Annotated in this window: 47 protein-coding genes (2 of these 47 cut by a window edge); 20 read left to right on the top strand and 27 right to left on the bottom strand. The window is 50.6% G+C overall.

The window, feature by feature from the left end; all coding sequences use genetic code 11:
* Positions 1–530: the 5' portion of a site-specific integrase gene (locus tag EKM70_RS00490; RefSeq protein WP_125544242.1), read on the bottom strand. It extends 295 nt beyond the left edge of the window; 530 of the gene's 825 nt are visible here — the first part of the coding sequence; the start codon lies at positions 528–530; the stop codon falls past the left edge of the window.
* 116 nt (positions 531–646) lie between these two features.
* On the bottom strand, positions 647–1,669 hold the full coding sequence (add, locus tag EKM70_RS00485) for an adenosine deaminase (RefSeq protein WP_125544240.1): 1,023 nt from the start codon (positions 1,667–1,669) through the stop codon (positions 647–649).
* Positions 1,670–2,216: 547 nt separating this feature from the next.
* Between add and EKM70_RS00480 the strand changes: the two genes are divergently transcribed.
* From EKM70_RS00480 to EKM70_RS00470, 3 genes are all read left to right on the top strand, one after another.
* A complete protein-coding gene (locus tag EKM70_RS00480) occupies positions 2,217–4,160 on the top strand; it encodes an acyltransferase family protein (protein ID WP_125544238.1) in 1,944 nt (647 codons plus the stop codon).
* Between the two features lie 683 nt (positions 4,161–4,843).
* Complete coding sequence (locus EKM70_RS00475; protein ID WP_125544236.1) at positions 4,844–5,560, top strand: hypothetical protein; 717 nt, start codon at positions 4,844–4,846, stop codon at positions 5,558–5,560.
* Positions 5,561–5,930: 370 nt separating this feature from the next.
* On the top strand, positions 5,931–7,625 hold the full coding sequence (locus tag EKM70_RS00470; protein WP_125544234.1) for an oleate hydratase: 1,695 nt from the start codon (positions 5,931–5,933) through the stop codon (positions 7,623–7,625).
* 914 nt (positions 7,626–8,539) lie between these two features.
* Here EKM70_RS00470 and lepB read toward each other — a convergent pair.
* Positions 8,540–9,124 carry a signal peptidase I gene (gene lepB / locus EKM70_RS00465; protein ID WP_125544232.1) on the bottom strand — a complete coding sequence of 195 codons (585 nt, stop codon included), beginning with the start codon at positions 9,122–9,124 and terminating at the stop codon, positions 8,540–8,542.
* A 186-nt stretch (positions 9,125–9,310) separates the two neighbouring features.
* Between lepB and EKM70_RS00460 the strand changes: the two genes are divergently transcribed.
* Together EKM70_RS00460 and EKM70_RS00455 are read left to right on the top strand one after the other, a co-directional pair.
* Positions 9,311–9,661: a PadR family transcriptional regulator gene (locus EKM70_RS00460; protein WP_125544230.1), complete on the top strand. Its 351-nt coding sequence runs from the start codon at positions 9,311–9,313 to the stop codon at positions 9,659–9,661.
* A 2-nt stretch (positions 9,662–9,663) separates the two neighbouring features.
* Positions 9,664–11,079, top strand: coding sequence for a DUF4097 family beta strand repeat-containing protein (locus tag EKM70_RS00455; RefSeq protein ID WP_125544228.1), 1,416 nt, complete (start codon positions 9,664–9,666; stop codon positions 11,077–11,079).
* 57 nt (positions 11,080–11,136) lie between these two features.
* Here EKM70_RS00455 and EKM70_RS00450 read toward each other — a convergent pair whose 3' ends face one another.
* On the bottom strand, positions 11,137–12,627 hold the full coding sequence (locus tag EKM70_RS00450) for an RNA-binding domain-containing protein (RefSeq protein ID WP_125544226.1): 1,491 nt from the start codon (positions 12,625–12,627) through the stop codon (positions 11,137–11,139).
* Between the two features lie 486 nt (positions 12,628–13,113).
* Positions 13,114–13,359, bottom strand: coding sequence for a hypothetical protein (locus tag EKM70_RS00445; protein ID WP_125544224.1), 246 nt, complete (start codon positions 13,357–13,359; stop codon positions 13,114–13,116).
* 250 nt (positions 13,360–13,609) lie between these two features.
* Between EKM70_RS00445 and EKM70_RS00440 the strand changes: the two genes are divergently transcribed.
* Complete coding sequence (locus EKM70_RS00440; RefSeq protein WP_125544222.1) at positions 13,610–14,155, top strand: MarR family winged helix-turn-helix transcriptional regulator; 546 nt, start codon at positions 13,610–13,612, stop codon at positions 14,153–14,155.
* Positions 14,156–14,557: 402 nt separating this feature from the next.
* Here EKM70_RS00440 and EKM70_RS00435 read toward each other — a convergent pair whose 3' ends face one another.
* Together EKM70_RS00435 and EKM70_RS00430 are read right to left on the bottom strand one after the other, a co-directional pair.
* Complete coding sequence (locus tag EKM70_RS00435; RefSeq protein WP_125544220.1) at positions 14,558–15,886, bottom strand: MFS transporter; 1,329 nt, start codon at positions 15,884–15,886, stop codon at positions 14,558–14,560.
* 207 nt (positions 15,887–16,093) lie between these two features.
* Positions 16,094–16,618, bottom strand: coding sequence for a DUF1440 domain-containing protein (locus tag EKM70_RS00430; RefSeq protein WP_125544218.1), 525 nt, complete (start codon positions 16,616–16,618; stop codon positions 16,094–16,096).
* 204 nt (positions 16,619–16,822) lie between these two features.
* Here EKM70_RS00430 and EKM70_RS00425 point away from each other — a divergent pair, with 204 nt between their 5' ends.
* The 6 genes from EKM70_RS00425 to EKM70_RS00400 all read left to right on the top strand — a co-directional run bounded on the left by EKM70_RS00425 (position 16,823) and on the right by EKM70_RS00400 (position 25,454).
* Entirely contained in the window at positions 16,823–19,093 is a 2,271-nt protein-coding gene (locus EKM70_RS00425; protein WP_125544216.1) for an ATP-binding cassette domain-containing protein, read from the top strand.
* Between the two features lie 75 nt (positions 19,094–19,168).
* On the top strand, positions 19,169–20,695 hold the full coding sequence (locus EKM70_RS00420; RefSeq protein WP_125544214.1) for a hypothetical protein: 1,527 nt from the start codon (positions 19,169–19,171) through the stop codon (positions 20,693–20,695).
* Positions 20,696–21,355: 660 nt separating this feature from the next.
* Positions 21,356–22,114, top strand: a complete 759-nt coding sequence (locus tag EKM70_RS00415; RefSeq protein WP_125544212.1) for a WxL domain-containing protein — start codon at positions 21,356–21,358, stop codon at positions 22,112–22,114.
* Between the two features lie 123 nt (positions 22,115–22,237).
* Positions 22,238–23,305: a DUF916 and DUF3324 domain-containing protein gene (locus EKM70_RS00410; RefSeq protein ID WP_125544211.1), complete on the top strand. Its 1,068-nt coding sequence runs from the start codon at positions 22,238–22,240 to the stop codon at positions 23,303–23,305.
* Positions 23,306–23,336: 31 nt separating this feature from the next.
* Positions 23,337–23,831 (top strand): LPXTG cell wall anchor domain-containing protein, encoded by a 495-nt coding sequence (locus tag EKM70_RS00405; protein ID WP_125544209.1) that lies wholly within the window; start codon positions 23,337–23,339, stop codon positions 23,829–23,831.
* A gap of 6 nt (positions 23,832–23,837) precedes the next feature.
* Positions 23,838–25,454 (top strand): hypothetical protein, encoded by a 1,617-nt coding sequence (locus EKM70_RS00400; protein ID WP_125544207.1) that lies wholly within the window; start codon positions 23,838–23,840, stop codon positions 25,452–25,454.
* Positions 25,455–25,654: 200 nt separating this feature from the next.
* On the opposite strand, the gene EKM70_RS00395 is transcribed toward EKM70_RS00400, so the two are convergent.
* Positions 25,655–26,212 (bottom strand): hypothetical protein, encoded by a 558-nt coding sequence (locus EKM70_RS00395; RefSeq protein WP_125544205.1) that lies wholly within the window; start codon positions 26,210–26,212, stop codon positions 25,655–25,657.
* A 111-nt stretch (positions 26,213–26,323) separates the two neighbouring features.
* Here EKM70_RS00395 and EKM70_RS00390 point away from each other — a divergent pair, with 111 nt between their 5' ends.
* Positions 26,324–26,944: a Crp/Fnr family transcriptional regulator gene (locus EKM70_RS00390; RefSeq protein WP_225416342.1), complete on the top strand. Its 621-nt coding sequence runs from the start codon at positions 26,324–26,326 to the stop codon at positions 26,942–26,944.
* Positions 26,945–26,975: 31 nt separating this feature from the next.
* Here the strand turns inward: EKM70_RS00390 and EKM70_RS00385 are convergent, their stop codons facing one another.
* The 6 genes from EKM70_RS00385 to EKM70_RS00360 form a co-directional block, all read right to left on the bottom strand.
* Positions 26,976–28,997, bottom strand: a complete 2,022-nt coding sequence (locus EKM70_RS00385; protein WP_125544201.1) for a DUF5776 domain-containing protein — start codon at positions 28,995–28,997, stop codon at positions 26,976–26,978.
* 246 nt (positions 28,998–29,243) lie between these two features.
* A complete protein-coding gene (locus EKM70_RS00380; protein WP_125544199.1) occupies positions 29,244–30,572 on the bottom strand; it encodes a hypothetical protein in 1,329 nt (442 codons plus the stop codon).
* 918 nt (positions 30,573–31,490) lie between these two features.
* On the bottom strand, positions 31,491–32,153 hold the full coding sequence (locus tag EKM70_RS00375) for an ABC transporter permease (RefSeq protein WP_125544197.1): 663 nt from the start codon (positions 32,151–32,153) through the stop codon (positions 31,491–31,493).
* A gap of 2 nt (positions 32,154–32,155) precedes the next feature.
* On the bottom strand, positions 32,156–33,085 hold the full coding sequence (locus EKM70_RS00370) for an osmoprotectant ABC transporter substrate-binding protein (protein ID WP_125544196.1): 930 nt from the start codon (positions 33,083–33,085) through the stop codon (positions 32,156–32,158).
* A gap of 10 nt (positions 33,086–33,095) precedes the next feature.
* The gene (locus EKM70_RS00365) at positions 33,096–33,722 is read right to left on the bottom strand and encodes an ABC transporter permease (RefSeq protein ID WP_125544194.1); all 627 of its coding nucleotides are present in this window, start codon (positions 33,720–33,722) and stop codon (positions 33,096–33,098) included.
* Positions 33,719–34,924: a betaine/proline/choline family ABC transporter ATP-binding protein gene (locus EKM70_RS00360; RefSeq protein ID WP_125544192.1), complete on the bottom strand. Its 1,206-nt coding sequence runs from the start codon at positions 34,922–34,924 to the stop codon at positions 33,719–33,721. The genes EKM70_RS00365 and EKM70_RS00360 overlap by 4 nt, the downstream gene beginning before the upstream one ends.
* A 447-nt stretch (positions 34,925–35,371) precedes the next feature.
* Between EKM70_RS00360 and EKM70_RS00355 the strand changes: the two genes are divergently transcribed.
* Positions 35,372–35,833 (top strand): Rossmann-fold NAD(P)-binding domain-containing protein, encoded by a 462-nt coding sequence (locus EKM70_RS00355; protein ID WP_125544190.1) that lies wholly within the window; start codon positions 35,372–35,374, stop codon positions 35,831–35,833.
* A gap of 129 nt (positions 35,834–35,962) precedes the next feature.
* Here EKM70_RS00355 and EKM70_RS00350 read toward each other — a convergent pair whose 3' ends face one another.
* The 9 genes from EKM70_RS00350 to purH all read right to left on the bottom strand — a co-directional run bounded on the left by EKM70_RS00350 (position 35,963) and on the right by purH (position 47,015).
* Positions 35,963–36,451, bottom strand: coding sequence for a hypothetical protein (locus tag EKM70_RS00350; protein ID WP_125544188.1), 489 nt, complete (start codon positions 36,449–36,451; stop codon positions 35,963–35,965).
* A gap of 106 nt (positions 36,452–36,557) precedes the next feature.
* Complete coding sequence (locus EKM70_RS00345) at positions 36,558–37,073, bottom strand: hypothetical protein (protein ID WP_125544186.1); 516 nt, start codon at positions 37,071–37,073, stop codon at positions 36,558–36,560.
* Positions 37,074–37,349: 276 nt separating this feature from the next.
* Positions 37,350–38,588 (bottom strand): MFS transporter, encoded by a 1,239-nt coding sequence (locus EKM70_RS00340; RefSeq protein ID WP_125544184.1) that lies wholly within the window; start codon positions 38,586–38,588, stop codon positions 37,350–37,352.
* A 333-nt stretch (positions 38,589–38,921) separates the two neighbouring features.
* The gene (locus EKM70_RS00335) at positions 38,922–39,890 is read right to left on the bottom strand and encodes a Dyp-type peroxidase (RefSeq protein ID WP_125544182.1); all 969 of its coding nucleotides are present in this window, start codon (positions 39,888–39,890) and stop codon (positions 38,922–38,924) included.
* 142 nt (positions 39,891–40,032) lie between these two features.
* Complete coding sequence (locus EKM70_RS00330; protein ID WP_125544180.1) at positions 40,033–41,205, bottom strand: MalY/PatB family protein; 1,173 nt, start codon at positions 41,203–41,205, stop codon at positions 40,033–40,035.
* On the bottom strand, positions 41,195–42,052 hold the full coding sequence (locus EKM70_RS00325; protein ID WP_191985869.1) for a DUF3737 family protein: 858 nt from the start codon (positions 42,050–42,052) through the stop codon (positions 41,195–41,197). The genes EKM70_RS00330 and EKM70_RS00325 overlap by 11 nt, the downstream gene beginning before the upstream one ends.
* Before the next feature lie 84 nt (positions 42,053–42,136).
* Positions 42,137–44,212, bottom strand: coding sequence for a glycosyltransferase family protein (locus EKM70_RS00320; protein ID WP_125544176.1), 2,076 nt, complete (start codon positions 44,210–44,212; stop codon positions 42,137–42,139).
* Between the two features lie 12 nt (positions 44,213–44,224).
* A complete protein-coding gene (locus tag EKM70_RS00315) occupies positions 44,225–45,238 on the bottom strand; it encodes a glycosyltransferase family 2 protein (protein WP_125544174.1) in 1,014 nt (337 codons plus the stop codon).
* Between the two features lie 247 nt (positions 45,239–45,485).
* Entirely contained in the window at positions 45,486–47,015 is a 1,530-nt protein-coding gene (gene purH / locus EKM70_RS00310) for a bifunctional phosphoribosylaminoimidazolecarboxamide formyltransferase/IMP cyclohydrolase (protein ID WP_057877799.1), read from the bottom strand.
* 594 nt (positions 47,016–47,609) lie between these two features.
* On the opposite strand from purH, the gene EKM70_RS00305 reads away from it, so the two are divergent.
* The 5 genes from EKM70_RS00305 (at position 47,610) to EKM70_RS00285 (ending at position 53,826) form a co-directional block, all read left to right on the top strand.
* Positions 47,610–48,956, top strand: coding sequence for a GH25 family lysozyme (locus EKM70_RS00305; protein ID WP_057877798.1), 1,347 nt, complete (start codon positions 47,610–47,612; stop codon positions 48,954–48,956).
* Between the two features lie 21 nt (positions 48,957–48,977).
* Entirely contained in the window at positions 48,978–49,625 is a 648-nt protein-coding gene (locus EKM70_RS00300; RefSeq protein WP_057877797.1) for a hypothetical protein, read from the top strand.
* 737 nt (positions 49,626–50,362) lie between these two features.
* A complete protein-coding gene (locus EKM70_RS00295; protein ID WP_125544173.1) occupies positions 50,363–51,538 on the top strand; it encodes an AI-2E family transporter in 1,176 nt (391 codons plus the stop codon).
* A gap of 170 nt (positions 51,539–51,708) precedes the next feature.
* A complete protein-coding gene (locus EKM70_RS00290; RefSeq protein ID WP_057877795.1) occupies positions 51,709–53,154 on the top strand; it encodes an ABC transporter permease in 1,446 nt (481 codons plus the stop codon).
* Positions 53,155–53,166: 12 nt separating this feature from the next.
* On the top strand, positions 53,167–53,826 hold the full coding sequence (locus EKM70_RS00285; RefSeq protein WP_057877794.1) for an ABC transporter ATP-binding protein: 660 nt from the start codon (positions 53,167–53,169) through the stop codon (positions 53,824–53,826).
* Positions 53,827–54,576: 750 nt separating this feature from the next.
* Here the strand turns inward: EKM70_RS00285 and EKM70_RS00280 are convergent.
* The 4 genes from EKM70_RS00280 to EKM70_RS00265 form a co-directional block, all read right to left on the bottom strand.
* Entirely contained in the window at positions 54,577–55,293 is a 717-nt protein-coding gene (locus tag EKM70_RS00280; RefSeq protein ID WP_057877792.1) for a B3/B4 domain-containing protein, read from the bottom strand.
* 19 nt (positions 55,294–55,312) lie between these two features.
* Positions 55,313–55,807, bottom strand: coding sequence for a GNAT family N-acetyltransferase (locus EKM70_RS00275; protein ID WP_057877791.1), 495 nt, complete (start codon positions 55,805–55,807; stop codon positions 55,313–55,315).
* Between the two features lie 11 nt (positions 55,808–55,818).
* A complete protein-coding gene (locus EKM70_RS00270; protein ID WP_057877790.1) occupies positions 55,819–56,271 on the bottom strand; it encodes a MarR family winged helix-turn-helix transcriptional regulator in 453 nt (150 codons plus the stop codon).
* 120 nt (positions 56,272–56,391) lie between these two features.
* Complete coding sequence (locus EKM70_RS00265) at positions 56,392–56,883, bottom strand: pyridoxamine 5'-phosphate oxidase family protein (protein WP_057877789.1); 492 nt, start codon at positions 56,881–56,883, stop codon at positions 56,392–56,394.
* A 162-nt stretch (positions 56,884–57,045) separates the two neighbouring features.
* Between EKM70_RS00265 and EKM70_RS00260 the strand changes: the two genes are divergently transcribed.
* Positions 57,046–57,671, top strand: the 5' portion of a protein-coding gene (locus tag EKM70_RS00260; protein WP_057877788.1) for an FAD-binding oxidoreductase. It continues 769 nt past the right edge of the window; only the first 626 of its 1,395 coding nucleotides appear in the window; it begins with the start codon at positions 57,046–57,048; its stop codon lies beyond the right edge, outside the window.

Below are 57,671 nucleotides of genomic sequence, written 5' to 3'. Positions count from 1 at the left end.
GTCAAGAAGGTCTGCGCCGCCGGGGACCAAGACCGCGTATCGAGATCGGCGGTAAAGCCGGGACGTAGGAAGGCCTGAACCGGATAACCGTGGGCGATTAGCAGAAGCGTCAGGCGGGTATAGACGTGGAGGCGTTGGTCTGCCAGTAAGTCATCGAGGTGATCGACCCATCGGAAATTTAGGGGGCGAGCAGCTTGTTTGGGCTTACTTTTGAGATCCAGAGTTGGTAGATAAGGTGTCCACCGGTGGGAGAAGAGAAATTTGAAGTAGACGTTGAGGTGGGATAGCACCTTGTTATAGGTCTGATTTTGAATCTCGCGTTGATCGACCAGCATGGCGAGGTATTGTTGGACATCGGCGGTTTGGAGTTGATTGACACGATGTTCACGTTGATAAGTCGGATTGAAGTTTTCGAGGTACTTGAAGAAGTCTGCCAACGTGGCGTTGTACTCCTCGAACGTGGCCTGCGCCATGGATCGTTCGTGGAGCACGCGATTGAAGGCGTCTTGATAAGGATAAGTTTGGGACATGGCAAAGCCTCCTTGATAAAGATTACTTTAACTAAGAAAGAGGTCACTGGCAAGTCATCACCTTTTGGTAGCAAAGAAAAAGGCCCGACGGTTAGGGTCGGGACCTGGTGATAAAGTTAAGCGATCACGGGTACTTTAGCGTGAAGTACGGTCTTATCCGCATCCTTCAGGAAGGCCCCGTCGATGGCATTGTGAGTCAGCTGGGCTAATTGATCCCAATCTAAATCGCTGTGATCATGCAACGCTAGGATTTCGTCGGTCAAATTGACGTCGGCAATCGTCCGATGATTGGTATTAACGGTGACCTTCAGTCCGGCATCGAGAAAGTCCTGGAGTGGCAAGTTGGGATAATCGGGAAGGTCAACCGATCGGTGACTACTGGTGAGGCAAGTCTCCAGCGTGGTCCCGGTCCGTTTATCCCGTGCCATGGCGGCCGGGAAGCCATTGAGTCGCTGGCCGTGACCGATTCGCTCGACTTGTAAGGTCATCGCCACCACGACGTTGTCGACGGGCGCCGTTTCCCCGGCGTGTAGGGCAATGGGTAGACCGGTGGCGTGTGCGGCACGGATGGCATCGGCAAGGTCGATCGTGGGGTACTCGGCCTCATCGCCGACGAGGTCCAAGCCCACGACGCCTTGATCGGTAAACTTAGCGGCCGTTTCAAAGACGGTGGTGAGTTCCGCTAACGCCCCTTCGCGGCGGCCACAGACAATGGCGTTGACCGGCACGCCGTAAGTCTTGGTTCCAGCATGAAGTCCCCGAAGGAGTGCCGCAATGGCCGTGCCTAGGTTCAGGTCACCCTGGGTGTAAAGGGTCGGTGTGAATCGCGTCTCCATGTAGATGAGACCATCGGCTGCGGCGGTTCGCACGATGTCCGCACCGGCAATTTCGAGTTGCTTAGCGGTCTGCATCAGGTCGATAACCGGTTGAAAGCGCTTTAAATAGTCGGTAGTCTCGGGATTCGTGGCGGTGGCGATGAGTAGGTCGTGCAAGGCTCGGTCACCCACGGGAAGCGGCGTATCTGTCACTGCGGCCATTTCCCGCAAGGCACCGAGGGAGAGTGAGCCTTCAAGGTGACAGTGCAGGTCGACTTTGGGGTACTGGCGGACGGTAACGGGGGTAAATGGCTGTTGGGTCATGGAAATTCCTCCTATAAAGTTGTATTAGAATGATCCCGCCTGCGGAAACCAGGTGCCTTCGGCTGAACGACAACAGTATGGAAAGTTGGTCATTGTTCAGCTGATATTGCTGACCACCGTAGGCGGGTCAAAGCGATCAATTCAGTTGATATGATTTCAGTATACCATGAGTTAGGGTGGCGTAAGGGGTGGGAGGATTAGCCGGAAATGATTTCACGGTTAGCGTTTGTGAATGGTTATTGAACTAACAAACATGTGGCAAGATCCCCCGAATTACCGAGAATTTTTGCCGTAGGATGTGTCGGCTGAGTGTCAAATTTTACAAATTTGAAATTTCGAGTAAAAGCGTTGTTTCTTAATGGAAAACATTATAAAATGAAGCTACTTAGATGGGGTTAACGATCACCCGGCGGAACAATATTTAAGCCGATTTTCTTTGTCGTTGCCTCTATTATCTACACCTTAAATATAAACGACTAAAAATTAATAATTAATTGATTAATTTGGGGGATCTCTACAAAGCATCAGAGAGAAAAGGAGTAATTTTATGGATCAATTGAACTCGCGGCTAACGCGTTCCGACTTTCGGACGCAACGCATGGGGAAAAAACGTTACATAACGGGGTTCGACGGTATTCGAACCTTAGCCGTTCTAGGCGTTATCATTTATCACTTAGCACCATCGACACTTCAAGGGGGGTACTTGGGGGTTCCGATCTTTTTCGTGGTTTCGGGATATCTGATTACTTACCTGCTTATTCAAGAGTGGGATCGGACCCACACTATTGATATCTGGGGGTTCTACGGGCGGCGCTTGAAACGTCTGTATCCGGCACTAGTCACCATGATTTTGGCCACGACGGCCTACATTACCTTGTTTCAACGGGAGTTGCTGGTCAACATTCGTAGGACGGTCTTGACCAATCTCATTTACGGCTATAACTGGTTTGAAATCAATCATGGCCAATCGTACTTTGATCGCTTCAGTGGGGAGTCACCGTTTACCCACTTGTGGTCGCTATCCATCGAAGGTCAGTTCTACCTCGTCTGGCCGTTAGTCGTTCTCGCGTTGCTCCTATTTGTAAAGAAGCAGGGCCGGGCATTGGTGATCTTGTTGGCCGCGGCGGTAGCTTCTGCTGTAGCGATGGCGTTACTTTATAATCCACAGAATACCAACCGGGTTTACTACGGCACGGACACACGGATGTTTGCCATCTTAATCGGTGCGGCCATGGCCTTTGTCTGGCCGGCTCATCGGCTCAGTGCGGATGTTACCCGGGCCCATCGATTAGTCATGGATGGCCTCGGTGGGGCGTCATTATTGGCCCTGATTTACCTGTTCTTTAACATGAACGGGCAAGCGGCTAGCACTTATCGTGGGGGCATGTTCTGGTTCACCGTCCTCTCTGGAATTCTGGTCGGAACGGTTGCTCACCCCGGTAGTGATATGAATCGAATTTTATCGAATCCGGTTTTTAGTTATGTGGGACAACGAAGTTATGGGATCTATCTGTATCAATTTCCAGTGATGATTTTCTACGAATCTCGCGTCAATATTGGAAATCATCCGCTGTTCAATGCCTTAGTCGAGGTGGCGTTAATCATGGTCGCCACAGAACTCAGCTATCGCTGGATCGAACGGCCACTGCGGCACTACCATTATGGTCGGTTCACCCACGACGTTGTGGCGTTTTTCAAACAGCCAGACGCACATCGGTTGGCCAGCAGCCTTGGCGTCATCGGCGCCGTACTCTTTGGGTTGACGGCAGTTGGCTTCATGCAACAGCCCGCGGCGGCTAAGCCTACGGCTCTGCAACAGACCATCACCCAACGGCAAGCGGCGGCTAAGAAGAAGAATACCGAAGCCGCTAAGAAGCAGAAGGCGTTGGCCAAGGAAGCCTCCAAACGGAAGCATGACAAGGCCGTGGCCTTCTCGAAGCTGTCCAAGACGGATCAAGATACCGCAAAGACTTATGGTCTCACGCCAGAAGAGGTGGTCACCAGCAAGCAAACGCCATTAACGGCGATCGGGGATTCTGTTCTTTTGGACGACTCGGGTGACCTACAGAAGGTCTTCCCTGGGGCCATCGTGGATGGTAAAGTTGGGCGCCAAGCGGCTGATGTGAAAGACGTTGTGACTAGTCTCGGCCAACAGGGACAACTGGCGAAGAATGTTCTGGTTAATATCGGAACGAACGGCTACATCACGCCGGAACAAGCCAAGGATATCGTCGAAGCCATTGGGCCCAATCACGAGATCTTCTGGGTCACGGCACACGTCCCAACGCGGGAGTGGCAGAACTCGGTTAACCGGCGGATTCAAAAGACGGCGGATGCTTACAAGAACGTCCACATCGTCGATTGGTACAGCACGGCTAAGGGCAAAGATAAGTGGTTCGTCAGTGACCACGTGCACCCGAATAACCGTGGAAACCGGCACTACACGTCACTCATTGCCAAGGCCGTTACGAAGGTTAGCCAACAAAAATAACTTTAATTTGTTTTGAGAGTGTCGCCTGCGGCAACCAGACAGAACCCCCATGAGGTAGACTTGAAGCCAAAGTTCGGTCTTCAGGGCAACCTTGAACCTCGAAAATCACGAGGTTCAAAGTTGGCCGTGGTCTAAGCCGAGAAAAAACCTCGGCTAAGATTACCGACACGGGGGTTCTGTCTGGTTTCCTCCAGCTGGGATTGTGTGTTGTTGGTAACAGCATGTTCGAGTATGAACGGTGGTGTTGATGGCAGATGTTAGTCGGTCACTGGTGCTAGCAGATTGGTGCTGGACTTCCTCAACTGATCAATGCAACGCAACGTTCCGGTAATGCTGGATCTCTGCTGGAGGGTGGTTGCTCAGAGGGTTCAATCGTGGCCACAACGTTCCAGCCCTCTGAGCAACCGCCCGGAGACTTGATCGCCAGTAGTCTCAAACTCTAAAACCCATTAAATCAGTAGAATGACAAGTAGTCGTGATCGCTATTAATTTGGCGGTCACGATTTTTTCGATTTGACACGAATAAGGCCCTAAGAGTAAGTTGCGTTAATTTACCGCTAATCTCATATTTAGCAACGTTTTCGAGCGTTTTTTAAGCGTCGTTAGTTCCGTCTCTCAGGGGAGCGTGATATGATACCCGTGAATTCAGAGATGAGTTCAAAATTATTCGGGGGGTAATTGTTATGATGAAGAAAGTTGCAATGATCGCAGCGGCAGCAGCCATGGTATTACCATTAGGGGTCGGGGCTATTGCTCCCGTAAGTAGTTCTGTGACTGCATTTGCCGCTGCCAAACCAGCCGCTAAGAAAGTCAGCTATACCTTATTGAGTAGTGCAGCTTTAAAGAAAGCTGTTTACCACGTTAAATCCGGTAAGCCAGCCCTTTATAGTGCCGCATTTGCTGCTGACAAGTCCAAGGTGAAGATGGCTAAGAAGGGCACGCTGAAGTCTGGCGTCACCTACACTGCCAGCAAGAAGATTGTGATTAAGAACGCCAAGGGCAAGAAGGTCAGCTATGGCTACATCAAGACGGCCAACGGCAAGGTTAAGGGTTGGGTTGCCCTTTCCAAGTTAACCGCTGGCAAATTCATGGCGGCCGATGGGGTTCACAAGTCCAATACCTACACCTTGGTCAGTGCCAAGAAGATTAAGAAGAGTGCTTACCACTTCAAGAACGCTCGTCCAGCCTTCTACACGGGCAAATTCGCTGCCGACAAATCAAAGGTAACGTTGAAATTGAAGGGCAAGTTGCCAGAAAGCAAGACTTTCTACGCAACGAAGAAGATGTCGATTAAGAAATCTAAGAAGAACGTCAAGTACCTCTACGTTACTAGCGGAAAGACGAAGGGCTGGGTTTTAGCTTCCAAGTTGACCGCCGGCAAGTTCATGGCAGCTGACTAACCGTTACCTCCTACTAATAGCCTAAAAGTCGAGACAGTTGTCTCGGCTTTTTTTGTGGACGGTTGAGTTTATATTGCTGAAATGTGCCAAAAAAGGCAGTCAACTCCGCTTAACCCCGATAATGCTCATTGACTAATCGCCCTTTTTGGCACTCTTTTTGGTAAACCGTTTCGACCGTTTTTGCGACGCAGATTTGGGTGATATTTGGCCCCTATAAATGGAACACGACGTGTCGCAATCACCGGTGTATTAAGGATCCGTAACGATCTGGACTTTTTTATAAAACCGTCATGTAAACGCTTTACAATACATGACAAAGCAAGCATAATGAGGTTGTAAAAGGCAAAAAGAATCTACGGAGGTGTTTTTGATGGTTAAAACAAAAGCAGTAATGATCGGTGCGGGTTTATCTAATATGGCCGCGGCGGTTTACCTGATTCAAGAAGGCCATTGGCGTGGTGACAATATCACCTTTTATGGGGCAGATATGCACGGTGCCAACGATGGTGGGACGACCGAAGAATTCAGTGATGAATACTGGAACAAGGAACACCCACTCGACAACCAGACGGGTTACGTTGCCCGGGGTGGCCGGATGCTGAACTACCGGACCTACGTTGATTTGATGGACTTGCTAGATCGGATTCCTTCCGCAACTGAGGAAGGAATGACGGCCGCAGAGGATACCCGTGACTTCGATGCGCACCACCGGACTTTTGACAAGGCACGGTTGATGCAAGGCGGCAAGGGGATCATCGATGGTGGCAAGTTGGGTCTGAACAACAAGGACCGGGCGCTGTTATCGAAATTAGTTCTGATGCCCGATGACGAAGAAACTAAGTTGGATAACATGACGATCGCCGAATACTTCAAGGATGACCCACACATGTTCCAAACCAACTTCTGGTATATGTGGGAAACCACGTTCGCCTTTCGGATCGAGAGTTCCGTTCAAGAACTCCGGCGTTACATGCACCAAATGATTTACGAATTTACGCAAATTGAACACTTGGTTGGGGTTAACCGGACTCGTTATAACCAATTTGAAAGTATGATCTTGCCTCTGATTAACTACCTCAAGGGTGAAGGGGTTAAATTTATTTCCAACCGGATCGTCACGGATTGGGAGTTCGCCGACAGTGCGATGCAAGATGAAATCACGGTAACGGGCATCCACGTTAAGAACGTGGAAGACGGGACCGAGGAATTAGTCGATATCGACGATGAGACGGCAGTCATCTTCACCAACGGGTCCATCACGGATTCCGCCACGATGGGGGACTACAACACACCGGCTCGGGAAAATATGGAATACGGGATCAGTGCCGCCTTGTGGAAGAAAGCCACGGAACGTTTCTACAACTTGGGGACACCCGATAAGTTCTTCGCCGACCGTAAGAATTCCGAATGGGTCAGCTTCACGTTGACCACGAAGAACCACTTACTGTTGAACGAAATTACGCGGATTACCACTCAGGTTCCAGGGAATGCGTTGAACTCCTTCCTGTCCACGACGCCAATCACGCCATTGGGGCAGAAGGATGTTAACATGTCGATCGTGGTTCACCACCAGCCACACTTTACCAGCCAGAAGCCTAATGAATCGGTTATCTGGGGTTACTTCTTGTATCCACGCCGGACGGGTGAATTCGTCCACAAGCAGTACATCAAGATGACGGGTAAGGAAATGGCTCAGGAACTGATTGGCCAGTTGTCCAAGGTGGATCCAGGTCCTAACAACATCAAGGAAAAGGAACCCGCCATTCTCGACAGCATTATCAACAATATTCCGGTCTACATGCCATACGCTTCAGCCCTCTTCAATAACCGGGCGAAGACCGACCGGCCAGAGGTTATTCCGGCGCACTCAACCAACTTAGCTTTCACCGGTGAGTTCGTTGAACAGCCTTACCAGATGATCTTTACGGAACAGAGTGCGACCCGTTCCGGTGAAATCGCGGCGTTCCACTTTGCCGGGGTTCCAATGGATAACTTGGTCGATACGCCTCGTTATGACAAGGATCCGAAGACCTTGTTGAAGGCCACTAAGCGCATGTTTAGCTAAACCTTGTCACGTTAATGGCCTCCAGTGAGGGGTCGCCGTGGCATTCCGGGGATGACCTGTCCTGAGAGGCAGGCTTGCTCGGACAGTCTCTTCGAAATTGAATCCCAAGACATGATTCTCTATGGTCTTGGGATTTTTTTGATCTGCTAAGACAGCAGCCTGCGGCTGCCAGGGATTCCGCCTGCTGTGGGGATGCTTCAGCCCCTTGGGCTTCTCGCTCGATTTGAAGCCTCGCTAAAAGCGCGAGTCTTCAAAGTCGCCCGTAGCGTAAGGCCGAGAAAGTCACTCGGTCTAACGCTACCACCACGGCCGGCTCCATCCCTGGCCTCCTCCGGCTAGGTGGTGGCATTCAAACAAGATAGATGGCAGAATGCATCAGTATGATTAGTTTCCGTAGAGACAACGTCTGTGGTCTTTCAGGCTGGTCTGGAGGTTATGTCCTGAAACGCTATCGGGTGGGTCAGTAAGCCTAGTTCTGCTGACAAGGCTAAGCTAAGTCATGTATCGTGAAGGTCCCCAGTGTCATCAGTGTGACAAATGAAAAGCCGCCAGCATCTTGCTAGATTGCAAGAGCTGACGGCTTGTTAGTTATCTGATAATTGAAGATTATTAAGGGATTCGTGAATGCAATTTGGCTAATAGCCAAGTAACGGTCCTGGCCCCGAACAGTTGTGGCAATTAAGTACCACAATAGCCGGAGGAGGACAGGGGTGGAGCCAGCCGTGTCGATGGTGTTAGGCCGGGCGCTAGGGTCTTCCCGGTCTTACAGCATGGGACGACTTCGAAGACCCGCGTTTTTTGGCAGGGCTTTGAAGCGAGCCGGAAGCCCGACCCTCAGGCTGTAGGCGTTCCCCACAGCAGGCGTAACCCCTGTCAGCCGCAGGCGGACTTCTTCGGCTTTACTTACCTATCACCTAGCTGGCCAAACTATTCACGTTAGCCCGGTGTTCCGAACTGCCTTCCCAGAATGGCACCTTAACCACGCCCATGATTTTCTTAGCGTTGACGTAACCCCAGGCTCGGCCGTCCTCGGAGACACTCCGATGATCGCCAAGAACGAAGTAGTGACCCTGAGGAACGGTGTTGCCCTGGTAGGCCCAGTTGTGTTGCTTAGCCAGACCAGCTAGCGTCCAGTTTCCGGTACCGATGCCCCGTTCGGACTTGCTGATGAAGCTCTGTTTAAGCTTGCGGTTATTGATGTAAATGTAGCCATTCTTGCTGGCGACTTGATCGCCAGGCATACCGATGACCCGTTTGACATAGTTGGTATTCTTGGCCGCCGTGGGGTCTTCCCCGTAGGCGTCGAAGACGATGACACTGAGTCGTTTGACCGCTGTCGGCTTGGTCACAATCATGGCCTCACCATTCACTAGGTTGGGTTCCATCGAGTCACCCGAGACCTTGACGACTTCTAACAGGTAGGTGCGCACCACAAAAACGAACGCCAAGGCAAGTACGATGGGCAATACCCAACTTAGAATGTTGCGAAAGGTTTTCATTGAAAAAGTCTCCCCTGAATAAATTTGCTGTGTTTAGTGTACCATGCTGGTTTCATGGGGAACACGCCTTAAATGAAAGTTAAGGCAATCGTGACAAACAAATTCTTATTTTTTGACACATACTACTTTGACACGCACAGTAGTATGTGATACATTATATCCAAGCAAAAGAAAGGAAGTGGCGGCATGGCTGAGAATATTTCCAAAGATCTCATTCGGGGCCATACGGATACGATTATTTTGAACATTCTCCAACAGGGGGATAGTTATGGGTACCAGGTGGCCAAACGGGTGAAATCCTTAAGCCATGGGCACTATGAACTCAATGAGGCCACGCTGTACACGGTCTTTCGTCGACTCGAAAAGAATGGCGCGCTGACTGATTATTGGGGTGATGAGACCCAGGGGTCGCGGCGCAAGTACTATCACGTCACGTCGGTGGGGCTTGAAATGCTGGCGGAGAAGACGGCGGCTTGGCAGTTTGCCAAACCGATTATTGATGATTTAATTACCGGTAAGCTTACCGAGGAGGCTTAATTATGGACGATATTACAATGGAAATTCGGACACGTTTGGACCAGTTATTTAGCAACTACCAGCCATCGCGGGCGTTAACAGAACTGAAGGAAGAACTAGTGGGCGACTTGACCGAAGCCGTCTCCGAACGGGTCAACGACGGCATGGAGCCGGATAAGGCGATTGAAGAAGCGGTCAAACAAATTGGGGATCTCGACAGTCTCCTCAAAGAAGTTGCCGAGGACAGCGACGGTCAAACCGAAGGCCACAATCGGCAGAGTACGACGCAGACCAAGCACAGCTCCCAGTCCAGTGTTCACGTTGGCAAGCTTCACATCACCGACGACCAAGTTACCTGGGGCGACCACGTGCTCGTGGATAACGAGAAGGACAAGGTCGATCTCGGCAGTCTGGTTCAGGTGGATGGCGACCATGTTTCCGTGGCCAATGGTCTGATTGACGTTAACGGCGACCACGTGACGGTCAATGGTCAGGAGCCAGAACGAACGATTGTGACCTCCCTAAAATTGGTCAACACCCAGACCTTTGCGGTAACCGATCTGGCCAACGTGGCGATCGACTATCGGGATGCCGCCGTTAAACTCGGCGCGGCCAGTGGTGAGAATATCGTGGTTAACGAGTACATGAGCCGCGACAATGACCGTTTCCACTTACGGGCGACTCGTGTCGGCGACACCCTCACCATTCGCCAAGGAGAACGGGCTCGTCTCTGGCCCGTACACATCCGCGTAGAAATTCTATTGCCCGCTGTTTTGACGGGCCACGTCACGGTGGAAGCCGGCAATGGCAGTCTGGAACTGAGTGATTTCCGTAGTTCCATTTTTCTGGTCGCCCACGCCACGAACGGCCGTGTCCGGGTCTTTCACGCCGGTGTTGATCGCTTGGATCTCACCGCAACCAATGGGGCCATCAAGATTGATGATTTAACGAGTACGACCTACCGGGTTCAAGCCGACAATGGGGCCGTCGCTGTTCGTCAAGCCAAGGGTAAGGGAACGATTGATTCAATCAACGGGGCTATTCGGGTCAACGACCACGCCGGTGAGCTCTATGTGAACTCTCGTAATGGTGCCATCAAGGTGGATGGGATCACGGGGCAGTTGACCGGGGTCGCTCGTAATGGGAGTGTCCGCGTCAAGCGGCTTGTCGGTGATGGCGATATTCGCGCCAAGAATGGCCGGGTCAGTGCTGAGGTTACCGGCAATATTAAGGTTCAAAGCAACGGTAGCGTGAGTCTGGAGATTCCTGCGGGCCAGGATTACAACTTTGACCTGCGCAACGAAGAGGGGACGGTTCGGCCACCGCTGGCTGCGCGGTTCACGTTGGACGACCGGCATCACAAGATCGGCACCGTTGGGGAGGATCCAGCGAAGACGGTCAGCGTAGATAGTCAAAACGGGACAGTCGAAATTAATTAGATTTAAACAAGAACAGTTCCGTAAAGTCGAAATGATTTTACGGAACTGTTCTTTGATCTATTTAAGAAAGTTAGTTTGGACTTGTTGAATAAGCTTGTTCATCGACATTCTAATTGCAGGCTCATTATGCGATAAGATATACTTTGTTCCCTTATTCCTACCGGTTTTTTCGAGTAAGCTTGCGTCAACCATGCCATTTATAATTTTATGGCCCTCATAGGAGTTTCTATATAGATCCTGAAGCTCCGAGTATGAGGCAATAAGTAATTTTGTCATGCGTTCGTAAGTAGATTGCCATTCAGCTGGTATATTTTCAAGTACGGTTTCTGAAAGCGGAATCAGCCAGATTATTAAACGTGTATCAGCCATGGTTGAGGTGATTTCGGGGATCCGTAGCTTCAATCTGTCTGCAGTTTGGTAAATACGATGACCACCACTGCCGGTGCGCTCACCTAGTTTAGCTCGGGTAAAGATAGTGAATATTTTGGGGTTTCGTGCCTGGGAATCGCCGCCTAATACATAGCGTTCTTTTGAAACCCGCATTTCCCCTGGATTGTTAAATTCTACGTAATCTTTAAACAGAAAAATCTTAATTTGGGAATCGGCTGAATAGTCGGCGTGAATTAAAGTATTGACTAAGCCTTCGCGAACAGCCGCCAATAATGCCTCACCACTATCTTTCCGATTAATGCCATCTAATTCGAACTTGTTATTTAACTGACTTTGAATTTTTTGAAAAGCCAGTTCAAAAAAACTGTAGATATTCTGTGGGTGATGGGCTTCATTTGAAGTATAAATACGATCTAGATAGTCGGTATCAGAAGAATTCTTCTTGATAACAAGATCTAAAAAGAATTTTGGAAAGACTTCGGTGATGGAATTGTATTTTCCAAACAATAGTAGAGCGGCTTTAGTTAATTGCCATTTTGTTTTTTCAGTGGTTCGGTCTCGCTGCATTAGGCCAAGCATTTGGAGAAACTCTGGAAAGTCTTTTGACAAGTATTCATTATTCTGGCTGTGTTGCGCAAGAAAGACTTTATAGTTTTGTAAAGAGACCAAGTCCAGGTCATTCAGATCAAAATTGGCAATTATTTCAGAGTCAACAGTTGAATCTGATTCGCGCAGGAAGTATCGGAGTAGGTTATCAGGAACTTGGCGATCAGATTCATGATCACGATAAAAAGACTTTTTGATGTTACCTTTGAGGTAGACGGGACGGTTCTTGTATGAGACTTTTGGAACTGTAATGGTGACAATGTCTTTTCCCTCTATTGACTTAATTTTAATGTTGTCGGCTTCAACCACAGGCTGAGAAATTGTAGTTTTATCACTTTGTAAATTTAAAAATTCAATTTTAAGTTTATTAGGATTTGATACACCAACTACAATGAATTTTTGATTTTTCTTAACCTCGGAAACACCTAGAATTATTTTGCCGCCTTCTGTATTGGCAAAGGCACTGACGGATTCCCAAATGCTTTTTGGCAGACCATGTTTCGCCGTTTCTTTGTATTCAAGTTGATTGCTTTCAACGGGAAGTTTCGCCATCTATAGTATTCTTCTTCAATGATAAATCGTAGATAAATTTCCAAAGTATAATATGCTACAACGCCTATTATATCAACATTTTGGGTAGATACAACTGAAATTATCGTAGATAAATCGTAGATAAATACCATGGTAAAAACTTAAGATAGGGGATTAGCAAGCTAATGTTTGAAATGAATTTACTGTGTGTTGTGATCAATCTTAAATGTTCAAGTGTCCCCCTGGAATGAATCAAACTATGCAACTTTATGGTCGTTAGCAGTTTTGTCTGAAAGTTATTACGGATTGAAGGCCAACTGGAGCGTTCCACGACCTAAATTGGTCTATTTTAAGAACCAACTGGTTGGACATTTGCGGCAGAAATGACCCGAAGGAAAGTGAGGCAGTAAGCAGAAGACAGCGTTTTCTTCGAATTGTAAAGAAAAAACAAACAATTTACAAAAAAGGGCTTTATTTTTTGGGCAGAAGAGGCGATACTAGAGGGAGTTACTGTGCGGAAGAATCATAAAGATACCACCAAGACTGTAATTGGTGTAGTTTGACTTGGCTGATCTGGGTCAGGGGAATTTCACGAGAATGGCCGGCAGCCAAACCGAGATAAACGGTGCTGGCAGTCACGAAGTCAACGGTTCCCGTTTTGGTAACGCCACGGTAAGTGATCGTGGTGAGCTGGTTTTTTTGATAAGCGGTTTGGAGTAGGAGCCGGATTTTTTGTGGTGTATAGTCTAGCATTCATGTCACATCCTTGGTCAGGAGATTAATCCCATTATAGAACAGGTGTTCTATTTTGCCAATCATAACTATAATATTACTGGATTAGTTACTTTATCTATAAAATATAAGTATGGTTATCCACTTTAGATCTTTTGACCGGTGACGGCGGGCGTTTTATCGGCTAAAATTAAGTCCCGTAGGCTGTATCCAATTTAGGACGGTAAATGGCAGCGCCCCGCGCTGAAGTAGAAGGAGTAATGGATTTATAATGACAGAGACGACAAACGAAAACGTTACGGAAGCAGAATTAAAGAAACAATTTGACGACCTGTACATGCACATCTTCAAGTACATCGGTGACTTTGTTTCGATTCCCACCCAAAAGTATAATTTAACTTTTGAAGCCTTCATGGTAATGGAAAACGTTGCGCGGAGTAAGAACGGGCAGACGTTGGTGGAATTGGCCAAGTTAGAAGGCGTTTCAAAGAGTGCCATTGCTCGTCAAGTTAACGTGTTGTTGAAGGAAAACTACGTGATGCAGAAGGTCGATCCTAATGACCGGCGGGTCAAGTACATTACTTTGACAGCCGCGGGTAGTCGGGTTCAACGGAACCTGGCACAGGCGACGGACGAACGGTTCCACCGTTGGTTAGGCTTCTTTGGTAAGGACGAAGCAGAACACTTTATCAAGGTCCTTCACCGCGCCAATGAGCGGGCCGTTGCGGCTGGCTTCGTTGGGTTCGACAGTTTACATGATAAACGGCGGAACTCCAACCGTGGCCGTACGCGGAACCACACGACGACTCAAGATTAATTAGGATAAATCGTAAAGAAGTGGGCTGCGCCGATTGGCATAGCCCTTCTTTGTGAACAGATGATGGCTATTTGTTAAGATGGGCCGTCTGCGGCTAAGTTTGCTGGCCTTCGCGACAAGGTGGATCCGTTCTAATTCCTAATGATGTGATGACAAAAAATTGGCAAGCACCACCTGATTATTCAGGTCGTGCTTGCCAATTTTGCTTTTCGGGTTCTTGGGAATAACTATGGCCGATCTTATTGATCTTCAGTAGGGTTGCCAGGAAGTGCCGTCTCAGCCGATCGTTAGGCGAATGAACCGACATGTTGCCGAATTTTGAAAGTAATCTGATATTTAATAATTTATTTTGCCAAAATGTGCGAAAAAGTTGCCTCGAATTTCGTTAGTACTAATAAGGGGTTAATCCTGAATGTCCGGTTGAATCTTAGCCTGGAGTTCGCGTTCGTTGTAGAGCAACAGGACCGCGAACATGACAAGGTAGAGAACTAACGGTAACCAAGCGTAATTCAAAAGGATCATGTGTTGCGTGGCGCCATTTTGGGCGTGGTTAGCCGCGTAGCCGGACAGATGGAAGAGGCCGGCGGTGATCAAGCCACCCAGCCCCAAACCGACGTTAACCCCGAAGTCATCGGTCGAAGCCAGGATACCTTCCGCTTGAATACCCATTGCCATCCCATAACGAATAGTATCGGCAATCATGATGGAAACGAGGCCAATGATGAGCCCATTTCCCACAGAGTTGATAAGGGTACCGGTAAAGATGACTGGTAATAAATTACCGACGGCGCCTAGACTGAGGATTAGTTGACCAACGGCGGCAATGAAGATGCCTGTTAGCATCGTGCGCTTTTTACCCCAACGATTAGAGAAGCGGACGATTAGCAGGACCCCGATCAGCGCCGCAAAGGTAAAGGCGTTGGCGTATGGAACCAGTTGTTCGTTATTTTGAATGTATTTGAAATAATAGATGGTTGTCTGGTTTTTAATTGCGGTGGTTAACCAGTAGAGTAGGATGACCACGGAAATCACGAGCCACGGCTTGTTTTTCTTCAACATCCCACTCACGGCGCGCCAAGATTGATGAGCGTGCTCGGGGTTGGTGAAACGTTCGCGCACGTGAATGAAGGTATTCCAGATGAGCACTAGCGAGATGGCACCGAACAACACGATGGTTAAGAGAAAGCCGCGTCGTTGGTTACCATGGCCGAATAGCGCCACTAATGGCAGGGTGAAGACGGCCACAATGATCTGCACGGAACTTCCGCAGAACTGGCGAATGACGCCCAGTACCGTTTGTTCCTGGTCGTTTTCCGTCATCGTGGGCAGAATCGACGTGATGGGCAGATTGACCGCCGTGTAGAGAAAGCCCAGTCCTAGATAAGTGACATAGGCCCAGACGAGTTTGCCAGTGCCACCAAATGGTGGAGTCACGAAGGTCAGAATGGCGAAGATAACGTAGGGGAGGGCGTACCACAGAAAGAATGGCCGGCTCTTGCCCCACTTCGAATGTGTTCGGTCAATCATCAGGCCAATGATGAGACTCTCGACGACATCGGCTAGCCGAGCAACCACGAAGAGAATCGCGGCCGCACTGGCGGTCAGACCATAGACGTCGGTATAAAAGAAGAGCAGATAGGTGGTCATCATCTGAAAGACCAGGTTATCCGCGGCGTCACTCAGGCCGTAACTCAGACGTTCGGGCCATTTCGTTTGCCAAGGTTTGTTCATTGCGTCGCCTCCAGAGGGTTGAATCAATTGGTTTAAATGGGGATCGTCGCAGGTGGTCAGGAGCGCCGTCCTGTGGGGCACGGTTGAAGCCCCATGGATCGGGTCTTCAAGACGTCCCACCCCGTTTCTGCCCTGTCAGCCGCGAGCTGGCGAGGTCTTCGCCACGCGTTAGCGCTGGCTTTGATCCTTTAGCTGCAATTAACGTGTTTACTTCTGACGTTTACTTTCTTGAACCAGGCGCCGGTAGACTTCCGCACCAACCAAGTCGTTGGTGACCATCCAGGCGATGTGGCCGAGGGCCTCGGACACGTGTTCTTCGGTTGGTTGATCCTTAGCAGCCGGAACCGTCCCCATAGCAGGCATCAAGCCAACGTGAAAGGCAATCCAGATGGTCAGACCGAACCAGGTTCCGGCGTCTTTCTTCACGATGGGGAGTTTTTCACCGACGATTTGGTAGAGGACGGCAAAGGTGGTTGAGAAGCCAAAGTGGATGATGTAGCTCACCCACGGTAATTTATGGCCAGAGTAAGTATAGGTAGCGTGCGTAATCTTTGCGGGAATCCCAAATTGTTCCAATAAAGTCTGCGGGGGATTCGTGGCGTCGCGTTCTTCGGTTCGTGGGGGCAAAATGTTCTCCCAGCCGAGCTTGACCAAGCCGGAGACGATTCCGGCGGCCCCACCAGCGATGATGGCGGCGGGTAAATTCAATGGGCGTTTATTCAATAAGGACATGGGATGTTCCTCCTTCTAAAAATCTTACACGTTAAAGTATAAGCGTACACAATCAAAAACCGGAGTGATTAGCTTGCGAGTTTTCGAGCAGGTGGAAAATTTTAGAATGTGGTAGGCTGGGAAGGTGCCCTCAGCGACCAACCTTGATGTCGGTTCTGGGGATGATTAGTACATAGAAGGAAAACGATCTGAGAGGAGTCTGGGATGGCGATGCAATTTGAACAAGGATACATCGAGATTAAGAATGCCACGCAAAACAACCTGAAGCATGTGAGTTTAAAGGTGCCCAAATATCAGACGACCGTCTTTGTCGGTTTGTCGGGGTCGGGGAAGTCGTCGTTGGTGTTTGATACGATCGCCGCGGCTTCACGACGAGAACTCAACGAGACCTTTCCGAGCTTTACCCAACAATACTTACCAAAATTCGGGCAGCCCCACGTTCAGGATATCGAACACCTGCCCGTGGCCATCGTGATTGCGCAACAACGACTAGGGAAGAATGCGCGCTCAACACTGGCGACGTACACCGGAATCTATTCGCTGATGCGTTTGTTATTTTCCCGGATTGGGAAACCCTTTATTGGCTATTCCGACAGTTTCTCCTTCAACCTGCCACAGGGGATGTGTCCCTCCTGCCAGGGTTTGGGCTACGTGGATGACATCGACGAGAGCAAGCTGATTGACCCCGAAAAGTCGCTAAATGAAGGGGCGATCACCTTTGTCAGCTTTGGACCTGATACCTGGCGTTGGCGGCGGTACGCCACTAGCGGTCTCTTTGACGACGATAAACCCATCAAGGATTACACCGCTAAAGAATATGATCTCTTGATGCACGCGCCCCAACAGAAGCTGGCCCATCCCGGCGAGGGTTTTCCGCGGACGGCCCTGTATGAAGGGGTCGTACCCCGGATTCGCCGCTCGGTTATTGGTAAGAAGGAAGCCGAACATCACCGCGAGGCCATTGCCGAAATTGTCACCCGCAAGCCATGTCCGGTTTGTCACGGGACGCGACTGAAGCCGGAGGTCCTAACGGTCCACATCAACGGCGTCAACATTGCCGACGTCAGTGCGATGGATCTTAACCACGTGTTGCGTTTTCTGCAGGGCATCACCGAACCACTGGCCACCGATGTCGTGCGCGAACTCAGTACCAAGATTCAATCCCTGGTCGACATCGGCTTAGGTTATCTGACCTTGGACCGGGGAACCAGTTCGCTTTCTGGTGGGGAAGCCCAGCGGATCAAGATCGCCAAATACCTGACCAGTGCGCTGGTCGATATGGTCTACATCTTAGATGAACCCAGTGTCGGCCTCCATCCACACGACATTCAGTTGATTCGCCAGGCCCTCACCAAATTAAAGGACAAGGGCAATACGATTCTGGTGGTTGAACACAACCCGGCCATGATCAGTTTCGCCGATTACGTGGTCGAAATGGGCCCACTGGCCGGCCAGGGTGGTGGTCAGATTACCTTTACGGGAACTTATCAAGACCTGTTGGCTTCCGACACGTTAACCGGCGATTGGTTGCGGCAGGCCCATCATTGGGGCCCGGAGCGTCAACCAACCGGTCAGCTAGAATTGCGGCACGTGACCCAGAACAATTTGCAAGATGTCGACGTGGACGTGCCACTGGGCGTCATGACGGTGATCTCCGGGGTTGCCGGCTCTGGGAAGTCGTCGCTGGTCACGGCCCTCAAGGCTAAGCTGACGGGTGACTACATCGACTTGGCTCAAGCGCCAGTCGGTATTAATATCCGGTCGACGCCAGCGACCTACCTCGGGATCCTGGATGGCATTCGCAAGCTTTTCAGCGACGCCAACGACCGCGTCGGGACCAGCCTCTTCAGTTATAACGGTAAGGGTGCCTGCCCGCGGTGTAAGGGAAAAGGGGTCACGATCACCAATATGGCGTTCATGGACCCGGTCGTGCAGACCTGCGAACGCTGTCACGGTAAACGCTACAGTGAAGAAGCCCTCCAGTATCACTATCAAGGTAAAACGATTGCCGAAGTGCTTCAGTTGTCCGTTACGGCGGCCGCTAAGTTCTTCGTGGCTACGCCCAAGATTGCGGCCCAACTAGCCAACATGGATAAGGTTGGTCTGGGTTATTTGACGCTGGCACAACCCCTGACCACGCTGTCTGGTGGTGAATTACAACGGTTGAAGCTGGCCGTCGAACTCGGCAAGCAAGGGACGGTCTACCTCCTAGACGAACCAACCGCTGGGTTACATTTAAAGGATACGGCCCGACTGATGACCTTGTTCAACAGCTTGGTCGCGGCCGGAAACTCCTTGATTATTATCGAACACAATCTCGCCGTGATTAGTCAGGCCGACTGGCTGATCGACGTCGGGCCAGATGCCGGGCGTTACGGCGGTCACATTCAGTACAGTGGGACTCCCCGTGAATCGGTCGAGGTGGCCCAATCCCGGACCGGGGTCGCCTTGCGAGCCTGGATCAACGAGAATTAAAAACGTACGTTCCCCATTCAGAGGAATTATGGTATGCTAGGAGAATCGAATTTTTGAAACGAAGGGAAGATCCGCATGGTCACCACACTCCTTACACCTGCTGAAAATCGTTTTCTCCAGCTCAGTCAACCGGCACTCCAACTGCCGGACCTGACACGGGTCATGCCGCTGCTGCGGGAGCATCCGACGGTCAAAACAACCAGCGACTTTTTGACCCGCTCGGCACGGGAACTATTGACGGACCAACGGGTGGACTGGCTCTTGCAGGGCAGTAGTGTCTGGAAGTTGTTGGCGCGTTTACCCTATGCGATTAACGTCAGTGAGAACCGAACGGACTGGACGCACTGTGCGTTGTGCCACAAGCCGGTGCGCTACGAGTACCACGTGGTGTTGCGCACGGACGGTCAGGAGATCGTGGTGGGGTCGGAGTGCGTCAAGAAGTTCATGAGTGATGAAATGCAGTACCTGATGGCGATCACCACCGAGGATAACTTCCACGCAGTTGCCCAGTATGACGACTTGACCGCACATTACCCGCAAGTTCCAGAGATTTTGTGGAACCAAACGGCGTTACCCCACCTGCCACAGACCCAACATGGTCGTCGGCGGTGGGTGCGTCGTGGAACACAGACGACGGTGGACGGTTACCTGAAACGGCGACGGCACCAGCTGCCACAGGCGGAGCTGACGCCGTACTTAACCGAGTACACACAATTGACCGAATTGGATCAGCGGACGGCCCGAGCGTTGGTTGAGCAACAGGCCCAGCAGAATGAGGTCACCAAGCAACGTGCCGAACGTGAAGTGGCCGCCGCTTGGAAGTCCGCCGAGACGCAGGAAAGTGCCGCGGTGCAGGAGCTGCGAGCCTCGCAACCCTACCGTAATTATGGGGCGACGGTGGCCGAACTAATTGTTCAACATCTGCCGTTAGCCGACTTCAAGGCCCGGTTGGCTGAAATTGAACAACCCCGGGCGTTGAAGAAGTTAGTCAACTCCTATCAATTGGGAGTCATGGCCACGGAGTTCGACCGCAGTGGCAAGATTGCGGCGGCACGTTTACAGATTGTGCCGCGTTACTTGGTGGCCGACTTGAATCGCCGCGTGCGGTTTCGGGCAAAACAGCGGCAACGCGATTGGGATGACGACTTGTTCAATGTGACGGTGGGATTCGATCTGACGGCAGAAGAACGCCAGGCGCGCCTGCGACCACTGCGTGAGCTCTGGGAAGGGCATCAAGTCCCGGCACAAGTGTTCACCGATTGTGAGTCACTTCGTGCGGAGCTAGAGGCTGGTAAGTCATTTCCAACGAGCTGGCCAACGAGATTGACGCAAGCCTTCACGGAACGGCTAGCGCTTCAACCCGAGCAAGGCTGGGTACCGGCCAGAAAGAATCACGTGACTCCCGGTCAGCTGCGTCAGCTAATGGCGGGAAAGCCAGACTTTGCGGCTGTACAGACGGCTTACCGGCGACTGTACGCCTTACCCGCAGAGGATGACGCCGTCACGCTCTCGGCGTTACACCAGTATTATCTGCGGCAACGCGATCGCGAAGCCAAGCGGCAGGATGCGACGCAAGCGTTACTGCGACAGTTGTTGAAATAAACGAAATTAAAGCAAAGGTTAATGAGGGGGTCGACACGGAATTGAATGTTCCATGTCGACCTTTTTGTCACCAATATAAAGAAAAACAAAAAATATTATTTGGTTTTAAATTAAATATTCTCGGCAATTAATTGTCAATTTTGACGTGAGAGTTGAGTCCGGAATTCGTTCCAAATTAATTATATTAATACTGTAAATCATGATATTTTTAGAATAATTGGCATCATTTAGTTAAAACTTCACTAACAAAAGGTAAACGAAAGTCTATGGGGGTCAACGATTGACGGCATATTGCGGTTGAATTTGCTCACACAATTCATTTGTATGGGTGAAAAATACAGTTTATAGTATGTAAAACATTGCCTGATAAAACCGCTAAGAATACCGCCATGCCGGGGGTGCAGGGCTTTTTAAAAATGTCCAAAATTTATTTACATTTTAGATAAATAATTGTTTACAAGTTGACATATCGGAGCTATACTAACGTTGTTACATACTTAAAGAAGCGTAACAACCGTCTAGGGAGGTTGTCACTTCTGGGGTAGTCTGAATGATTATGGGGATCAGCGATGGTGCCTCAACAAGTTTCAGGCCACACAGGGTATTGTTGGTCACAGTGTTTTGGGAATCCATAGCAGATTAAAAGGAGTGCATTAGATTATGAAGAAGACAGTAAGCAGTATTTTATTAGCAAGTGCATTATTATTAGGAAGCATTGCGCCAGTCGTTGCCAATGCGGCTTCAGTACTAACCTCTGGTACCACGAATGCTACGGCTAAGTTTGAAGCACCAGATCCTGTTACGAATCCAGTTGATCCTAACGACCCATCAAAGCCAGCAACTGGAACTCAAACCGGTAACGGTGCAACTACTGGTGACGGGAACTTAACTTTCTTATACGTTACGAATAACCTTGACTTTGGTTCAAGCAAGTCAGTAACTTCTGGCTCCCAAGATGTTAAGGGTCAAACGACAATTACCCCTGAAACATTTGCTGATGGTACAACGAACTCGAATTTCGTTACTGAAATTTCTGACACTCGTGGTTCTAACGCCGGCTGGTCGGTTCAAGTATCTAGCACGAAGATGATTGATAAGAGCAACACCGATACAAACACTAACTTCTTAAAGGGTGCTACGATCGACTTTAATGGTGGTGCTGGTGCAACGACTATTAAGAACTCTGCAGATGCAACTACCGGTCTTTCTGCTAACTCAGTGAAGGTTTCAACCATTGATGGTTCTACTCAAACCATTTACGGTGCCGCTACTGATAGTGGTGCTGGTCAAACTTCATTCCAACTCGACCCTTCAAACATTCAACTTTCAAGTGTTGGTGCTACGACTAACACTGGTACCTACTCTGGTACCTTAACTTGGGCTTTAAGCGACACTCCAGCCGCAGCTCCAAAAGCATAAATTTTATTAATCGCGAGCAAAGGTGTCCATTGTATTCATAATGAGCACCTTTTTCGCCTACATATGTTGTATCATGAAGTTGGTACGACCAGAGTCTAACTAGGGTAAGGCAGAGGTGTAAGGATGCAAGGATTGAAGAAGTTCCAACTCATGTTACTCGCTGTTTTTGCGTTGTTGATTGGTGGTGTTGTTCCGGTGACCGCTAAAGCGGCTGGCGTGAATAACAATATTGGGTACAGCGTAGAAGCACAGATTCCAAAGAATCAAATTGATAAGAGTCAGTCGTTCTTCGAGTTACGTATGAAACCTGGGCAGACCCAGACTTTGCGTACGAAGATTTTCAATGTCACGAACCAAGATATTCGAGTGAAGTCAGCTATGCATACGGCATGGACTAATTCGAGTGGGGTGATTGATTACATTAACACCCCTAAGTCTTATGACTCGTCGTTAAAATACAAAATGAGTGATATCAGCCGGGTTCAGGGCCAGAAGACCGTGACAGTTCCGGCTGGTGGCAGTAAAGTCGTCTCTGTTAACGTTCAAGTGCCTCAGGATAAATCGTATAATGGGTTGATCTTGGGTGCATGGTATTTTGAACGGGTTGACACTAAGGTCACTGGTAAAGTGAAGGGTGCCAATAATATCAAGAATAAGTATTCTTACGTTGTTGGTATGGAGTATTTAATGGGTAAGGTACCGGCTGCGGATCTCAAACTTGGTAAGGTCGGTGCGGGGATGGATAACTATCACCGTGGAGTTATTGCCAATTTGAAGAACCCAACGGCTACCATTATTCCCAATCTGAAGCTAGACTCAACCATTACGAATCGTGATGGCGGTCAGACTGTAAAGCGTGTTCAAAAAGAGAACGTGCAAATGGCACCAAACACAACGTATCGCTACCCAATGCTCTATGGGAAGACACCATTGAAGGCAGGCCATTATCACCTGCACATGGTGGTTAAAAATAAGGATCGAACTTGGATCTTTGACCGCGACTTTACGATTACCAACGCGCAAGCCAATAAGTTTAATTCCGATTCAGTTGATGATCCGGGGGTTAACATCTGGTTGTTAATTGGTCTCGGCGCTTTGGCTATGTTGATCTTGGTTCTCTTGATTCTGTTAATTATCTATCTGATTCGCCGTCGTCGTAGAGATGAGGACGAGAATGAAAAGCAGAAGTAAGCGAAGTCCCTTGAGAAAGGAGGGCGTTGGTATGAAGAAATTCATCATAAACTTAATTATGGCGCTCGCGTTTGCCGTTGGGATCGGCGTAGCGACACCAGCGTTCGCCGCAACCGTAGATGGGACTAGTGGTACGACACAGACTAGTGTGTATATTCAGGGGTATCCAGTACCACCAACTCCGGAACCAACTCCGGAACCAACTCCGGAACCTAAACCGGTTCCTGAGCCATCTAAGGTTCACACGGGATCTGGTGCGGATCTTCCGGTAGTTCCTGATAAACCTTCTGGTAAGAAGACAACTAACAAGGGCAAAACGAAGAATCCAGTAAACAATGCAACAAAGTCAAATAAATTAGGGACCATTGTGAAGGCCGGTTCAGCAGATTTAGTCGCTGGACGGTTACCACAAACCAATGAATCACGAGTCTTCTTAACCAGTTTGGTTGGATTACTTTTATTAATTGTCTTAGTCTTGGCAATGAGTGTTTATCGTCAAGCCCGTTTACTCAACGAGAGGGGGTAAGTTGCAATGAAGCTAAAGAAACTTTTGCTCCAACTGAGCTTACTGCTGTCTTTTATGGGTTTGAGTGGAATGACGATAGTTACTGCGAACGCTGCGGGGACGCCATTGACCGATGCGGCAGGCACAGGAGTGATTGAAAAGACTGCCAACTTCGTTGACGATAATAGTAACTATTTTGGGAGTAGTGGTTATCCAACACTAGAGGCAGTTTCGGCAGATGGTGTTGTCAATGGCCGGGTAACTAAGAATACGAAGCACATTTATGTTAGTTATTCTGGTGCGGCCACGATGTCTGTTTCTAATCGTGGTAAGTATTTGTCGGCACATGCTGATGTTACTGTTGTTGAGAATGGTAAAGCGCGGTCGCTTGCTACTAGTACACCGACCGGGTGGAAGGTCTCTTCTGACTACAGTACAAGTACGGCCACAGCACCTTCGGGAGCTACTGATATACCTGTAGATCTTTCTGAACTTGGTTCGAATCCTAAGTTTCCAATTTATATTGGGTTTACGTACAGGGCGACTGGGTTCGGCGAAACAGCCACTGACTATTATGGTCAATTAACATTGAATGGTAATAATGCAACGACTAAGACGTGGGCGCCAGTTGTCATTGGAACTAATAATCAGGTTTCATCTTCTGATTTGACGGTTAGTGGTACTGGTCAACCTGGGCTGTCTGCGACACTGACTGGTCTCACTGGAGATTATGAAAAAACGACGACAATTGATTCGGATGGCAAGTATAGTTTTAGCTTGAAAGGTAGTAGTATTGCGGACCTTGGGAACCCAAGCTCTATCCAAGTTGTTGAAAGTAATGAGTTTGGGGACTCTTTGTCTGCTACAGCTGCAGTTTCCAGCACCGTTCCACTAACCATCACCTCAGGGACGCCATCCCTCACCGTCTCACCAGATGACTGGGATGCGCACATTGCCGGCAAGTCTTCGTCAGAGATTGCGACCTGGATTGCCTCGCAGACCGGCATGACGGCGACCAAGCCAGATGGCACCACGCCATCGACCTTGGCCTACAATACTGCTGACGGCGACAGCCTTAAGGCAACCGTTGCCGGTGGAACTCAAGCCGTCACGATGAATGTCTCTGACGCCGATGGCAATGCCTCGACAACGCCAGCCACGATTTCCGTGACGCGTGGTGCCGGGAAGTTACAGTTCGGCGACATGACCAATATGGTCTTTGGGAACGGGGCCACTTTGCCAGTTCCTGGTCAAAAGACGCTCTATGCGCCTGGCGACTATCAGATCAATATTTCCGATACCCGTGAGATGGGGTCGGCCTGGTATGTCACCGCGAACGCAACGCCGATGACCGCCACAGATGGCAGTAATCGAACGCTCAGTGGCCACATCGTCTATGAAGATGGTAATGGGACCAGGACCCAGTTAGATAGCGGTAACGCGGTCCCTGTGGCCTCTGGTAAGCGCGACAGTAACTCGACGGACATCGCCAAGAGCTGGAATCAAGATGGTAAGTCCTACGATGGCAGTTCCGTGCCAGCCGGGGTTTACCTGGACGCCAACCCCAACATCTATGCTGCGGGTGGTGCGACCGGTTATTCTGGGAACATTACGTGGTCGTTAACGGACGCGCCTGGCAACTAAATGTTATCGGGTTAGTCGTTAAATAAATGAATTTATGAGAGCGTGATCTAGCAATGGATCACGCTCTTTTTATGTGACCAAAAGTTCTAAAAAGGCCGCCACAACGGTTGCCGTGACGGCCTCACATTAGATTTAATTAGCTGAGTTTTCCAGTCAGCAACTGGGTATCACCACTTGTACAGTGCCAGTCAATGCTGTGGTTACTTCACGGCTACGATCTTCCCCACCGCAATCGGTAAGGTGACGTGCGTGGAGTAGTGGCCAACGGCGCCAGCCACCGTGTCGGGCAGATCGACGTCATCGGTGACGCCGTGAATATAGATGACGCGCTTGTCGAGATCAAGGTCACTGTCGTTGAAGGTAGCCTTGAATTTTTCACTCAGGGCCGCCAGTGGCACGACCTTGGTGTAGGCAAAGTCACCGTTGGCGTCGGCTACGGGGTAGGCGTCGTTGGGGATGTCCATCTCGTGAGGGGCATCGTTGAATGGCACCATGGTTGTCCCGGAAACCGCCCCGGTCTCGGGGAGGTCCACAAAGCCGTCGTGGTTGACGTCTTGGGCACTCGTGGCGATTTGGGCGTCACGACCATCGGGGAAGCCATGGAAGTGTTCCCAGTGTTGGAGATTGGCTGGGGTGGCATGCATCTCAATATTAATCGTCAGGGTGTCCCCATTAATCACGAAGAGAGCGGACCCATGAGCGGCAGTTCCAATGGCTTGTTCGTTTAAAGGCACAATTGTTGCTTCATAAATTTTCATAGTGCGTGAACCTCCTTAAGTTGATAACCCTAGTGTATACTGAAGCCAACGATAAAAAATTGATAAATATCAAGAAAGGAGCAGAAAATGACGCATTCGCCATTTAAATGTGTGCAGGGAGCGCCAATCTTTCAAGGGTTGGCGGATGCCGATATTGCCGAACTGGTGACGATCTCCGTCCACCAACAGACCGTGAAGAAGGGGACGATTCTCTATTCACCCGCGGCGCCATTGGACCGCATGATCATCGTTGATCAGGGGCGCGTCAAGGTTTACCAGCTCAACGAGAATGGCAAGGAAAAGGTACTCTACATGTTACAGCCGGGAGCCATCGATAGTGAAGCGGCCCTGTTCTCGGATCGCCCGCAAGCCAACTACGCTGAGGCGGTGGAAGATACGCTAGTCTGTTCGATCGGACGGGCCGACTTTCAGGGCCTGCTGCATCGTGTTCCCACGGTGGCCTTTAACCTCCTCAACATCCTGGGTGACCGATTGACGGCCCTGGAGTCGGTCAGTGCGCTCACGGGAAATCTGACGGCTAAGAACCGGGTGCTAGCCTACCTCCAACAGTTGGGGCAGGAGAAACAAACGCATGAGTTTGACTTGCCCATCCGGAAGAAGGAATTAGCCAGCTTCCTAGGCATTACGCCGGAAACCTTGAGTCGTCAGCTCTCACAACTGGTGGCCGATGGCTTGTTGCAGCTGGATGGGAAACATGTCAGTCTGATTTAAGGACCTTGGGTAGCCCGGCTGGGTTGCCCTTTTATTTTGCGATGCGTACCAGCTGACGGTTTCCGGTCACATACCCACCGCCCTTAACGCGGTAGCGCAACTTACCGGAATCGCTGTAGTCCCAACCGATCACGGTCAGAACAGTTCCCCGGCGGTAGTGTCTTTGCCGGTGCCGTAGGTTGCGATCGCGATAACGGTTAATGCCGGATTTGGTGACGATCTGCTGGGCTTGGGGATGGCGACCGTTACGAATGAGTTTCTTATTGGCCGTGATATAGCGACCGTTGGGTAAGACGTAACGGGTGGTGAGGTTGTGACTGACCAGCCGTTTGACCTTGAGCACCTGTCCTTGGCGGTAGTGGGTGACCTTACCCGTTAGATTCTTCTTGCGATAGGCGTTGATGCCTTGAGGATTGATGACCGTGATGGTTTTAGCGACCTGACGGTAGTAGACGGGGCCCACGTACTGCGGACTCGCCGTGATGTAGCCACTCTGGCCCGCCGTCTTTGAGTGGTGGTTGACGTCCTTGACCAGGTAGCGCAGGCGTCCCTGAGTGGACTTGGCGTAACCGGTCACCCGAAACATGGGGCGGTTGATGCGGGGCTGCTTTCGGTAAAAGTGCCGTCGCGACTCTTTTGTAAAGTTGGTGTCGGTATAAAGACCAATCTTCTTCAAACCGTAAACTGCCGCGCCCTTAGGCGTGATCCCACCGCCACCGCCATCAGAACTCGATGAGCTTGAACTGCCATCACTGGAGCTTGAACTGGACGATCCGGAACTGGATCTGGATGAGGAGGACGACGAGGTCCATTTCAAGGGAATCTCGTAGTCCTGGGTGTAACCGGTCTGGGCGGTGCTATAGGTGTTCGAGTACATCGTGCGGAAGCGTACTGAGTCGGCACCATCGGGGACCTGAATGACGTAGGTGTCGGCCGAGAGCGGTTCGGTCAGCGTAAAGCCGGCGTTAGTGTACAGATCGGAGAGCTTATCCATCTCCTCGGGTGCGGCCAACGGTTGGAATTCGGGGAAGGCGTAGCTCAGGGAATTATAGAACCGGCCGTTGCCGAGTTGGGTGCCATCGACCGTTAGATTTCGACTTCCATAGGCCGGATAGACACCTTCATCGGGGAGATTCGTGGTCCCGTCGACAACCTTCTCGGGGTCGTCACTGGCTAGAGTTTCCGTCCCGTCGAGGTCGTCTTGAAAGACGCGATAGTAGAAGCTATTCTTCCGGGCAAAGTTAAAGAAGAAACTATTGTTGGTGTAGCGATTAATCTTATCGAGCTGGTATTCCTGGGTGACCTTGGGGTCGATGGCAATGGTGTGGTCAGTCACCGTGGCGGTCGGTAGGCGTTTGGCCGAAGGATGGTGCTGGCCCCAAGCTGTGAAGAAGTTGACCTGACTGGTTTTAGGATTATTGAGCTGGTAGATCTGTCTGAGTAGCGAGAAATCGGTAATGTTGTTATTGGAGAGGTTGAGACTCGAGATGGCCGTCCAGTCATAGTTGGCGGGAGTGGGCGCGTCGATCGGTTGGGGGATGGTCTTGAGAAAGGCCGCAATCGTGGCGAAGTCGTCGTTGTTAAGGCCGTCGTTGACCAGCGCCAGGGCATCGATATTGTTGAGCATCCAGTTGTTATTGTCTTTGTCGTTGACGGGGAAGATGCCCAGGATGACTTTCAAATTGGTGCCGGAGAGGTTGGTTTGATCCCGGATCACCAGGCGGTTAATGACGCCCTTTAGTTGCAACAGATCTTGGTAGTCCGTGATGGGGTGATGAATGTGAACCGTCAGGGTGGGGGCGATGCGGCGCAAGTCAGCCAGGGAATCCTCGGGTGTCAGGCGCTTGGCGAGATACTGCGAGTCGAGGATGTCATGCATCAGCTGGGGATCGTGGCTAAAGGCTTCTCTAATAGTGAGTTCATCGGCAACCTCGACGGTGCGGGTTGCGGACGAGGTGTGGCGGTCGGCCAGGGCCGGCGCAGTGGTCAGCGTGGTCGCGCCTAAGGCAATACAGACTAGGCCGAGCCAACGCCAGTGGGGGTGATGGAACATGGGGGAGTCCTCCTTGATATTTTTTGGTAAGCGGTTACATCCATTAAAGCAAAATGCTGTCTAGTCATCACGATCAAGGTCCTTCATGATGGTCAGGTAGACCATACCATGTGGGTCTGACGGAGTAAACAAAGTCACACTATAAAATAATTTATAAGCGGTTATAATCCCGTGGTTGGGGGATCTTCTACTGTTCTGAGAATAATAAAAACGCCGAGCATACGCGCGACGTTGACGGAGATTATTTTAATTTCGGGGCCGCACCCAGATGTTTCCCAGGGTCAGTAACAGGGAGATAACGACGAGCGGACAACTCAACCCGTAGAAGTACAGGGCGAAGTGGCCAGTTGTCTGCGGATTGAAGAAGGCTAATAGCGGTCGGTGCGCGGCGGCACTCAGCGCAACCAGCAGGCCGAAAATGCCGAGTTGGCACAGCAGACCGCCATAGGTTGAGAAACGATACTTGTGAACCATGGCGCTGTCGCTATCGACCGTCTCGAGGCCGTAGAGGGTCGCGTTGATGGTGGGGTTGTCGTAACCCACATAGAGGGTGATCAGGAGCATACCGAGCAAATATGAGCCAATCCAGGGAATTAACAGGAGGACTTGCCCCACGACCACGCCAATTAGGCTTAAATCACGGGATCGGAAGTCATTTCCGCGTCCCAGGCGATGATATAAGGGGTAACCGGTCTCGAGCCCCAATAGATAAATGGCAAAGACAACGTACATCCCATTTTTGCCAAGGTAGAAGTAGGCAAAGAAACTGTTAAAGAGTAGCACCAGACTCACGAGAAAGCCCCGGCTCAACAGCCGCAGCTTGTATTGAGGTAACACGTGCCAGTCAAAGCGTAGTTCCACGATCAGAATAATCAGGGCGATTCCAATGATAGTGAGTGTCAGCCAGGTTGGCAGGTGGACCGTGGCTTTTCTTAAGGTGGTCAGAACCGCCATGACGGCGAAGAAGACTAGAGATAATCCCCAGCGCCATCCTTGGCGAAAAGGTTTAATCTGCCAAGGCAAATCATCGTAGAGTCCGCGTGTCACGTTTTGAAGCAGCATGCCTCCGGGCAGGGCCACCAAGTAGAGTAGCCCCAGTAGCGCAAACGTCAGGGTGTAGTTGAACTTGGTGACGATATCGATCGCCGCGATGACCCCTAGTCCGGCAAAGATTAGCCAGTAGATACGTTTCATTTTAAAGTTGGTCAGGTTCGTCAGATGTAACTTCACCGTCAGAAAGTACGGCCAGATGGTGGCGGCACTGTACCCCCAGAGGAAACTCCCAATGATGAGCCACCCCAGATGTGCGGTAAAGGCAAAGATCAGGCTCCCGGCGGCGCCCAGCGTCAGGCTTAAAATGAGGTAGGTGGAAGCCCGCAGGTGGAGTCGCTTGGTGTAGAAGATACTAGCGGCACGCGAGACATAGAAGGCCACCAGGGCGATCAGGTAGGTGGTACTTTGCGTTTGTTGGAAGCGGGCTAAGATGAGTAGGTAGGGGAGAATGATGCCGACATTTGCCAGAAAATTGAGTGTCCCCACCGAGAAGTCCATCCCAGCTTGTTTAGATCGGGTCACGAGGAAGGCCTCGCTTTCATAGATTTTGTTTACAGTATACCAAATATCTCCGGTCATGAGGATGTGTCGCCCTTATCTGGATTCCTTTGACCGCAGGGCAAATGGTTCTGAGATCCTGTACTTTGGTTTTAGTTAAAATGGATCTAAAGTCCCGCCTTCCGGGGGTCTGCTAGGGGGCTGGAACGCTGTGGGCACGACTTTGAGCCCGAAGGGCGGTCTCAAAGCTCGGCCTTTCCGTAACTCGAGAAAGCCACTCGACTAACGGAAACGACACGGCTGAGCCCCCTGAACTTTGGTTTTAGTTAAAATGGATCTAAAGCCCCGCCTTCCAGGGGGTCTGCTAGGGGGCTGGAACGCTGTGGGCACGACTTTGAGCCCGAAAGGCGGTCTCAAAGCTCGGCCTTTCCGTAACTCGAGAAGACCACTCGACTAACGGAAACGACACGGCTGAGCCCCCTAGCAGACCCCCTCCAGGCTTAGATCCAGCTTTACCGAAAGTGAGGAGGATTATTGGCAGTTGTGGCAGAAAGTAGTGGCTTGTCCTGAATCGTGGCGGGTGCTGTGAGTAAGAGCCAGTCGAATAGAGATGGTCCTGTCGTAACTTAGGGATTCAGATGGGGCGTGGCTAGTGGTGTGCTGAAGAATCGATGGCAGGTAGTTAATGACCATCCTTCAGAGTGATCAGATCACTTTCAGACGAGAGTCTTCCTAGGATTAAATGCACTAGAAAGGGGTCGAGACCGGACGTCTCGACCCTCATTTAAGTTGTTCAGTTTTGGTGATTGAAAGTTCCAAAGGTTGGCAGTGCCTGATACCAGCGTTGACTTGAAAAACCAGTCTTAGCCGCAGGCGGCCAATCCAACTCAAACTTGAAAGTCAAAGTAGAAGTTCAAGAGCCGGCCTAACGGCCGTTAAAGACTAGTTCTCCGAAGAAGTCTTTGGTGTTAACCGCTTTTCAATGAAGGACAACACGAGATCGGTGATGATGGCCATTAAGGCAGTCGGCAAGGCACCGGCCAAGATGATCGCCCCACCATTAGTGGCGTTGGTCCCGCGGACAATAATGTCCCCTAGACCACCGGACCCAATGAAGGACCCAATCACGGTAATCCCAATACCCAAGACCAGAGCATTTCGAATTCCGGCGATGATCACAGACAGTGACAACGGAATTCGAATGGTCTTCATGACCTGGAACCGCGTCATTCCCATGCCTTTCCCGGCGTCCAAGACGTCGGGGTCAACACTGAGCATACCCGTGTAGGTGTTCTTGATGATTGGCAACAGCGAGTACAGGAACACGGTGGCAATCACCGTGTTTTGCCCGAGTCCCAGTCCCAACATCAAGATGGACAGCATCGCTAGAGAAGGGATCGTTTGGATTACGTTGGCAATCCCAATGATAATTGGGGAGAGCTTACGGTTTTGTGAAATCCAGATTCCAATCGGGATCCCCACGATGGCCCCAAACAAGACCCCGTAGATTGAAACGAGGAACGTCAGGTTGAATTGATTGAGGACGTACATGCCGTTATGCGTGAAATAGTAAATTAACTGACTGAATAAGCCCATGTCTTTCATGCCTAGTTCCCCCCTTCAAAGTAGTGGTGTTGTTTCAGGTAAGCCTTGGCCACGGTCTGTGGTTCTTGAAGTTGATCGTCGACCTGGTAATTGAGCTGTTGCATGGTCTTCAGTGAGATCTTGCCAACCATCCGGTTGATGACTGGTTTGAGCTCGGGGTGTTTCTTCAAGATGGCATCGGTGGCAACGGGACTCCCATCGTATGGTGGGAAGAAGTCCTTGTCGTCCTTTAGTAGTTTCAAATTGTAACTACCAACCCGGCCGTCGGTGGAGTAACCCAGCACGGCGTCCATCTTATCGGAAGCCAAGGCATCGTAGAGTAACCCGAGTTGCATCGGATAAACGGTGCCGAAGCTAAACCCGTAGTCCTTTTGGAAGGCAGGGTAACCGTCACCAGGACGGTTTTGCCAGATTTGGTCAATCCCGACCTTCATCTGTGGGGCGATCTTCTGCAAGTCGCTAACATTTTCCAGATGGTGTTTCTTGGCGTAACTCTGCTTGACCATCCAGGCGTAGGTATCGGCGAAACCATACGAGTCGAAATAGGTCATATGGTAACGGTCTTCGAAGGCCTTGGTAACCGTTGACTTGACAGTCGCGGGATCCCGCTCGAATTTTTCATTCAAGACGGTGGTCAAATCGGTACCGTAGAACCGGATGGAGGAGATATCGGCATTGCCGTTTTTGAGGGCGTTGAAACTGACATTTCCAGAACCCAAGTTATTAATAATAGTTGAATCTAAATCGGTGTAGTGGCTAATCATGCCCTGAATCATGTAGGCCATGATCTGTTGCTCGGTGGTGTTCTGCGCGGCAATCCGAACGGTATTGTCGCCGGAACCAGCCAAACCGGGCAGGCTACAGCCACTCATTGGAATAATCAAGATGACTAACAGGAGTCCGGCTAGCCATCGACGTAAGTGTTTTCGCATGACGGACCTCCTATCGTAATTCGCGTGGGGTGACGGTTGCTTCCAGTCTACCTAAGAGGTAGTCGACCACCAGGGCCAGGATGATCACGGGGATCGATCCACCTAAGATGAGGTCGGAACGATACAGATTTAACCCGTTAAAGATGAAATCACCCAAGCCACCGGCACCAATGTAGGAAGCCAGTGTGGCCCACGCAATGACGTAGGTCGCGGAGAGCCGAACTCCAGACATGATGACGGGGGCGGCCAGTGGAATCTCGGCACGTACCATGGATTGCCACCAGGTCATTCCCATCCCTTTAGCGGCGTCACGGACGGCGGGAGAGACCCCCTCCATACCGAGATACGTATTCCGTAAAATGGGCAGTAATGAGTAGATAAATAAGGCGACAATGGCGGGTGTGGACCCGATCCCAAAGATGGGAATCATCATGGCTAACAGGGCCATGGCGGGGATGGTTTGCAGTACCCCGGCCAGTGTAATCACAGCGTTGGCCCCATGCTTCATCCGCGTGAGTAGAATTCCCAAAGGCACGGCCACGATGACCCCTAATCCCAGCGCAGCGGCTGAAATGTAAAGGTGTTGACCGGTCTTACTGATTAATTGCATCCCATAAGTTTGCAGAAAGTGAATCATTGTGATGATTCGCCCCCTTCATGAGTTGCGGCAGCGTGGATATCGGCGTTGATTGGTGAGGCTGGTTCCTCATCGGTTGCCGGTGCACCGCGCAAGGCATCGTAGACGATGTCGACTAAGGCCGTCCGCGTGACGATCCCAACCAAGTGTTTCTTGGCATCGACAACGGGGACGTTTTTAACCCCCTGTTTCAAGATACGATCGACCGTGTCGCCGATCAGTGAGCTGGCTTGAACGTAGAAGACCTCGCGGTTGGTGAAGCGGCTGACGGGAGTGGTGACGTCCGTGATCCGGTTGATGTCGTCCAGATCGACGTAGCCTTCAAGCACGCCTTCGGCATTCGTGACCAGTAGCGTATCAACACGCCGGCTATGCATCAGGTCGATGGCGTCGTCCAACGTCTTGTCTGGTGTGATAGCCGCGGGGTTCTTTAACATGATTTGACTAACGGAGAGGATATTTGGTTGTGCTCTGATTAGGCGTTCTTCTCCGATTAAATTAGTAACGAATTCGTTGGCTGGGTGCCGCAGAATATTATCAGGGGTGTCGACCTGAACTTGCTTCCCGTGGCTCATGATGACCACACGGGTGGCGAGGTGCAGGGCTTCATCCATGTCGTGGGTGACGAAGATAAAGGTCTTGCCCAAATCTTCTTGGAGCCGCTTGACCAACTCTTGTAAGGATTCACGGGTGATGGGATCCAAGGCTCCGAAGGGTTCGTCCATGAGGATGATGTCCTGGTCGGCGGCTAAGGCCCGCACAACCCCGATCCGTTGTTGTTGCCCACCGGAGAGTTCGCCGGGATAACGGTTCAACATTTCTTGCGGGAGTTGGGCGAGGTCGATCATCTTGACCGCTTGCTTGGCCCGCTTTTCCTTGGACCAGCCCAACAGCTTAGGCACGATTTCAATATTTTCTTTGATGGTCATGTGGGGCATCAGACCGACGTTTTGAATAACATAGCCGATCGAGCGCCGGAGCTTGACGGGGTCCATCTTGGCGATGTCTTTCCCGTTGATTTTGATGGTTCCTGACGTTTGATTTAACATGCGGTTGATCATCCGCATGGTGGTCGTCTTTCCGGAACCAGACGTCCCAATAAAGCAAATAAATTCGCCGCGACCGACTTGTAAGTTGAAGTCGTCAACGGCGAGTTTGCCATTGGGATATTCTTTGTTTAAATGTTCCATTGAAAGTAGCATAGATTAACCTCCTGTGTAGTGGTGTTGCGCCCGAGAGATCCCCGGGAAAAGAAATAACGATCGGTGTGCCAAGGTGGCGCACGCGCGGCGGGCAACCTGGAGACCGGTCGTATTTGATTGTGAAACTAGCGATTTTAATTGGTTTCTATTGTACATGAGATCAATAGTTTTTCCAAATGAAGACTATTGCTGGTGTTGATAGTCGCAAGGAATACATGGCCAGTGATCCCTTAACGGCAAGGGAATTAGTGACCGGATGGCCGTTATCTGGGGATTTTATCTATTCAAGCATAACATATTTAACCAAATATTGGATAGGAACGGCCCAGTCTGGTGTCGTTGTAACCATGAGATGAGGGTGAAATTTTTTTCAAATGAGGGCTTGCCTTCGACCTACTATAACCCCTTATAATAACTAACATAATCAAACAGAGAGGAAGATCACCTTTGAAAAATATCTTAATTGTCGGTGCCCTGGATTCGTCCGGGCAAGCCTTTATTCGCCAGCTGAGCGACCTGAATTCGGTCAATTTGACCGTTTACACCCCAAGTCATGTGACGTTACCCGCCAACGTTGCCGGTCTAACCGGAGAACAGATTGACGAAGGTGGTCTGAGCGCCGCCATGTTAGATCAGGATGCCGTCGTGGCCCTGGTGCCAACGATTCGCCTCGTCGCCGTAACGCAGACCATCGTAACGGCAGCTAAAGCCACTGGCGCCGCACGTGTGGTGGTCAGCCGTACCGATGACATCGAAGAACTCCCAGGTGAGTTACGCACCGCCCAACGCGCGTTGATTGACCTGCCCGTAGCCGATTTGGTTACCGGACTCGGCAGCGTGCGGGCACTCCTGGGATTGCCGATGGTGGTTCCCAGCAGTCAGCCGTTGGTCTCTGGGCTAGCTGGATAATTGGGAAAACAAAGCCCGTTCACTAGTGTGAGCGGGCTTTTTGCATAGTAATGCACGATGTAGAGCTAGACCAAGGGACAAAAAGTCTCCTCACGTCTGGCCGAAAATAATATTAATTAATAATGTTTTCTAATAGTTGTAACCATAGCCTGAAAGTTTACCCTTCTTAAATGTATTCGTACTGTAGCCGTTATCCATGTTAGGGTGATTTAAATGCTTTTTAAGCTGTTTCCAGGAGTGTCCTATAGTAATATATTTGCCGTTTTTAGTGTAATGATAGGCAATGTATTCGTAATATTTTTTACCACCCATGCTGGCTTTTGCTCGTAAACGATAGGCATGAATCTTATGGCCTGCGTATCTAAAAAGTTTATATTTTTTAACCTTGGTAACTCTATCAGGGTAAGAATCAGCTTGTGTCACACCTATTTCAATAGTTTTTTTATGGATAACATAGGTAGGTGCTGAGTAGTCAGTAAGGACCCCATGGTAATGCCCTCTCAATGCTTTTGGCGTGTGGACATAGTGGACTTTTGCTTGAGCTGTTACAGGGTTAGAGCTAAGAATCCCCAATGGTAATGCCAATAAACTTAACATCAACATGATTCTTTTATTCATCTTTTAAATCTCCTCGGTTTGATTATTGCTATCTTTCACGTTTAAAGTGTCCAGTGGGTTGTCTATCAACAGAGGCGTTGATTCTGTTGGTACGGCAGAGGTCTAGCTAGTAATTATACCCAATACCTGGAACCTTGCCTTTAATATAAATATAGTCCGCATTAGTCGCATGTTTTTTAAGCTTTTTAAAACTATTATCGCCATTAAAGAGGTAGGTATGCCCCTTATATTGGAGCTGACCTAACCACTCTGTGTGGTAACCGTGACTGTAGATATTGGTAGCTCTAAACTTATATACCCGTTGTTTCTTGAATTCCTTACCGCTGACGAATTTATGATGATACCTAGTGGTTTTAACAATCTTAACTGGGTAGGTATCCATCTGTAATCCACCCTGGGTTAAGTAGTGTTTACTGACAACGTAAGTTCCACCCATGTAGTAAGGCTTTCCTTTACTAGTGACGCCACCCAAGGTTAATTCACCATGATAATGTCCCCGTAAAGCTTTAGGGGTATGAATATAGTGAACCTTGGCTTGTGCTGTCTCCGGATTAGAATTCAATGCAGCCATTCCCAAAGGTAATGCTAATAATCCTACCATCAACATAATTTTTTTGTTCATGTCTCCTGGACCTCCTTGTCTTAACTATTACTATAATACACGTTTGGAAGCGTTTTAATAGTAATATAAGGTAAAAATTCGGGTTCAATAAGCGTCTATGAATGGACTTGATTCTTCGTAACTACCGGGAAGTAACGGTTATCACAGATGAAACGTTGAAACCACTGCGGTTAAGATCGTAAAAAAAAACTACCCAATCAGTCCAACTAAGGATTGTTTGAGTAGGCATTTACATTTTAATTTATTAGCAAGTCGTTACTTTCACAACGTCTGAACCTAGTCCGCTACCTGAGCTTGAGGCTTCCGGATTTCCGGAACCAGCCACCAGACCAGGCCGAGGTTAATCAGCATTAACATGGCTGTGGAGATAAAGACCGCGTTGTAGTTGAAGACCCCGGCGATCCAGCCCCCTAGCAGGGATCCCATCATGTTACCGATCGATTGGAAGGATTGGTTCCAACTGAAGACAGTGGAGGTGAGCTCGACGGGGGAGTTCTTGGTCAGGAGCGTTTGGATTTCTGGGAACAAGGCCCCATCGGAAATACCGATCATGAACCGCAACGCCCCCAACATCCAGACACTAGTCACGAACCCTTGGGGCAGATACATCAGTGTGGCAAAGATATAGCCGAAGATGAGTACTCGGCCGGACCCGTGCTTGTCCCCGTAACGCCCGAGGCGCGGGGAGGCAAAGATGTTGGAAATCCCGGGTAGCGCCGCGATAATTCCGGCCACGACGGTGATAGGTCCCACGTTGTGCATGAGTTCCTTGACATAGAGACTGATGATCGGGGAAATGGAAATGTTCCCGAATTGCACGATTAACGTGGAACTCAGCAGAACCAGAATCAATTTTGGGTTCGGGAAGGCGGCCAACGGATTGTGACTCTTGTGACCATCGACGTTGGTGGCAGGAGCCACCGGCTTGAACTTTTCTTCCACGAAGATCCAGCTCAGAAAGAAGGTTGACAGCAGGAGCAACGCCGTGATGAAGAAGGTTAGGCGAATGGAGAAGATCTGCGCCAAGACCCCACCAATCACGGGCCCCAGCAACATCCCACTGGTTACCCCGGTCATCAGGGTACTCAGCGAGGCCCCGGAATGTTTCCGCGGTGTCTGGGAGGCCACGAGGGCCTGCGCATTAGAAATGAACCCAGCGAAGACCCCTTGAAGGGCTCGCAAGGCCACCAATTGCCAGACGCTGGTGGCGAAACCCATCAGGGCCATGGCAAAGGCCGTCCCCAATGAGGCCCGCAGTAACATAAGCTTACGGCCTTTCCGGTCGGCAACCATGCCCCAAAGTGGGGATGCGATGGCGCTGACAAAGAAGTCGGCGGCGTAGACCAAACCACTGTACATGGTGACCTGGGCTTTGGTGTAGTCACCTAAACTACTAATATATAATGACAAAAACGGCATGATTTCACTGAAAGCCATACCGGCAACAAACGTACAGAACCAAAGAACCCGTAGATTACGACGCCACGGGCCGCTTTCTCTCTCAGCTTCATCCAAAGTGAGTCAACTCCTTATGGGGATAGATTAATTGATGATCTGACCAAAAGTCACACCCACCAATTTGATTTATTCGTTAGTATTAACCCCACTAACATACCCTCATAAGCCCGAAACGTCAATCTCCCGGCGACTTTTGTATGCGCTCGCAATTGTTTAAGAATGCCCGGTTCCGTGATAATTATTTTTATTTCAGATGAAGCGCTGAACGTCCCAACCTGACCGGATCGGCCGAAGCCTTGGCCGGGCGGGGATCACACGCAATAAACCTAAAATCCCGGGACCGTTTCCAAATTAAGGGAAAGGTTCCGGGATTTTGATGGGTAACGTGAGCTATTCATCCGGGTAGTCGACCGGGAAGAGGTCACCGTCTGCGATGCGGGCCAGTAGCGATTTTGCGGGGATGAAGAAGGCGTTCCCAGTAATCGGGGTACTGAAATCCAGTAGCCGATCGCTTTGGCTAAACATGTTCTCCAGCATGCGTTGGGTGACGGTGAAGTGGCGGGCATACCCGATAAAGTAGGTGCCGGCTACGCCACGACTTGGGTCGCCATACGGGACATTCATGCGGACAATCTTGTGTTCCACACCGTCATCGTTGTCTTGGGACGCCAAGTTATGGGCGTTAGGTAGTTTGTCATCGTCATAGAGCTCCTGATCGCTGAACTTGTGTCGACCGATGGCCCGTTCCTGGTCTTCAGTAGCCAGATTGTTCCAGGCATCCAGGTTGTGGGTGTACTTCTGGGCAAAGGCGTACGACCCGTTGATGAACTCGGGATCTTCATCCCCAATAATGGCGTATTCTGGAGCCTCGGGTCCCGCCGGATTCTCGGTGCCATCGACGAATCCAATGATGGCGCGGCCTTCGAAGTAGCGGAAGCCGACTGTCTCATCGACGACGCTGGTCCAGTTGTGGAGAAATTCACGAAGTTCAGCGGCAACCTCGTAGACCACGGCCATGTCATTGGCCCGAATGTGCAAGAAGAGATCACCAGGAGTGGCGGGGGCAGTGTACTTGGGTCCGACGACCGGTTGGAAGTTAACGAGTTCTTTAGGTGGCTGAATCGTTGGAAACAGGAGTTGCCAGGCGCTGGCCCCCAGACCAAACGCCACGCGGAGATCGGCCTGTGGGTAGCGAACGTTTAGGCTACGTTCGGTTGCCCCTAAGCGATCGGCGAAACAGGCCATAGCTTCACGGGCCTTGATACGGTCATGCTGATCGATGAGAAAAGTGGTAAATAAAACGTTTTTGCCGGCATCACGAAAGACGTCCTGCGCGTCGGCAAGATTGATTTGTGTCATGGTGACTCCCCCTCAATATCAGAATGTTCATTCCTAAGTCGAGTATATCAGGGGGCCGATAAATGGTTTCTCTAGCTGACCGCTGAGTGGGTGGAAAGTTGGGGAAATTTAAAAACCAGCGACCGCGATCGCTGGTTTTTGCTTAGTTGTTTTGTTGCTGGAAAGCTTGTAGGCCGCGCTTGAGGCGGTCTAAGCCGTCTGCAAGCCGTTCGGCCGGACAGGCAACGTTGATGCGGACGAAGTCGTGGCCATTACCACCGTAAACCGCACCGGCAGTAATGAAGAGACCGGTCTGTTGTCGAATCACTTGGCAGAGAGCCTGAGTATCCGTCGTGATGTCGCGACAGTCGATCCAGACCAGATAGGTGGCGTCACCGGCAATCACGTGGAGGGCGGGCAGGTTATTCTGGACGAACTGCGTGACGGTTTGTCGGTTAGCGGTAATCTGACGGTTCAGGTCATGTACCCAGTCGGCACCGGTGGTGTAGGCGGCGATGCTGCCATCAATAGCGAAGGCGTTGGGTTCGGCCAATTCGTCCGTGTTGATGCCGCGATCTACCACGTTGCGGCGGTTTTCGTCGGGAATGATCAGGGTCGCGGCGTGTAAGGCCGCAACGTTAAAGGTCTTGCTGGGCGAAACCGCTGTGATGCTCACTGCGGCACAGGTGTCGCTTGCCGAAGCGAAGGGTGTATAGCCCTTGCCAGGGGTGGTAATGTCGCCATGGATCTCGTCAGAGAAGACGGTGACGTGATTGGTCGCGGCGAGTTCGCCAATCCGTTGAAGTTCTTCCGGGGTCCAAATCTTACCGACTGGATTATGCGGATTGCAGAGGATCATCATGCTGGTTAGGGGCTCGGCCATCTTGGCGGCCAGATCGTCCCAGTCGATGCTGTACTGACCATCGGCGTAGTGGAGATCACTGGAAAGCACGTGACGACCGTTGTTTACGATGGAATTATAGAAGATATTGTAAACGGGTGCTTGGACCAGAACGTTGTCGCCCACGTGGCTCACCCGGCGAACGGCCGAGGAAATGGCGGGAACGACACCAGTGACGAAGCGCATCCAGTCCGTCTGGGGCGTCCAGTTGTGTTCCGTGGTAAGCCAGTGTTGGACGGCGTCAAAGTAGACCTGGGGAACTTCTTCATAACCGAAGATCCCCGTAGCCGCCTTCTTTTGAATCGCGGCAACAATGCCGGGCGCGGTGCGGAAGTCCATATCGGCGACCCACATGGGCAGTTCGTTGTCGGCCACGTCCCACTTCACGGAGTTGGTATGACGCCGGTCGATCATTTCTGAAAAATCATTGCTCATGGGTGGCCTCCTGGGTAGTAATGGTCGTCTGATGTTGGTCGATGGCAGGATCGTCAAAGATGATGTCGCCAATGGCCGGAGCCGAGATGTGGCCATTGATTGGGTTCTTCACACTGTCGATAGTCGTGTTGATCGTGGCGTCGATATCGGAACAGTATTCGAAGGACAGGTTGGTATTGACCAGAGAACAGTTGCGCATGGTCAGGTGATCCACGTAACACAGGCCCTGTTCACTTTCCAACCAACAGTTAACGAAGGTGAGGTTTTTCGTATTCCAAGCCAGGTACTCTCCAATAATGGTGGAATCGTAGATCGTCACGTTGTCACAATTCCAGAAGGCATCATGGGTGATAAAGGTTGAGTTGTGAACCTCGACGTTCTTGCTACCGTCAAAGGCGTAGTTGCCGTTGACCTTCAAGTTGTTAACGACGACGTTGGTACTGTTCATGCCGAAGTAGTCTCCGGTAGCGGTGACATTGTCCAGGTGGAGATCGTCACACCACCAGAGCGTTTCACCAGCATCGGCAAAGGTCACGTCGTCTAAGTGAAGGTTTTGGGCGTGCCGGAAGGTCTTGGTGGCCCGAATCATGCTGTGAGCCATCGTCATATCCTTGGCGTACCAAGCACCAGCGTGTGCGGCTGGCTGCCAAGTTGTGTGGTCCAGTTGCGTGTGATCGGAGTACCACAGTGGATATTTGTACTTGAAAATGGTGTGGTCAATGGCGAGATTCTTCCCGTGTTTGAGTGGGGATTCGCCGTCGACAAAAATACTGTTTGTGATGTGGAGATCGTGACCTTGGAATAAGGCCCGTTCACCAGTTAACGTTTGTTGATTGACTTCTTTCAAATTGTTCGCTCCTTTGATTAAGCTCATCTAGATCCATTGTAGGACCTTCGAGCGACTCTAGGGCAAGTCATTTGTTAGAAATCGTTAGATCTGCCGGCGATACCAGTAGAAACGATCAATAATCAGTAAACCACCAAGCCAGATGGTGCCCAGGATTAACCAGAATTGACCACGATCGATGACTGGGGCGACGTTTAGCTGTGTGAGGTGGAAGCGCAAATACTGGTCGGGGTGACCGACGATTGGTTGCGGTAGAACGGGAAAAGTTGCGGGAACCGTGACGAATTTAACCCGAGTTGGCTGAAGATTAGTGATTGTCAGGCGGTAGTGACCCGCGGGTTGCATGGGCAGGTCTTGCTTGAGCAGGATAAGTGGATCTGGCTCGGGTGAATGCCAGACAACTTGACCTTGGTCATTGCGCAGGGTAATCCGACCACGGAATGGAAAGACCGGGTCGATGGAAATGTGGTCAAAGCCAATTGGTGCCGTCAGTGGTTGCGTGAGGCTCTTACCGGGCTTGAGCTTGAAGTGGTGGTTCTGGAAGTAGCGGCCCTCGTTTTGATTGACCACGTAGATGGGGTTGTCGACAGGGTTGGTGGTAAGCCCGTTGTTCTGCCAGGCGCTGACCAGAATGAGGCCACTGAAGGCCAGAGCCATGCCTAACGGAATCCAACGACTTCGAGTCGACCACCGCAGCAGGTTGAGCGGTTGGCGGTAGCCCGCTGCCGTGCCAGCCACTAGGAGTGGCAGAATCGGTAAGGCGTAGCGTTCTTCAGTCTCCCAGAAGATGACGTGAAAGCAGATCAGGCCGATGACGAAGAGGCCACCAATCAGGTAAGCCATACTTAGCCGGCGGCGACGGATCTGTTGGATTCCCCAGCCACAGGTGACGATGATCAGTGCCAAGTAGTTGAGCTGACACCAGTTAGCCAGTAGCCAGTCCACCGTGTTGCGATGTTGGCGATACCAGTTAGGGGCTTGCTCGAAGTCTGGTGAAATCTGGAAGGCATCGAAGGTTCCGGTAGCTAAGAAGAGTTTCGCCTTTTGGGCGAGGTGATAAATGACTCCGCCGATTCCCAAGGTGTGCCAGGATTCCTGTAAGTGTTTCTTAGCCAGAGCCTGCTTGCGAGCGGCAGTGGGTTCATCACGAATGGCATCCACATCCGGTCGGCTGTACTCACCATGGGTGTCAGGATTCCAGCTCATGGCAATCCAACTGGTGGCGGGTAAGGCCAGATTAGGATCTTCTTGGTAGCCAGCGGCGCGCTGAATAGCGTGGCTCCCCCCCACGCCGGCTCCTAGCATGGCAATCAAGAGAACTGTGATTCCGGTTCGAGCCAGCCAAGGCCGCGGACTGGCGTTGTTGGCCAGCCAGAGGCCCAAAATAACCGCGATGACTAAGACAATAAAGTTAGCCTTAATGAGAGTGGCAAAGGTTAGAAAGACACCGACAAATAGCGTCCAACCCAATCGTTTCGGCCACGTGGTCGCGTGTAGCAGGTTGGATAGGCCGGCCAGCACAAGTAGGCCTATTGGTAGAACTGCGAGGTCGCTATAGGTGTTGAGCGCGTATGCATAGAGTGGTACCGTGCCAATGATAATCACCAAAAAGAGGTGACTACGAGCAATATTTTGACGCCGAAGAACGCGCCAAAGGGCCAGCAGACCGCAATCCAGCCAAGCAAATTGAATGAGGTTGAGATCGATGCCACTGAGGGTGGTGCCAAACAGTTGGGCCATCTTCATGAGGCCCGTTAAGACCAGCGTGAAGTTGATGTTATTTGGATAAGTGTAGAAGTAAGGCGACCAGTCAGTATGGCCGTGAAGTAGGTTTAAGGCCTGTTGGTGAACGAAGTAGAGGTCGGCGCGAGGCGCATTGACCCAATTGAGGGCGACAATCAGTTGGATGGTCAGTAGCGCCAGCCAAAGCCCCCAACTCAGCCAGCGATGTTGAGTCGTGGTGCGTCGGTGAAACCAACGGAAGAGTAAGCCGATGATGCCGAGGTAGACACCGGCGCCTAGGAGAATGACCAGTGGGCTCAGCCAATCGTGGTCAGTCCGAAATTCGACAGGGTCCAAGCTAGCCAACACGCCGGTCAGAAACAAGGTAAAGCTAATGAGGCCGACTAAGCCAGTAGTTAAACGTTGGCGTGTGGTCATGAGAGGTCCCTCCTATCTAATAGATTGGTGATCGAGGTGTTGCGTGATTGTCAGCGGTCGGGTTAAGAATGCCGCAGAGTAGGTTTCCGTTTGAATGATGAAACGGGGCCGGTGTTGGGTTTCTTTTAGGACTCGCCCAACGTATTCACCAATGACACCCAAGCCAATCAGCTGTAGGCCACCGAGTAACCAGAGTGAGGTCAAGAGAGCATTGCTAGTAGTGAGGCCATTTAAATGCAAGCCTAGCATCCATAATAAGGCGATGGTTGCGGCGCCGCAGATGGTAAAGCCCAGGTACATGATGGCGCGTAACGGCGCCAGAGACAGTGAAAAGATCCCGTCTAAGGCGAAACGTAACATGCGCTTAAGCGGATACTTTGAGGTGCCGGCAGTCCGTGGTTGACGCTTGTAGTAGAGCTTGGTACTTGGGAACCCTAGCTTGGGGATGATCCCCCGAATGAAGGGTTCGGATTCGGTGTAGGTCATCAAAGCGGCTACGGCTCGGTGACTCAATAGCCGGAAGTCGGAGTGGTTCGGCACCAGGTCGACGCCGAGCTTCCCCATTGTCCAATAAAAGGCCTCGGCCGTGGTGCGCTTGAACCAGGTATCGGTGGATCGATCATTGCGGACACCATAGACGATGTCGAAGCCTTCCTTGGCTTGTTGCACCATAGACCCGATAATCCGCGGGTCATCTTGTAGGTCGGCGTCGATGGTAATGATGAGGTCGGAGAAGGGCTGGGCAACTTGCATGCCCGCCATCAGCGCGGCCTCTTGACCAAAGTTGCGGCTGAATTTCAGTCCGGTAAACAGGGTGTCTGCCTGTCGGAGTTGCGTAATGATGGTCCAGGTATGGTCGCGGCTACCATCGTCGACAAAGAGAATCTTGCTGTCAGTCGCAATCTGGTTGCTATCCATGAGACGATGCAAAATGGCGCTTAAGACTGGTGCGCTCTTGGGTAACATTGGTTCTTCGTTATAACACGGCACAACTAAGGTCAGCCGTGGTGCAGTTAGTGTTTTCATTCAGATCAACTCCCCCAGTAAATCTAAGTTCGAACAACTTATTCTGAGTCGATGATAACTGGATAATCCCATTATGGGGTAAATTGCGCTCGAATTAAACGACTTTCTTCGGCAAGTTACTAATGGGTCTCAAGTACTTTCTCGATATCAGTGAAAGCGTTCTGGTTAACGTGAAATAAAGCAATCGACAGAAAAGGCGCATAGCAGTTCCCAACGATGAAACCGCCATGCGCTTAGGTGTGTTTTTTTAATGTCTGAAGTGACGATGATTCGTGAAGACCAGGGCCACGTTGTGTTCGTTGGCCATGTCGATGGAAGCCTGATCGCGGATGCTACCGCCGGGTTCCGCAATGACGCGAATCCCATGTTCGGCGGCGTATTGAACGCAGTCGGCCATGGGGAAGAAGGCGTCGGAAACCAGAACCGCACGATCGTAGTTTGGTTTCTCTTCGGCCTTATCCACCGCAATCTTTAAGGCGTCGATCCGATTCATTTGCCCGGGCCCAATCCCTAAGGTCTGATCGATGGTGTTGACGACGATGGCGTTACTCTTGACGAACTTAATCGCCTTTAGGCCAAAGGCAATGGCTGCGAGTTGTTCCGGCGTTGGCTGGGCATTGCTAACGGTCTGGAAGGTTGCGGGGTCGTCGATGATTTCGTCACGTTCCTGGCGTAAAAGGCCCCCGCGGACGCTAACCAACTCATCGGGTTCAGCATCGTTAGCTGCGCTGAAGTCGACCGTCAACAGGCGCAGATTTTTCTTCTTTGCCAACACATCATAGGCGTCATTATCGAAGGCGGGGGCAATGATGATTTCCAAGAAGAGTTGATGCATCTTCTTGGCGGTTGCCAAATCGACCGGCCGATTGAGGACGATGATACCTCCAAAGATCGACATGGAGTCAGCGGCGTAACATTTGTCCCAGGCACGTTCGAGGACATCGTCGGTGCCAATTCCACACGGGTTCATATGCTTTAAGGCCACGACGGTCGGGTCGCTGAATTCACGAATTAGCCCGAGCGCGGCGTCGGCGTCCTTAATGTTGTTGAAGGAAAGGGGCTTACCGTGAAGTTGTTTTGCCGCGGCGATCGAAAACGGAGATGGCTGGTAGTCCTGATAGAAGGTGGCCGTCTGCTGCGGATTCTCGCCGTAACGCAGGGCTTCCTTGCGTTTATAGGTGAGGGTCAGGGTATCAGGCTTGGCTTCGTCCGTCAGGTACGTCGCAATGACGGCGTCGTAGTGGGCCGTGTGGTGAAAGACCTTGGCGGCCAGATGTTTTCTAAATGGCAGGGTATCGCTGTGGGCCACTAAGGCCTGCCCGACCTGATCGTAATCGGCGACATCGCAGACCACGAGAACATCCCGATAGTTTTTGGCGGCGGCGCGGATGAGGCTCGGGCCACCGATATCAATCTGTTCGACTGCCGCGGCTAGCGTGACATCTGGTTGACTGATGGTCTCGGCAAAGGGATAGAGGTTGACGCAGACCAGATCGATCGGGGTAATCGCGTGTTCAGCCAACGTTTGTTGGTGATTAGGATCATCTCGTTTAGCGAGAATGCCGCCGAAAACCCGTGGATTGAGGGTCTTAACGCGGCCGTCTAGCATTTCTGGAAACTGCGTAACCTCTTCGATGGGAATCACGGGGATGCCGGCATCGGCCAAGACGGCTTGGGTCCCGCCGGTAGAAACCAGTTCAAAGTCATTGGCAATCAACGTGTGAGCAAAGTCGACAATGCCAGTCTTGTCGGCAACACTGAGTAGGGCACGGCGCATAAGATAACCTCCTAAATGTGAGTAAAAGCTGTTAGAGCTATCATACGGGAATTATCCTGAACAATCAACGGGAACAAATTATAATAATTCGTATATTTAGCTCAGAAGCCTAACGATAGAAAGTAAAGTAACCAATCTATAAATTCACTTATAATCGGACTTTGCTTTGGGTAATCATTTATTAGTCGTTAGCATGTTACCGAACAGTATTGTTCGTTATTTGCGAACAATACTGATTAAAAGTCGCTAATTGTCATGATTTGTGAAAAAGGGGCCTAGATCACCTAATAAGTAATTCACCGTATCGCCAATATGGTCACTTTTCCTATTAAATCCACTAATCATTCTTAAGCCGGATAATCACTACCATCGTTGATTTAACGGCGTTCTTGTAATAAATATAATTGTAAAATGCGGTAATCGAACTGAAATCCTGCTGTTATCGAATGCACATTTAAGAAGCCTATCCTTAAAGATGACTTTAAGCGTGAGGTGGTGAGCAAAAGCGTCGGGGAGATTTTGGTGTCGGGGAAGCAACAACACCAGTTTTTAGGAGTAGGGCACACCAAATTTTAAGCAGGGAAGTGCTAAATTATGTCAACTAATCATCGTTGGGCCAAGCGGTTAACCCAAGCAGCGGTTGCCGCCAGTGCCCTCGTTGGAATCGCTTGGGGCGGTCAGACCGTTGCCAGCGCCAGTACACTCGCCATTCCCGATATTTCCGAATGGCAGGGGAAGTTAACGTCAACGCAGGTTTCAAATTTGAAGAATCAGGTTTCATTTGTCATCAACCGCCGGCAGTATGGGTCATCCTACGTGGATAAGTATGCTGCCAACAATACCTCACTTTATGCGAAGTACGGGATTCCGTTTGGGGAGTACGATTACGCCACCTTTACCAGTGCGGCGAGCGCCAAGACGGAAGCCAAGAACTTCTACAATCGGTCGAATAAGAATGCCAAGTTCTATGCACTGGATTTCGAAGAAAATGATGTGACCTCGGGGACCACGAACGCCGCTGTTAAGGCCTGGTATGACGAAATGAGTTCACTGACCGGCAAGAAATTAATCTTCTATTCTTATCAATCCTTTGCGACAACTTATGCCAATAGTGCCCGGACGAAATTTGATGCCCAATGGATCGCCAACTATTCCTATACGCCAACGATTTCGTTTGCATTGTGGCAGTACACGGATAGTAATTACCTATCTTCATTAGGTGAGGCCACGGACAATAGTCGGGCCGAAACGTCGGTTCACCCAATCAGTTGGTGGACGGATGGCTTGACGACGGCATTAGCGCACACGTATTCATACAGTAGTTTCCGGAGCGGTCAGCACGTTTATTTACATAAAGGGGCTTCCAAGTACGTTGATCGGTCGAAGATTGACACGTCCGATCGCCAGAAATTCTACACGATTTCTGACGTCAAACCACTGACCATGTCGAATTCTAAACAAGAATTGTATATTAAGGAACTGGGCCAATGGGTCCTGTCACAAGACGTTACCGGCTACTGGGTCGGCCAACATGGGTCCTTCAATTTACACGATAATGTGAATATCTATTCTGATTCTAGTCTGACCAAGAAGACGGGGCAGAAGTACAAGAATGGAACGCAGGTTGCGGGTAAAGTTGTCAAGGCACCGGATGGCAAGTCCTACCGCATCAAGACTGACAAAGGATACATTACTGCCAACTTAGCCCGGTTAAACCATGCCTATTTTGAAAGTATGAATTCGTCGAAGACGATTACCACCAAGCAAAAAATCTATGCTTACAATAAGACATCAATGACTAAGGCGAGTCGCGTTAAATCGTATAAGAAGGGCACCACGCTTAACGTCACGGCAATTAAGAAGCGGTCGACGGGTTCTCGTTACTACGTCTTAACCAATGGCAATTACGTCACGGCATTGCACGGTCACGTCAAGAAATAAGCGAAGAGAGGTTGGATAAAGATGCAACGTAAAACGAAATTAATCACGGCCGTTACGGCGGCTTTGGCGGTGCTAGCACTGGGTTCCGGCAGTGTTCTCCAGATGCACGCGGCTAACGATGTCAGTTCCACCGGTCAGACGGTGGCACCGAGCTCGGCATCCGTTGATGGCACTAAGGTAACGGCCACGACGGCTAGTGGAACCAAGCAGAATTACACGGTCAAATATACGGACCAGACGACTGGCGATCAGTCCACGACTCTGCAAAAGAAGACTTACGGCACTAGTGCCACGGCCAAGGATCAAGTGGATTATGTCGGTAACGCTGATGGTGAAACGGTTAAGTTGAACAAGTCGACGAGCGCCGTCGTTCAAGGCGTCATGGGCCATACCTACGTCCACTGGACCAAGGGCGATTGGTCAGTAACGGCGGTTACCAGCAACGCCGATCAGACGGGAACCCCAACTCAATTTGCCAAGCAGGTCAACCAGCAATTGAGTAAGCGTAGCCTGCCTAAGAGCGCGGATACCGGGGCGGTCACGGTCTACAGCAAGACCGATGATGACAAGGACAACACGGTAACCTGGCAAGATGGCAAGCAAACCTACACCGTCAAAGGCCAAGCGGCCGATACCACGGTTAAGGTGGCCCAGAACACGAAAGACTAGTTTATTAAAGGCATTGTCTACGGACAGTGCTTTTTTCTTATTGTTTTTAGTCTGGGCCGCCGCAGGTGGCCAGGGATTCCACCCTGTGGGGACCGGTTGAAGCCTGAGAAGCGGTCTTCACCCTCGCTTTAAGCCCCACAAAACCGTGGGTCTTAAAGTCGTCCCAGGCTGTAAGGCCGGCAGACCACCGACCAAACAGTCTCGACACGGGGTTCCATCCCTGACCACCTGCGGCTGAAACTATCAAAATGGTTTATCTGTAGGGTTTCTTCATATGGTGTAGTCCGTGCCTTGTCTGGAGTAGGTGTTTCAAAACGCTAGTCTAGCGGCTGGCCATGATTTGCCAAAAGCGGCAGTCATGATTGGTGATTGGATATTATCATGGAACACTCGGTGTCAGAAACTTCCGTCAATCCCAGCCGGAGGACACCAGACAGAACCCCGTGTCGGTGGTCTAAGCCGAGGTTCTGTCTCGGCTTAGAGCACGGCCAACTTTGAAACTCGTAGGTTTCGAGGTTCAAGGTTGCCCTGAAGACCGCTCTTTGGCTTCAGGTCTGCCTCACCGGGTGGCGTCTGGTGGCCGTAGGCGACCCGGACAAAGACAAAATTCAAGATCAAGTCCTATCGGCCTTTCATTAATTTTAGAATGAGAGATGTGGAAGAATTCGCGATTCGGGCTAGTCACGGCCGCCATTGAGCCGTAAACTAGGAGTAAGCCAATTTTGGGAGGGGTCGTTTTGAATAAACTGCGACAGCCAGAATCGGGATTTTCCTGGTTCTACCAACGGTTTTTAAACAATCATATTACAATATTATTGCTAAATATTTTTTTGCTTTTATTAGTGGTCAATGAGCTCGTCCAAAACGCCGGTCTGTTGGATCCGGTTTGGAAATTTATTGGTATTACGGCGCCGGCGATCGTGGTGGCGGGGATCCTGTATTACGTCCTCGATCCGTTCGTGCATTTCATGGAACGCCGGTTGAAGTTAAAGGAAGGTCTGGCGATTGCGATCGCCATGCTGGTGACAATTGCCATTATCGTCGTGATCTTCCTAATGTTGATTCCATTTCTTACGAAGCAGACAACCGGGATTATTGCGGCGTTACCGCAGTTTGCCAACGATGTCATGCGAAAACTCAGCACCATGAATCAGAAGCATCACTGGGTGTCAGCGGCTAATCTTGCCGAGGTCAACCACCGTGTGACGACTTACTTCTCGCAACGAGGTTGGAATATTCTGACGGGAACCTTGAGTTCTTTGGGGAATGTTGTGACGACGGTGAGCGACTGGATTATCACGCTGATTACAGCGCCAATGGTGCTCTTCTTCATGTTGAAGGATGGGGCCCAATTCCCACACTTCGTCAGTCAGGTCGTTCCAACGGCCTACCGGGAACGCTTTGTGATCATGCTCGACAAGATGAACGCCAAGGTTAGTTCCTATGTGCGTGGCCAACTCACCGTGGCATTGTGTGTCATGATTATCTTTACGGCGGGCTATTCCATCATTGGACTGCCCTACGCCATCTTGATCGGACTAATCGCGGGGCCCCTGAACTTGATTCCTTACTTTGGGTCGGCGATTGCGCTGATCCCAGCGATTATCATGGGGGTTGTGACGAGTCCGTCGATGCTACTGGGTGTCGTGATTGTCTACCTGATTGAATGGGTCTTGGAGACCCAAGTCTTGTCACCCCTGATTATGGGAAACAGTTTGGCGATGCACCCAATTACCATTGTCTTCGTCTTGCTGGCCAGCGGTAAGATGTTTGGTCTGATCGGGGTCATCTTTGGGGTGCCGGGCTTTGCCGTCCTCAAAGTGTTGGTAACCACTGCCTTCGAGTGGTATCAGGAATATTCGGCGCTCTATCCGGACGTCTTCCCACCAGAGGATCGGCTGGGTGAGCCTTAACGTTTTATTAACAGGTCGATTAATTTTAAAAACGAGTCAAAACGGCGGTGTCCTGCGGGATATCGTCGTTTTTTTGTGTGCCGTCAGAGACCGTTACGGCCCGCGTTTTAGGTTTGCGATAAGCCCGGTTTGCCATAATCGATCACATGTTATGAATGGAGGCGACTCGCATGAACTTTTTCAAACGAGCCTGGTTAAATATTTGGGCAAAGAAAGGACGGTCAATCTTACTGATTCTGGTCTCGTCCGCGATTTTAATGTTTGTGTTGGCAGGATTACTGATTCGGAGCGCAGCGGTCAAGGCGACCGAAACGGCTAAGAATGACGCCGGCGCCACCATGACCCTGTCGGCAAATCGGCAGGCAGCGTTTAAGAAGATGAGTCAGAGCAGTAGTAGTTCCAGTAGTAAAACGAGCCGACCGAAGCTAACGCTGACGCCGGTGAAATTAAGCGACGCGACGAAGATTGCCAAGCTCAGTAACATCAAAAATTACAACGTGACGAGTAGCACGTCGGCGAATGCCAAGTCATACGATACGGTCTCGACGACCACCGGGATGGGTGGAAATAGTGGTGGCCCAGGTGGAATGAAGTCATCCACGAGTTCCGGGGACACCCAGATTGATGGGGTGACCGCCACTAGCCTGACCACGACCTTTAGCGATAGTCAAAGCAAGATTACCAAGGGGCGCGGCATCACGGCCAGTGATAAGAATACGAATAATGTGGTCATCGAAAAGGAACTGGCCAGTCAAAACAATTTGACCGTTGGCGATACCATGACGTTCAAGGAGACCAGTGGCGACAAGAACACGGTGAAAGTGAAGATTGTCGGGATTTACAAGGCCAGCTCGACCAGTTCCGCTAGTGCTGGCCCCATGAGTACCGATCCGTCGAACACGATCTACGCCTCATACACCCTGGCCAATACCATTAAGGGCAGCAAGTATGCGGGAACAGCCGATTCGGTTACTTTTAACGTGACTAATCCGGCCAAGGTCAGTGCTACCAAAAAGGCTGGGAATAAGCTGATCAGCAGTAAGTATTCCCTGAGTACCGATGATGCCAGCTATCAGTCCGTCAAGGCGTCCATGGACAACGTGGAAGGTTTCGCCAACAAGATTGTCTGGTTGGTGGCCATTGCCGGAACGATTATTCTGGCTTTGATTGTCATCCTGATGATTCGCGAACGACGCTTTGAAATTGGCGTGCTCTTATCCCTCGGTGAAGCACGCTGGAAGATTGTGGCGCAGTTCTTTACGGAAATGTTGATGGTGATCGTAGTGGCCATTGCGATTGCGGGTGCCGGTGGGAAATTTGTCGGGAATCAACTGGGTTCACAGCTAGTTTCACAGAGTACCACGACGCAAACCACCACAAGCACCACGTCCGGTCAACCGGGCGGCGGCCAACCTGGTGGGACTAAGGGTAGTGGTGGTCCAGGCAACATGCAGGCCACGAGTACCAAGACTAAGGATCCCAATTTAGAGATTGCGGTGAGTGCCGTTGACCTCGCCGAACTCGGCGGATTTGGCTTAGCCATTACCTTCCTGTCGATCATGATCGCTTCCGGTGGGATTCTGCGACTGGAGCCGAAGAAAGTACTGTTTTCCTAAGGAGGACTGTCGATGTTAAAAACACAAGACCTGGGGTATTGGTACCAGGACAAAACACAACCGTTGTTTCAAGGCATTAACCTGACCTTTGAGTCGGGCAAGTCCTACGCGATTCTGGGGCACAGTGGGACCGGGAAGACGACGTTTCTGTCGTTGATTGCTGGTCTTGATAAGCCCAAGGAGGGTGACATTCTGTTGGGTGACCAGTCGTTAAAGCAGATTGGGCTGACCAACTATCGCCGACATGACGTGGCGATTGTCTTTCAGGCGTACAACCTCTTTGCCTACATGTCTCCGATGAATAATCTCCTGACGGCCATGGCCATCACGGAAGCGAAACATGCCGGCGATCGAGCGTATGCCAAGCAGATTCTAAACGATCTCGGGATTGGGGATGACCTGATCGACCGCAACGTCCAGCACCTCTCGGGTGGGCAACAGCAACGGGTGGCCATCGCCCGCACCATGTGCTGTGATGCGCGGTTGGTCGTGGCTGACGAGCCAACTGGAAATCTGGATGAGGACAATACCAAGGCCGTGATCGACCAGTTTCAACGAATTGCCCACGAACAGAATAAGTGCGTGATCATTGTGACCCATGAACCGGATGTGGCCGCACAGTGCGATCATCAGTATAGGTTGGAGAATAAGCAGTTTACAGAGTTAGCTTAAACTCTAGGTTGGTGTTAAGCTGGCCGCCTGCGGCTGCCAGGGATTCCGCCTGCTGTGGGGACGCTTCAGCCCGGTGGACTTCTCGCTCGACTTTAAGCCCCGCCAGGAACGCGGGTCTTAAAGATCGCCCGTGGTGTAAGGCCGAGAAAAGCGCTCGGTCTAACGCCACCGCCACGGCTGGCTCCATCCCTGGCCTCCTCCGGCTAAGATTGACCGTTACCACGACTTAGTAAAAAATTGTTGCAAGTTGCTTCTTAGGCCGCGTAACCGATGGTCGCCAATCAAATTTGTCTGGTGGGTTCATCTTGCCTGAGGTTCTTGTCAGTAGTTATCACTATGCGATTCAGTGTTCTCAAAACTTAACAGATACAAATAAAAAATCACCACAGGTTCCGTCGACAATGGCAGAATCTGTGGTGATTTTGATTTCGTAGATAACATAAGGAACGAGTTGCTAGTGATTGAATATAATCAAAGTGCTAATACTAATTGACCACTAAGTGGCACTATCGTTCATTAAAAGAACAACAGTAACCGGAGGAGGTCAGGGATGGAGCCAGCCGTGACGAGTCTGTAAGGTCGAGTGTTTTTCTCGGCCTTACAGACTGGGACGACATTGGAGACCCGCGTCTTTAGCGGGGCTTCAATGCGAGCCGGAAGCCTGGATTTTAGGCTGAAGGCGTTCCCCACAGCAGGCGGAATCCCTGACAGCCGCAGGCGGTCATTTCACACATGCAGTCTAGAGAAAAGTTAGTCCACCAAAGTAGTGGAAGCATGGTCGGCGGTTAAGAGGGTGGTTGTCCCCGTAACCTTGAAGTAGTGTTCGCAAAGGCTCTTCAGCTCCTGAATGGCTTCGCTAGCCCGTTCTGCCTGGTCGGCGTTGATAGCTTCAATAACCAGCACGGCATTCGTCGTGTCTTCCGTCAACATGGTCCGTTGCGCTTCACGCCAGTTGAGGCTTCGGCAGATGGCGCCATCGTTGTCATAGTAGATCATTTCGCCTGGCAAAGCAGGAGAGTCTTCGGTGTCACCTAAGGGACGGAAACCTTCGCCACCTTGAGCGAGGCCTAGGTGAAGGTCGCCGGCGATGGCATCGATATTTTCTCCGCCACAAGGTGAGGCATATTTCAGTGAAATACTGTTGTAGATGTCGACCAGGGGATTGATGGGGCTGAGGTGCTTGCCTTGGCTAATCCGCTTGAGGAGGGCTTCGATTGAAGAACGGGCGCCCTTCTTCGTCTTGAACTTCCGTAAGGCCTCCCGCCATTCGGCGATCACGGCATTTTCTCTAAAGGTCTCGTCGGTAATGAACTTTTCAGATTCATTGGCGCCGTCGTTAAGGAGTTCTTGGAAGTAAGGGTCGTCGGCTTCGTTGACGTGGTTGTCGATGTCTTTGAGGGTTAAAATACTGATTTGACCTTGGGGGAACAGTTCCCAGAACGAAAGATCGATGATGGCTTGTTTCATAAATGAACATCTCCAAATTTTATATTTTTTTGGTCATGATGAGATCGGTTTGTGTGGCGGAACCCAACTGAAAGGGATGACTGCCGGTTTGCTGGAAGCCCTGAGAGCGGTAAAAATCGATAGCCGTTAAATTGTGCTCCCAGACGCCGAGACGTAGCTCGGATTTGGCAGCCAACTGGGCGCGACGGGTCGCAAAGGCAATGGCCGCGACGCCATAGCCTTGGTGTTGGCCCGCAGAGGTGAGATAGAGTCGCTGAATTTCCAAATCGTCCGCGTGGCTGACTAGTTTGAGATAGCCGCGAACCGTATTCGCAACCTGGATAAAGTAGAACTGACTGTTAACGTCAGCAAACTCGCTAGCTAACTGGCTAGGATTGAAGGCTTTAGTCAGGTAAGCTTGGAGGTCGGCTGAGGTGTTCTGGGCCCCAAAGGTATCTGTAAAGGTGTCGATGCTGAGACGTCGTAATTCAGCTAGTTGGTCGGTAGCCACAGCGGTGAAAGTTGGTTTAATCATGAGTGAACCTCTTAATACTGACGCTTCTCACCGCGTTTGACGGTGTTGTAGTCGTCTTCGATATTTTTCGCAACCTGGTCTAGCAGATCGTGTAGCTTTACCTGATCATCAGGTGAGATTCCAGTCAGGGCAACCTCGTTAGAGTACAGGTTCTCCCGGTGAATGAGGGGGTAAACCTGGCGGCCCTTCTCGGTGACGTAAATCTGCTTTTGTTTCTTGTCGGCGGGGTTCATCTTGCGTTCTAGAAGGCCATTTTTCTCCATCTTTTGAATAGCGCGAGCCGCCGTGGTCTTGTCGACCTTGATGAGATTGGCCAGGCGCTCCAAGATGATGCCCGGATGCTCGTAGACGCGGACCAAGTAAAGGTATTGGCCACGGGTGAGGTTGACTTCCTTGAACTCGATATTGGCGATGGTGTCCAACGCGCGATCGATGATGCCAATGGACCTTAGAATGTCTGGCAAGTACTCACTTCCTTTAGTCATTTTAGACTGAACATGTAGGAATAGTATAAAACGGTTAAGTTGCATTTGCAACAAAAAGTTCGTCTAAAAAAATCTGGGGGCTAGCCCAGATTTTTGTGATTAGTTTTTGTCTTTAGTTGCTTCCTTGGCAGTCATGCCAGTCACGTCGATCCGGATAACCCCGGTATATTCGACGTCGGCAGGCTTTAAGGACTCGTCGCGGCTACCCAGTTCGTGGTCTAGAATCAGTTCTAAGGCTTCGCGCTTTTCTTTCAAGTCAGTGACCAGGCTGGCATTCCCAGTTCCCATGATGCTCTGGTAGGCGTACCCGTTGTTCGACAATTCTCCATCAGGGGTGTCGTAACGTTCGGCCTTGGCCACAATGGAGAAGGCGACGTGACCATCTTTGGCGATTAAATCACGCTTCTTGCCTTCGGGTGCCCCGTGAAGGTAGAGGTGGAGTAGGCCGTCTTCATCAAATTGGAAACCATAGTTCGTCGGCACCACGTAAGGATAGTCACCATCGTGCATAGCGGTGTTGATGACGTGACCCGTCCGTAAGAATGCCTTGACCTTGATTAAATCGGTAACCTGTAGATTTTTTCGACGCATAACTAAATACCTCCTAATTCGATACCTCAATTATAGCGCATTTCATCATAATGGAACCGCTTTTTCCGTATAGATCAAGTTTGCCGAGAAATCAATAAGGTATTCTATTTGAAGTGGTGCTATGATGACCTTGATTCCAAAACACAGAAAGAGGTCCTACAAATGACAGTATTCAGTGCATACTCTGATGAAGAAATCCTAGAATACCTGATATCCCAAGTTAAGGATGGCACGGTCGAAACCGATATGGCCACGCTCAAGAAACAATCGTTTAATTCGAATGCTTCGGGTGGTGAAAGTGGTTTGGCTCGGGCCTTTATCGAGGCTGAAAGTGTCGCCGACATCCAAGGGGTCTTGCGGACAGCCCGCAAGTTCCACCTACCTGTCATTCCGCAAACCACGGCAACCAGTACCGTTGTCGGTTCCGATGGCCAACCGGGTGCCTTGATTCTTTCGACTCGGCAAATGAATCGAATTCTAGAAATTGATAAGGAAGATTCCGTGGCGGTCGTTCAGCCCGGGGTCATTAATGGCGATTTAGACCAGGCTGCTAGAAAACGGGGGCTGTTCTACGCGCCAGACCCTGGTTCTAAGCCAATTTCATCCATTGGTGGGAATGTCTCAACCAACGCTGGTGGGATGAGTACCGTGCGTTACGGGGCCACCAAGGATAACGTTTTGGGGTTGAAAGCCGTCTTGGCGGATGGCCGTGAAATCAAACTGGGGGGCCGGACTTTAAAACAGGCCTTCGGGTATGATTTGACCCAACTCTTCGTGGGCTCCGAGGG

The sequence above is a fragment of the Levilactobacillus lindianensis genome, assembly GCF_003946095.1.
GTDB lineage: Bacteria > Bacillota > Bacilli > Lactobacillales > Lactobacillaceae > Levilactobacillus > Levilactobacillus lindianensis.
This window is presented reverse-complemented; position numbering and strand designations above follow the sequence as displayed.

What these genes read in the sequence shown, in the direction of transcription:
- EKM70_RS00430 (WP_125544218.1), bottom strand. Translation starts at nt 16,618, where the DNA reads ATGTCCTTATTGAATAAACGCCCATTGAATTTACCCGCCGCCATCATC.
- EKM70_RS00460 (WP_125544230.1), top strand. Translation starts at nt 9,311, where the DNA reads ATGGCTGAGAATATTTCCAAAGATCTCATTCGGGGCCATACGGATACG.
- add (WP_125544240.1), bottom strand. Translation starts at nt 1,669, where the DNA reads ATGACCCAACAGCCATTTACCCCCGTTACCGTCCGCCAGTACCCCAAA.
- EKM70_RS00335 (WP_125544182.1), bottom strand. Translation starts at nt 39,890, where the DNA reads ATGACACAAATCAATCTTGCCGACGCGCAGGACGTCTTTCGTGATGCC.
- EKM70_RS00440 (WP_125544222.1), top strand. Translation starts at nt 13,610, where the DNA reads ATGACAGAGACGACAAACGAAAACGTTACGGAAGCAGAATTAAAGAAA.
- EKM70_RS00305 (WP_057877798.1), top strand. Translation starts at nt 47,610, where the DNA reads ATGTCAACTAATCATCGTTGGGCCAAGCGGTTAACCCAAGCAGCGGTT.
- EKM70_RS00470 (WP_125544234.1), top strand. Translation starts at nt 5,931, where the DNA reads ATGGTTAAAACAAAAGCAGTAATGATCGGTGCGGGTTTATCTAATATG.
- EKM70_RS00320 (WP_125544176.1), bottom strand. Translation starts at nt 44,212, where the DNA reads ATGACCACACGCCAACGTTTAACTACTGGCTTAGTCGGCCTCATTAGC.
- EKM70_RS00300 (WP_057877797.1), top strand. Translation starts at nt 48,978, where the DNA reads ATGCAACGTAAAACGAAATTAATCACGGCCGTTACGGCGGCTTTGGCG.
- lepB (WP_125544232.1), bottom strand. Translation starts at nt 9,124, where the DNA reads ATGAAAACCTTTCGCAACATTCTAAGTTGGGTATTGCCCATCGTACTT.
- EKM70_RS00315 (WP_125544174.1), bottom strand. Translation starts at nt 45,238, where the DNA reads ATGAAAACACTAACTGCACCACGGCTGACCTTAGTTGTGCCGTGTTAT.
- EKM70_RS00370 (WP_125544196.1), bottom strand. Translation starts at nt 33,085, where the DNA reads ATGCGAAAACACTTACGTCGATGGCTAGCCGGACTCCTGTTAGTCATC.
- EKM70_RS00385 (WP_125544201.1), bottom strand. Translation starts at nt 28,997, where the DNA reads ATGTTCCATCACCCCCACTGGCGTTGGCTCGGCCTAGTCTGTATTGCC.
- EKM70_RS00415 (WP_125544212.1), top strand. Translation starts at nt 21,356, where the DNA reads ATGAAGAAGACAGTAAGCAGTATTTTATTAGCAAGTGCATTATTATTA.
- EKM70_RS00275 (WP_057877791.1), bottom strand. Translation starts at nt 55,807, where the DNA reads ATGATTAAACCAACTTTCACCGCTGTGGCTACCGACCAACTAGCTGAA.
- EKM70_RS00455 (WP_125544228.1), top strand. Translation starts at nt 9,664, where the DNA reads ATGGACGATATTACAATGGAAATTCGGACACGTTTGGACCAGTTATTT.
- EKM70_RS00375 (WP_125544197.1), bottom strand. Translation starts at nt 32,153, where the DNA reads ATGAAAGACATGGGCTTATTCAGTCAGTTAATTTACTATTTCACGCAT.
- EKM70_RS00480 (WP_125544238.1), top strand. Translation starts at nt 2,217, where the DNA reads ATGGATCAATTGAACTCGCGGCTAACGCGTTCCGACTTTCGGACGCAA.
- EKM70_RS00475 (WP_125544236.1), top strand. Translation starts at nt 4,844, where the DNA reads ATGATGAAGAAAGTTGCAATGATCGCAGCGGCAGCAGCCATGGTATTA.
- EKM70_RS00365 (WP_125544194.1), bottom strand. Translation starts at nt 33,722, where the DNA reads ATGATTCACTTTCTGCAAACTTATGGGATGCAATTAATCAGTAAGACC.
- EKM70_RS00450 (WP_125544226.1), bottom strand. Translation starts at nt 12,627, where the DNA reads ATGGCGAAACTTCCCGTTGAAAGCAATCAACTTGAATACAAAGAAACG.
- EKM70_RS00265 (WP_057877789.1), bottom strand. Translation starts at nt 56,883, where the DNA reads ATGCGTCGAAAAAATCTACAGGTTACCGATTTAATCAAGGTCAAGGCA.
- EKM70_RS00405 (WP_125544209.1), top strand. Translation starts at nt 23,337, where the DNA reads ATGAAGAAATTCATCATAAACTTAATTATGGCGCTCGCGTTTGCCGTT.
- EKM70_RS00400 (WP_125544207.1), top strand. Translation starts at nt 23,838, where the DNA reads ATGAAGCTAAAGAAACTTTTGCTCCAACTGAGCTTACTGCTGTCTTTT.
- EKM70_RS00445 (WP_125544224.1), bottom strand. Translation starts at nt 13,359, where the DNA reads ATGCTAGACTATACACCACAAAAAATCCGGCTCCTACTCCAAACCGCT.
- EKM70_RS00425 (WP_125544216.1), top strand. Translation starts at nt 16,823, where the DNA reads ATGGCGATGCAATTTGAACAAGGATACATCGAGATTAAGAATGCCACG.
- EKM70_RS00420 (WP_125544214.1), top strand. Translation starts at nt 19,169, where the DNA reads ATGGTCACCACACTCCTTACACCTGCTGAAAATCGTTTTCTCCAGCTC.
- EKM70_RS00410 (WP_125544211.1), top strand. Translation starts at nt 22,238, where the DNA reads ATGCAAGGATTGAAGAAGTTCCAACTCATGTTACTCGCTGTTTTTGCG.
- EKM70_RS00345 (WP_125544186.1), bottom strand. Translation starts at nt 37,073, where the DNA reads ATGAACAAAAAAATTATGTTGATGGTAGGATTATTAGCATTACCTTTG.
- EKM70_RS00350 (WP_125544188.1), bottom strand. Translation starts at nt 36,451, where the DNA reads ATGAATAAAAGAATCATGTTGATGTTAAGTTTATTGGCATTACCATTG.
- EKM70_RS00395 (WP_125544205.1), bottom strand. Translation starts at nt 26,212, where the DNA reads ATGAAAATTTATGAAGCAACAATTGTGCCTTTAAACGAACAAGCCATT.
- EKM70_RS00435 (WP_125544220.1), bottom strand. Translation starts at nt 15,886, where the DNA reads ATGAACAAACCTTGGCAAACGAAATGGCCCGAACGTCTGAGTTACGGC.
- EKM70_RS00360 (WP_125544192.1), bottom strand. Translation starts at nt 34,924, where the DNA reads ATGCTACTTTCAATGGAACATTTAAACAAAGAATATCCCAATGGCAAA.
- EKM70_RS00285 (WP_057877794.1), top strand. Translation starts at nt 53,167, where the DNA reads ATGTTAAAAACACAAGACCTGGGGTATTGGTACCAGGACAAAACACAA.
- EKM70_RS00330 (WP_125544180.1), bottom strand. Translation starts at nt 41,205, where the DNA reads ATGAGCAATGATTTTTCAGAAATGATCGACCGGCGTCATACCAACTCC.
- purH (WP_057877799.1), bottom strand. Translation starts at nt 47,015, where the DNA reads ATGCGCCGTGCCCTACTCAGTGTTGCCGACAAGACTGGCATTGTCGAC.
- EKM70_RS00280 (WP_057877792.1), bottom strand. Translation starts at nt 55,293, where the DNA reads ATGAAACAAGCCATCATCGATCTTTCGTTCTGGGAACTGTTCCCCCAA.
- EKM70_RS00290 (WP_057877795.1), top strand. Translation starts at nt 51,709, where the DNA reads ATGAACTTTTTCAAACGAGCCTGGTTAAATATTTGGGCAAAGAAAGGA.